A 57164-nucleotide genomic window follows, 5' to 3' on the forward strand; every position below is an offset into this window, starting at 1 on the left:
GGTGTGCATCGGGTGGCGCGCATCATGCGGGCCCACAAGATCAAGGCAGTGCGCGGCTACAAGGCACCACGCCACATCGCCGGCCGACCCTCGTTGATCGCACCCAATCATGTGCAACGCCAGTTCACGGTGGACGCGCCCAACAAGGTCTGGGTGACCGACATCACCTACATCCGCACCTGGCAGGGCTGGCTGTACCTGGCGGCCGTGGTGGACCTGTACTCGCGCAAGATCGTGGGCTGGTCTATGAAGCCCACGCTCAACCGGGAGCTGGCGCTGGATGCCTTGCTGATGGCCGTGTGGCGGCGCAAGCCCGCAGAGCAGGTCATCGTGCATTCGGATTAGGGCAGTCAGTACGGCAGCGACGACTTCAAGCGCTTTTGCCGCGAGCACAACCTTCTGCCCAGCATGAGCCGGCGCGGCAACTGTTGGGACAATGCGGTCGCGGAGTCCTTCTTCAGCAGTCTGAAGAAGGAGCGCATCCGCAAGCGCATCTACAAGACCCGGGAAATGGCCCGGGCCGATGTCTTCGACTACATCGAGGTCTTCTACAACCGTTCCCGCCGCCACAGCCATCTGGGCGGCATCAGTCCCGAGGCGTTTGAACTCGCCGCGGCGTGAGGTCAGGATTTGTCTAGAAGACTAGGGACAGTCCACTGCGGCTGTCGGTGCCCTAAATCGCTCTGCGAAGGCACAGGCTGAGGCTGAGGCTCTAGCCGCGAGAAGTAAGGAAGTCGAGGTCATCGTGAAGGACTTGCGAACGCAAGCCGAAGCCTTCAAAACCAGCGATCCGGGAAAGTTCCTTGAGCAAATCTCAGAAGTTCAAAAGACTGCACAAGGGACGAAGCTCCTGAGCCTTGCCGTCAACGTCAAGGCTCTTGAGGATCGTTTCTCGGCCACTCCTGCCACCGCCTCATATGGCTATGGAAACGGAGCGTGGCAAGGCACCACAAAGCGAGCCGACTGCCCGGCAAGGCACGTTGCCGTTGGCGTGGAGGTCACCTATGGGGGAACCTGCAGCAATCAATGCAACGCAGATGGCGGAACGGTCCGAGAGGTGAAGCTGGTGTGCCGCCCCCTGTGAGCCCCGGCACTCTTGAGCTCCTTACGTCTGCGATCCAGAAGTGAAGGGTTCCGTCAGGAGCCCTTGTGCTTTCCGAGCGAAGCTGGGGTCACGCCTTGCGTCCAGTTGCCCCCATGAAGCCCAAGGCCCCACCGACGATCGAGCAGATCGCCATGAACACAAGAGATGCCATGAAAGCATCTCCGATGTCTGAATCAGACCGGATGTGACGAGGGCCATACCAACTCGCGGAGAGCTCCACGAGGCCATACGACCCAAGGGCAAAGAGCAACGCTCCGACGATGGTGAACAGGGCTCGCTTCATGTCATGGATCGATGGGGACATCGGGCAACACGTGGCACCGTATCTTCTGACGGAGTTCACGCTTAGCCAGAGTCCGCCCCGTGAACTTCTGTAACGGTCCTGCTTAAGATGGGTCGCTCAAAAAAACATAGGGAGGGCACATGCAAGCAAATCCAAGGTCCATCGACGCACTGTTCAACTCGCAGATCCGCTACGTGGTGCCGATGTTTCAGCGGCTCTATGCGTGGCAGGAGAGCCCGCAGTGGGCGACGCTTTGGGATGACGTGGTGGAGAAGGCGTCGCTGCAACTTCGAGGCATCAAGAGCAACCCGCACTACCTGGGGGCTCTGATCATCGAGGGAGTTCGACCGAGCTCGCCTCGTGAGGTGAAGCGGTTCTTGGTGATCGACGGCCAGCAGCGGCTGACCACGCTCCAACTGCTGCTGTGTGCCTTTCGGGACATCGCCCGGCAAAACGAATGGAAGACGCTGGAGCGACCGGTCACGCGTTACCTGGAGAACGCCGACGCTGACGTGATGGACAACCCCGACGAGGAGATCCTCAAGCTCTGGCCGACGAAGCTCAATCGCGACATCTTCAAGAGCATCATCATGGCCGGTTCTCGGCAGGCCGTTGAGAAGCAATACCCCTTGATCAGGCTGCCGCGTAAACGCAGCTACGAGCCCCGCAGCAACCTGGTCGAAGGGTATCTCTACTTCTCCCGCACGATCGCAAGCTGGGTTCATGCGGTGGCACAAGAAGGAAGCAAGTCCGCCGAGGAAGCCGCGTTCGCACTCCTTCAGGCTCTGCAACAAGACTTCTCGGTCGTGGAGATCGCCCTATCTGAAGGCGATGATTCGCAGGAAATCTTCTACTCGTTGAATTCCCAAGGGCGGCCCCTTTCTCAGTCGGATCTGCTTCGCAGCCTGATCTTCATGCGAGCAGAAAAGGAGAAGGCCGACCGCGACGCGATCTTCGAAAAATACTGGGCCCACTTCGAGACTCCGTTCTGGAGCCAAGCTCTCACCCGGGCAGGGCGTGAGTTTTCGCGGCTGGACATGGGTCTTCGAAGCTTCCTCATGGCAAAAACCGGGCAGCTTGTCGATGCGAGGCGGGTCAACGAGGAATACCGGCGTTGGATTTCTTCGACACCACCTCGCTATGCGTCGGTGGAGCACGAGCTCGAAGACTTCTCCAGCTACGCGGCCATCTACGCCCGATATGAAGCGACGGATCTGGGCTCCTTGCCAAGCACCGACCTGCGGCGTGTGCTCAAGGACCTGGATGTATCGACGGCACTGCCGCTCTTGATGCATCTGCACCGCGATGCGGCCCTCGATCCTGATCAGCTTCAGGCTTGCCTGAACACGATCGAATCCTTCCTCGCCCGCCGCGTGCTTCTCAACGAGGAGAACAAGGAATACAACCGGCTCTTCGTGGAAGTGATTCAGACCCTGGGCACGCTCAGGGGTGCCGAGGTGCTTCCGGCCTTGCAGCGAAAGCTTCTCACCGCTTCGAGCTCAACTCGCTACTGGCCGACCAATGACGAAGTGGTCGAGTTCCTCGTCCAAACACCGATCGTGGGCAACGTTTCGACCCCCGCCCTTCGGCTGGTTTTGGAGCGGCTGGAGTTGCTCCTCCGGTCCAAGAAGACGGAAAAGGAGTCGATCGAGGCAGGGCTCCAGATCGAGCATGTCATGCCTCAAAGTTGGGGAGCCCACTGGCCCTTGGAGGGCAAGACGATCCCCTCCAACATCGTCATCTACCCTCGATACGCGGTCGATGAGTGGGAGGGCCTTGAGAATTCGATCAGGCAGCGGAACACCCTGGTCCAGACCCTGGGCAACCTCACACTGCTCAACAAGTATCTGAACCCTGCGGCCAGCAACGCCCCGTGGGCCACCAAGCTCAACGAATACAAACACTCGGTGCTGCGGCTCAACCGCGAGGTGAGCAGCGTAGAAGATTGGACCGAGGAGCAGATCACCAAGCGGTCGATCGCCCTGGCAGAAATGATCTGCCAGATTTGGCCTCGGCCCAACCTCCCAGCCTGACGCTCAGAACTTCATCGGAAGCGTGAGGTCAAACAGGTCCATCGTCTCCTGGAGAAGCTGGAGCCTCTTGGCCTTCACGTGCGGGCTTGAAAGGTCGATCGCGGCCTGGTCGTAGTGCCCGACCACGGCCATGAGCATCACCGGGTGCACGTCGAACTCGCCCAGGCGGCTGATGAAGTTCTTGCTAGAGGAACACTGAGACACTGCCGATGGAGATGTGCCTCGCGTGAAAGTCTCCAAGCGACACTTCTCACGCTGTCTGCGGTAGTTGACAAGCGCACATACGGCGTGGATAATAGAACGCATGGAGACCCGCTACCTCACAGTGCGGAGCTTTAAATCCGGGAGACCCACTACCCTAAGTGTGGAACTTTAAATCGGGATGCCGCAGCCCTAAATGCGGTAAAAAAGTGGCTCAGGCCACTTTTTTTTCGCCAAAAATTATTATAGGGAGGATATAACTATGATGTTATATGCGATCAGCGATGATTACATCACTTATCTGCTGAAGACGGACGCACGAGTGATGTTCAATAAGGATGGTCGTCCTTATCTTGGAGTGGTGCTAAAAATCGATGGGCAAAACTGGTATGTGCCCTTGAGTTCGCCCAAAGAGGATGCTGGTTTGAAGCCTAGCTTCGTATGGCTATATGCGATTTACGAAGCTGGTGTCAATAGCAAGATTAACGGCTATCTGTTCTTTAGAAACATGATTCCGGCACCTGATTGTGCGGTTAGTCTTTTTGACTTCCAGAGCAAAGGTGCTAGCTATGAGAATCTGATCAACAAGCAGCATATCGTGCTCAAGAGCGATGCTGATAAAATCGCTAAAGACGCCAACACCTTTTACAAGTTGATTATTGGCAAGAGGAGCGAAGAGCTGCTCAAGAAGAGTTGCGACTTTCAGAAATTGACGGCAGCATGTGCTGCTTATAAGTGTCCCGGAGTTGTTGAGGCCAATCAAAAGGTCGTCTGAACGACCTTTTTTCTTAGAACTTCATCGGTAACTCGATCGTGTGATAGGAATCCATCACCTGCTGCAGGAATTTCAGGGGCTTATCCTGCTGATAGGTCGAAAAGTGAACGCCAGACAGATCCAAACCCGCTTGATTGTAATGGCCCACGATTGCCATGACCTTGGCCGCATTTTCGCCGGTCGATTGCGTCAGGCCGTTGATGAACGTCGTTCGGAATGAATAGAGCTTTCTGGTTTTCTCATCGATCTTGAGATTTTTCACCAGATAAATTTCGTTGAAGCGTCGTGAGACGTTCTTCAAGTAGCCGTTTTTCCCATCTTTCAGAAGAGGGAAAAGTTGCCCTGCGGGATCTTCTTCTTTACGCTTTTTGAGGTAATCCATAAAAGCCGATTCGCGGACGGCCTTGTGAAAGGGAATTCGCCGCTGGCTGTTGGTCGTCTTGCCCGATCTGACTCGGAAGAAGTGGATTTCTTCTTCGTAGCAAACATTTCTGAGGTTGATGCCTGCGAGCTCTTCGGGGCGTGCCCCGGTGTGCAGAAGAAGGAAAGGCAGCCAATAAAAATGTGGCTTGCCATCCGCATACTCTGCATAAGACTCGGGGTCAAAGATGCGTCTCAGGTGCTCGCTCGTGAACTGCTCATAAGAATCGACCAGTTTGGCCGCTTGCGAGCGGGTGCCTACCTCCAAACCCTTGAAGGGGTTCGATTCCGCGTGCCCATGGATCATGGCCCAGCCCATGAAGTGGCTCATGTGCCCAAGCTTCTTGTTGATGCGAGCGATGTTCGCTTGACCTTGCAATAGAAGGTCTTTGAAGTCACTGGCTTGAGCCTTGTCGATCAGACCCACGTCCGCGTTGGGGAACAACGTCGCGAATGCTTTGAAGGTCGCTTGCTTGTCCTCGATCGTTTTGGTCTCGTTGAGTTTTACTTCCTGCTTAAAGTATTTCTCAACCCCCTTTGAGAAGGGCATGGCCTCCTTCGGTGGCAAGGTGGGGGCCGGGGGTGATGCAGTCGGCCTTGCGAGCGGTCGAAAGAACGACTGATCGTCGTCGGGGCCTGTGCCGATTTGGGCGATCGCGAAAAAAGTTCGCGGGCTCGCCGCACATCCTCATCCGACTGGATGTCGGTGAAGCTCACGCTGCCATCGCGATCGACGGTCATGTTGAGCTTTTGGATGTCCGCCTCAATTGCCGCCAGCTTTTCTTCGGCGGAAGGCTCATCGGGCCTCTTTTTCCTCCACCACTCCCAGTTCATCGACCACTCCCAGTTGATCTTGGCAGCAAGGATGCTAGCCAAGGCCGGGTCTTTGGTTCTGAGGGATTTCCGGATCGTCTTGCCCCCGCGTGTCACGCGAAAGTAGAACGTCCCGTGCCGGTCACGGTGCAGATGGGGGAGGGTGACCCTGCGGGTCGAGGCGGTGTGGCCCATGGCGGAAGTTGCGCCACTTCTTGTGCCACCTCGGGCCAATGAACAAAGCCCGCAGGACAAGTGTCCATGCGGGCTTTGGGATTTGGTGGCGCTTCAGGGATTCGAACCCCGGACCTGCGGATTATGATTCCGTCGCTCTAACCGGCTGAGCTAAAGCGCCTTGCGAAGAACGCGACTATAGCAAAGTTTTCGAAGACAATGCAAGCCCCCGCCGAGCACGGCGACAAACGTTCGGCGCGCGAGTCCTCTCGACCCTCCATGTTCAGCTTCCTCAAGAAAAAACTGGGCTTCGGATCCTCCGAGCCCTCGCCGGCGCCCGCCCCCGAAGCGGCGCCCGCACCTGCCCCCGCCTTCCCGACCCCGCCGGTCGCCGTCGAGCCGGCTTCGGCACCGGCACCGCAAGTCCTGGCCCCCGCTCCGCAGACCGCGCCGGTCGCACCGCCGCCCGTCATCGCGGCACGCCCTGAGCCGTCTCCGGCGCCATCACCCACGCCCGTTGTCGCAGCGCCCGCTCCCGTGGCGGCGCCCGCCCCCGTGGCTGCCCCCGTGCCGGCTCCTGCTCCGGTCGTGGCGCCCGAACCCGAGACCGCGCCGCGCAAGAGCTGGATGGACAAGCTTCGCCAGGGCTTGCGCAAGACCGGCTCCAGCATCGCCCAGGTCTTCACTGGCACGCAGATCGACGACGCGCTCTATGAAGAGCTCGAGGCCGCGCTGCTGATGGCGGATGCCGGCGTCAAGGCGACCGAGTTCCTGCTCGAGGACCTGAAGCGCCGCGTCAAGGAGGCCAAGGCCACTGAGCCTGCGGTCGTGCGCCAGCTGCTCGTCGACGCGCTGACCGAACTGCTGCAGCCGCTGGAGCGCCAGCTGGTGATCGGCGAGCAGTCACCGATGGTGATGATGGTCGTGGGCGTCAACGGCGCCGGCAAGACGACCAGCATCGGCAAGTTGACGCGGCATCTCGCCGATGCCGAGGCCAACGTGTTGCTGGCCGCCGCGGACACCTTCCGTGCGGCCGCGCGCGAGCAGCTCGCCGTCTGGGCGGATCGCAACCGGGTGCAGATCGTCAGCCAGGAAGGCGGCGATCCGTCGGCGGTCACCTACGACGCTGTGGTCGCGGGCAAGGCGCGCGGCTGTGACGTCGTCATCGCCGACACCGCCGGCCGTCTGCCGACGCAGCTCCACCTGATGGAGGAGCTCAAGAAGATCAAGCGCGTGATCGGCAAGGCGCAGGAGACGGCGCCGCACGAGGTCCTGCTGGTCGTGGACGGCAACACCGGCCAGAACGCGCTGACGCAGGTGAAGGCCTTCGACGACGCGCTCGGCCTCACCGGTCTGATCGTCACCAAGCTGGACGGCACGGCCAAGGGCGGTGTGCTCGCGGCGATCGCGCGCGAGCGTCCGGTCCCGGTCTACTTCATCGGTGTCGGCGAGAAGCTTGAGGACCTGCAGACCTTCGACGCGCGCGAGTTCGCGCAGGCGCTGCTGGAGTAACCCACGGAGTCCTCGGTCGCGAAGCCGTCGCAGGACGGGGGTGATCGGGGACGGTGAGGAGTGAGGTGTCGGCGCTTGCCGCCGGGGCCTCATACCTCGGCGGCCAACGCACGGGCCGAGGCAGGAATGAAAAGGGCTCCCAAGTGGAGCCCTTCGTCTTACATCGGGAAGCCGCCGCCTCCGCCTCCCATGAGGTTCTTGAGGCCGCCCATCTTCTTCATCATCTTCATCAGGCCGCCGCCCTTCATCTTCTTCATCATCCCCTGCATCTGATCGAACTGATTGAGCAGGCGGTTGACCTCCTGGATCTGGACGCCGGCGCCGGCGGCGATGCGGCGCTTGCGGCTGGCCTTGGACTTGCCGTCCATCAGCAGCGACGGCTGGCGGCGCTCCTTGGCGGTCATCGCGTTGAGGATGCCTTCCATGCGCTTCATGTCGCGCTCGGCCTTGTCCATGTCGGGCTGACCCGCCTTGGCGGTCATCTGGGTGGGCAGCTTGTCCATCAGCCCCGACAGCCCGCCCATCTTCTTCATCTGCGAGATCTGCGCGAGGAAGTCGTTCAGGTCGAAGCCATCGCCGGACTTGAGCTTCTCGGCGAGCTTCTGCGCCGCCTCGACGTCCACACCCTTCTGCACTTCCTCGACCAGCGCGACGATGTCGCCCATGCCGAGCACGCGGCCCGCGTGGCGGTCGGCGTCGAAGACCTCCAGGCCGTCGATCTTCTCGGACACGCCGGCGAACTTGATCGGCGCGCCGGTGATCTGCCGCACCGACAGCGCCGCGCCGCCGCGCGAGTCGCCGTCCAGCTTGGTCAGCACGATGCCGGTCAGCGGCAGCGCGTCCTTGAACGCCTTGGCCGTGTTGATCGCGTCCTGACCCTGCATCGCGTCGACGACGAACAGCGTCTCCACCGGCTTGAGCGTCGCATGCAGGTCGCGGATCTCCGCCATCAGTGCTTCGTCGATCGCCAGGCGGCCGGCGGTGTCGACCAGCAGCACGTCGAAGAAGTGGCGCTTCGCATGGTCCAGCGCGGCCAGCGCGATGTCATGCGGCTTCTGGTCCGGCGCCGACGGGAACCATTCGGCGCCCGCCTGCTTCGTCACGGTCTTGAGCTGCTCGATGGCGGCGGGGCGGTACACGTCCGCCGAGACCGTCAGCACCTTCTTCTTGCGCTTCTCGGTCAGGTGCTTGGCCAGCTTGGCGGTGGTCGTCGTCTTGCCGGCGCCCTGCAGGCCGGCCATCAGGATGATGGCGGGCGGCTGCGCGGCCAGGTTGATGTCGGCGACGCCTTCGCCCATCGTCGCGGCCAGTTCCTTGTGGACGACCGAGACCAGCACCTGGCCCGGATTCAGCGAGGCGACCACCTCCTGGCCGAGCGCCTTCTCCTTCACGCGGGCGATGAAGTCGCGCACCACCGGCAGCGCGACGTCGGCCTCCAGCAGCGCCATGCGCACCTCGCGCAGCATGTCCTGCACATTGGACTCGGTGATGCGGGCCTGGCCGCGCATCGTCTTCACGAGCCGGCTCAGTCGATCGGTCAGGGTGGAAGCCATCGTATTGGCGCCCGCGGAAGCGGGCGCTCGTCATTACACTTTGCGGATGATTTTATCGTCCGCCTCCGCCGAGCCCAGCGGCCTGCTCCTGGCCGCCCTCAGCGCCGCTGGCGCGGTGGCCTATGCCGTTGCCGCCGCCTTCGCGCACCTGCGGCCCCGCACCTGGCGCTCGGTGCTGGTGCTGGCCTGGCTGCTGCACCTGGCCGCGCTGGTCGTGGACATCGGCGGCATCGGCGCTGCGCCGGTCAACGGCAGCCATGCGGCGCGCTTCGGTTTCGCGCCGTCGCTGTCGATGACGGTCTGGCTGGTGACCGGTGTCTACCTGGTCGAGAGCCGCTTCCTGCCGCTGCCCTCCGCCCAGCGGCTGCTCAGCGTGCTGGGACTGCTGGTGATGCTGGTGGCCTGGATGTTCCCGGGCGAATACCGACCGCAGGCGGGCTCGCCGCTGGCGCCGCTGCACTGGGCGATGGGGCTGGCGTCCTACGGCCTGTGCGGTGTCGCGGTGATGCATGCGGTCATGCTCAACCGTGCCGAGCGCCAGATGCGCGCTCAGAAGGGTCAGGGCGCCCCGGTGCTCGGCACGCCGCTGCTGCGCCTGGAACGCCTGACCTTCCAGTTCGTCGGCGCGGGCGTGGTGGTGCTGTCGATCGCGCTGCTGCTGGGCGTGGCCTTCACGCCGCAATGGCGCTGGGATCACAAGACGCTGTTCGCCGTGATGGGCTGGGTTGTGCTGACCGGGTTGCTGACGGGCCGCCGCGTGTTCGGCTGGCGCGGCAAGCGCGCGACGCGCTGGCTCTACTTCGGCGCCGCGCTGCTGCTGCTGTCCTACGCCGGCTCGCGCTTCGTGCTCGAGGTCGTCCTGCAGCGGCCGCCCCTGTGATGCCGATCCTGTCGACCGCCTCCCCGAAGCTACCGCCGCGCTCATCGTGATCAAGCTGCTCTTCTGGATCGTCCTGCTGGCGGTGATCGCCTTCGTGATCGGCTTCAAGCGAGGCCGGCCGGCGCCGCGCGACGACGTCCGCCCGCCGCCGCCGCAGCCGCGCCTGCCCGAGGACATGGTGAGCTGCGCCGAATGCGGCATGCATCTCCCGGCCAGCGATGCGCTGCCCGGTCGCGGCGGTCAGTTCTGCAGCGCCGCCCATCGCGCCGCGCACGAACACCGCCTGGAAGCCGCCGAGGCGGCGCGCAGCCGCCGCGACAGCGCCGGGACCTGAGCACCGGACCGCATGGCCACCTCCGAGACCGTCGGCGCGATCAGCGCCAGCACCATCCAGCGCCTGTATCGGGCGTTCATGGGGGCGCGGGCGGCACTGGGCCTGGCGCTGCTGGCGACGCAGTCGCTGGCCGGCCTGATGGGGGCCCGGCCGACCGGCTGGACGACGCTGATCTCGCTGATCTACGGCACGCAGGCGGTGCTGGCGTGGATCCTGCCGCGCTGGTTCGGCGGCGGCGACGTGCCGTCGAAGGACCGCGCCGGCCTGAGCACGCGGCAGTTCATGGTCAGCATCGGTGCCGACCTGGTGCTGTTCACGCTGCTGCAGGTGCGCGATCCCAGCGGTCCCTATGGCGCGCTGTTCTTCATGCCGGCGCTGATGGCCGGCGCGCTGCAGCCGCGGCTGCGCGCGCTGGGCTGCGCCGCCTTGCCCAGCCTGGTGCTGCTGTCGATGTCGGGCTGGGCGGTGCTGAACGAGCAGGACGGCGCGCTGCGCATCAGCCAGGCCGGGCTGCTGGGCTGCGGCCTGTTCGTGGTCACGCTGCTGGCGAACGAGATCGCCTCCCGCCTCGCGCGCGAGGAACGCGCCGCGCGCGGCAGCCTCGAGTACGCCCGCCAGCAGGCCGACCTGAACCGCCTCGTCATCGAGGAGATGGAGGAGGGCGTCGCCGTCGTCGACCGCCGCGGCCTGGTGCGCACCGCCAATCCGGCGGCGCGGGCGCTGCTGGCGGAAGGCGCCTCGCTGCGCTCGGGGGCGTTCCGGCTGGACACCACGCCGGCCTGGAAGCCGCTGCTGCGAGCCATCGAGAAGGCCTTCGCCGGCGAGCTCTGGCCGGAGGCCGGCCGCGACCTGCTGCTGGACTTCGGCCGCGGCTCGCAGCGCTCGCTCCGGGTGCGCATGCGCTTCACGCTGCGGCCGCTGGATGGCGACGACCTGTGCGTGCTCTTCCTCGAGGACAACCGGCTGCTCGAGGCGCGCAATCGCCAGGAGAAGCTCGCGGCGATGGGCCGGGTGTCGGCCGGCATCGCGCATGAGATCCGCAACCCGCTGACCGCGATCGCGCAGGCCAACGCGCTGCTGTCGGAAGACCTGGCGCAGGATCCCAAGGGCGAGCAGCTCACCCGGATGGTGGCGTCCAACGTCGAGCGGCTCAAGCGCCTGGTCGACGACGTGATGGAGGTCGCGCCCGGCATCGCGCCGGTGGCGCTGACGCTGTCCGCCGCGCCGCTGGTGCGCGAGTACTGCGCCGACTGGGCCACCACCCAGCGGCTGCCCGCGGGCGAGGCCAGCCCGCTGCGCGTCGAGATCGAGCGCGACGGCCTGCTCGTCAGCTTCGAGCCGGAGCACCTGCGCCGCGTCCTGATCAACCTGCTGGACAACGGCCTGCGCCACGCCCGCCCCGGGCCGGGCGCGCTGCGCGTGCAGCTGCGCGAGGACGGCGAGTGGGTGCGGCTGTCGGTGTTCAGCCGCGCCGAGCCGATTCCGGCCGAGGTCGAACGACACTTGTTCGAGCCCTTCTTCTCCACGCGCAGCCGCGGCTCGGGTCTCGGCCTGTACATTTGCCGCGAGCTGTGCGAACGCTACGGCGCCCGCATCGAATACCACCGCCGCGACACCGGACCGAACGCCGAGGCCAACGAGTTCCGCGTGCTGCTGCCGCGGCCGGCTTCGCCAACCGCCGCGCTCGCCTCGGTCCCGTCCGCGGGGCCGGATTCCCATTTCCCCGATACCGAACTCCATGAGCGCTGATCCCCGCCTGCTGGTCGTCGACGACGAGCCCGACCTGCGCACCCTCTACGAGATGACGCTGCTGCGCGAGGGCTTCTCGCTGGACAGCGCCGGCACCGTCGAGGACGCGCTGGAGCTGCTGGGCGCCCGCCGCTACGACGCGGTCATCACCGACATGCGGCTGCCGGACGGCAGCGGCCTGGACATCCTGCGCTGGCTCGAGCAGCAGGGGCGCAGCGAGCGCGCGCTCGTCATCACCGCCTACGGCTCGGCCGAGAACGCGGTCGAGGCGCTCAAGGCCGGGGCCTACGACTACCTGACCAAGCCGGTGGACCTGCGCCAGTTCCGGATGGTGGTCGCGTCGGCGCTCGGCCGGACGCCCAAGATGGAAGGGCCGGTGCCCAAGCCGTTCTCCTCGGCCCCGGCGGCCGCGGCGTCGAGCGCGGCACCGGTCGTCGCCGCGCCGGACGCGTCGGATGCGTTCGCGCCGACGGCGCCTGGCGCCTTCGACGTGCTGGCCTCGGCGCAGGCGCCCAAGCCCGCGCCAGCCGAGGCGCGCAAGCTGCCTCGCGCCACCCCGCCGTTGACCGGCTCGACCACCGCGCTGGAGCGGCTGGTCGGCGATTCGGCGCCGATGCGCCAGGTGCGCGAGCTGATCGAGAAGGTCGCGCGCAGCATGGCGCCGGTGCTGCTCAACGGCGAATCCGGCACCGGCAAGGAGCTTGTCGCGCGCGCGATCCACGACGTCAGCGCGCGCCGTCCGCAGCCCTTCATCGCGGTGAACTGCGGCGCGATCCCGGAGCAGCTGCTGGAAGCGGAGTTCTTCGGCTATCGCAAGGGCGCCTTCACCGGCGCGAGCGAGGACCGGGAGGGCTTCTTCCAGGCGGCGCAGGGCGGCACGCTGTTCCTCGACGAGATCGGCGACCTGCCGCTGGCGATGCAGTCCAAGCTGCTGCGCGCGTTGCAGGAGCGCTCGGTGCGGCCGGTGGGCGCGGTGGCCGAAATGCCGGTCAACGTCCGGCTGCTCAGCGCCACCCACAAGGACCTGGCCGCGGAAGTGGCGGGCGGCCGCTTCCGCCAGGACCTGTATTACCGGCTCAACGTGATCCAGATCCGCGTGCCGCCGCTGCGCGAGCGCATGGAGGACCTGGCGCCGATCAGTGCCCGCATCCTGCAGCGCATCGCCGCCGACGCGGGCGTGGCGCCGGTGCCCGCGCTGACGCCGGCGGCGCTGGCGACGCTGTCGCGCTACAGCTTCCCGGGCAATGTGCGCGAGCTCGAGAACCTGCTGCATCGCGCGCTGGCGCTGTCCAGCGGCGATGGCATCGACCTGGCCGACCTCGGCCTGCCCGACAGCGTGCTGGGCCTGGACGACGCGCCGGCGGAGACGGGCGACGTGGCCGCGGAGCCGCCGCTGGGCGCCGCCTTGCCCGCCGAGGCGCGGGGCGACGCGCCGCTGCCGGCGGATCTCGCCACCTATCTGGACGAGGTCGAGAAGCAGATCCTGCTGCGGGCGCTGGAGCAGCACCGCAACAACCGCACCGCGGCCGGCGCCAGCCTGGGCCTGTCGCTGCGCCAGATGCGCTACCGCATGGCGCGGCTGGCGATTTCGGTCGGCGGCGACGAGTCCTGACGGGTTCGCATCCCAGCGGGAATGCGCGCAATGCGACCATGACCCCACCGCCGGTGGCGGCTCCGGGAAGGTCCTAGGGCGGGGTTGTCCTAACGGGTGGGGACAGCGGCGCGGCCTGTCATCGAAACGCCATCGCCGCCTGCTCAGCAACCATCGGCCCTCGCGCCCGATTCCCCGCTGCAGCCCGCGCCAATCCTGGCGCCGTCCACACGATGCGCGAATCCATCGGGGCTGTGCGGGGTCAGGTCTTCCGGCTAGACCAGCGGGTGGCGGACGTCAAGGGCGATGACGCTACCGCTAGTTCCTTGAAGGTCCCGCGACCACTAGATATAGTGTTTTGCATGCTATCCTGCTGACCTTCGCAAACACGGCGATGAATGCTCCATCAGAAGTCTTGCCCGCGCTGCCGACCCCTCGGTCGGAGAGCCGGAAGTTCCAAGTCCAGGCGCATCAGCAGCATCGCGAACACCACCTGACCCCCTGATCGTTAGGCCCTTCGGACCCGCCGGGCCGGGCGAAGCTTTTTTGTTTTTTCCAGACACCAGAACAGACGAGGATCCCATGCAGACAGTCGCCGCCACACCGACCGCTGAAACGGGCCTGGCCCAGGCTCCGCGCGAGTCCGCCGCCGCTTCGGCCAGCTTTCCGCAGCACCAGATCATCCGCCGCAACGGCGCGGTGGTGCACTTCGAGCCGAGCAAGGTGGCCGTGGCGATGATGAAGGCCTTCCTCGCGGTGCACGGCACCAGCGGCGCGGCCTCCGCCAGCGTGCGCGAGACGGTCGACGCGCTGACCGATTCGGTGACGCGCGCGCTGCTGCGCTCGCGTCCGGCCGGCGGCACCTTCCACATCGAGGATGTCCAGGACCACGTCGAACTGGCGCTGATGCGCGGCGGTCACCATGAGGTCGCCCGCGCCTACGTGCTGTACCGCGAGCGCCGCACGCAGGAGCGTGCCCGTCAGGGCGAGCAGCAGCAGGCCGCCGTGCTGGAGTCCGGCATCTCGGTGATCGAGAACGGCGTGCGCGTCCCGCTCGACCTGAACAAGCTGGCTGCGCTGATCTCGTCGAGCTGCGAGAACCTGGGCGTGGACGTCAAGCCCGAGCCCATCCTGGCCGAGACCAAGCGCAACCTGTACGACGGCGTTCCGATGGACGAGGTCTACAAGGCCGCCATCCTGGCCGCGCGCACGCTGATCGAGAAGGATCCGGGCTACACCCGCGCCACCGCCCGCCTGCTGCTGCACACGATCCGCAAGGAGATCCTGGGCCGCGAGGTCACGCAGGCCGAGATGGCCACCGCCTACGCCGACTACTTCCCCGGCTTCATCAAGAAGGGCGTGCAGGCCGAGCTGCTGGACGAGAAGCTGCAGCAGTACGACCTGGCCAAGCTGGGCGCCGCGCTGAAGGCTGAGCGCGACCTGCAGTTCGACTACCTGGGCCTGCAGACGCTGTTCGATCGCTACTTCCTGCACGTCGACGGCACCCGCATCGAGATGCCGCAGGCGTTCTTCATGCGCGTGGCGATGGGCCTGGCGCTGAACGAGATCGACCGCGAGGCGCGCGCCATCGAGTTCTATGAAGTGCTGTCGACCTTCGACTTCATGAGCTCGACGCCGACGCTGTTCAACTCCGGCACGCGCCGCTCGCAGCTGTCGAGCTGCTACCTGACGACGGTGGCCGACGACCTGGACGGCATCTATGAAGCGCTGAAGGAGAACGCGCTGCTGTCCAAGTTCGCTGGCGGCCTGGGCAACGACTGGACCCCGGTGCGCGCGCTGGGTTCGCACATCAAGGGCACGAACGGCAAGTCGCAAGGCGTCGTTCCGTTCCTGAAGGTCGTCAACGACACCGCCGTCGCGGTGAACCAGGGCGGCAAGCGCAAGGGCGCCGTCTGCGCCTACCTGGAGACCTGGCACCTGGACATCGAGGAATTCCTCGAGCTGCGCAAGAACACCGGTGACGACCGTCGCCGCACCCACGACATGAACACGGCGAACTGGATTCCCGACCTGTTCATGAAGCGCGTCATCGAAGGCGGCGACTGGACGCTGTTCAGCCCGTCCACCTGCCCGGACCTGCACGACCTCTTCGGCAAGGAATTCGAGGTCGCCTACACGGCCTATGAAGCCAAGGTCGACCGCGGCGAGCTCAAGCTCCACAAGCGCATGCCGGCTCGCGACCTCTGGCGCAAGATGCTGACGATGCTGTTCGAGACGGGCCATCCCTGGATCACGTTCAAGGACGCCTGCAACGTGCGCTCGCCGCAGCAGCACGTCGGTGTCGTGCACTCGTCCAACCTGTGCACCGAGATCACACTCAACACCAACGACAACGAGATCGCGGTCTGCAACCTGGGCTCGGTCAACCTGTCGCAGCATCTGAAGGACGGCAAGATCGACCAGGAGAAGCTGAAGAAGACGGTGTCGACGGCGATGCGCATGCTCGACAACGTCATCGACATCAACTACTACGCGGTGAAGAAGGCGCGGGACTCGAACCTGCGCCACCGTCCGGTGGGCCTGGGCATCATGGGCTTCCAGGATGCGCTGTATCAGCTGCGGGTGCCGTACGCCTCCGACGCGGCGGTCGAATTCGCCGACCGCTCGATGGAAGCCGTCTGCTACCACGCGTACTGGGCCTCGACCGAACTGGCCGCCGAGCGTGGCCGCTACAGCAGCTACCGCGGCTCGCTGTGGGACCGCGGCATCCTGCCGATCGACTCGCTGAACCTGCTGGCCGAGGCTCGTGGCGGTTATGTCGAGGTGGACCGCTCGTCGTCGCTGGACTGGGACGCGCTGCGCGCCAAGATCGCCCGTGACGGCATGCGCAACAGCAACTGCGTGGCGATCGCGCCGACCGCGACGATCTCCAACATCATTGGCGTCGATGCCTCGATCGAGCCCTGCTTCGGCAACCTGTCGGTGAAGTCCAACCTGTCGGGCGAGTTCACCGTGGTGAACGAGCACCTGGTCCGCGACCTCAAGAAGCTGGGCCTGTGGGACGACGTGATGGTGATGGACCTGAAGCACTTCGACGGCTCGCTGCGCCGCATCGACCGCGTGCCCGAGGAACTCAAGCACCTGTACGCCACCGCCTTCGAAGTGGATCCGGTGTGGCTGGTGGAGGCCGCCGCGCGCCGCCAGAAGTGGATCGACCAGGCACAGAGCCTGAACATCTACATGGCCGGCGCGTCGGGCAAGCGCCTGGACGAGACCTACAAGCTGGCGTGGCAGCGTGGCCTGAAGACCACCTACTACCTCCGCACGATGGGCGCGACGCACGCCGAGAAGAGCACGGTGCAGAACGCCGGCCAGCTCAACGCGGTGAGCAGCGGCATCGGTGGCATGAGTGCCGCGCCGATCGCGGCGGCAGCGGTTGCTGTCGCGCCGATCGAGACGTCGGTCTCGCCGGATCTGGGCGACGTGTCGCCGGCGACGGACGTCAAGTTCTGCGCGATCGACGACCCCGGTTGCGAGGCCTGCCAGTAATCGAAACAGGAGGTGTCGGCGTCACCACGCGCCGACGCCTCCGATGCTCGCGATGCGAGTGTTCATCGATGTTTGCGGCGATCGGCGTTTTCTGCGGCCGGTCTCGCGAGCGATCGATGAACGCTTGATCGGACGCTCTCTTCCGCTCCTGGCGCGCGCCTCGTCGGCGCGCCGCCGCGCTCACCAGGAGGCGCGCGGCACACGGTCCCACGCGTCGAATGCGATGCGGACCAGCAACAGCGAAGCGGCGTCAAAGTCAAGAAGTCCTTTGTGTTTGAACACAACACTCCGATAATCCGCGACCATAGGAAGACCACCATGCTGGTTTGGGAAGAAGACCGTAAGCCTTCGAGCAACGCGCCGCAGTCGGGCGCATCGATCCACGCAGCGACGCAAGCCGTCGCGCGTGACGCCGCCGCCTCCGCGGCGGCTTCGGTGTCCTCTTCTGCCTCGTCGATCACCAATGCGAGCGAGCGCCGTGTGAACGTCGCCGACAAGCGCATCATCAACGGCCAGACCGACGTCAACCAGCTGGTCCCGTTCAAGTACAAGTGGGCGTGGGAGAAGTACCTCGCCACCTGCGCGAATCACTGGATGCCGCAGGAAGTGAACATGTCCCGCGACATCGCGCTGTGGAAGGACCCGAACGGTCTGACCGACGACGAGCGCCGGATCATCAAGCGCAACCTCGGCTTCTTCGTGACCGCCGACTCGCTGGCCGCCAACAACATCGTGCTGGGCACCTACCGCCACATCACGGCGCCCGAAGCCCGCCAGTTCCTGCTGCGCCAGGCCTTCGAAGAAGCGATCCACACGCACGCCTACCAGTACATCGTCGAGTCCCTCGGGCTGGACGAGAGCGAGATCTTCAACGCCTATCACGAGGTGCAGTCGATCCGCGACAAGGATGAATTCCTGATCCCGTTCATCGACGCGATCATGGATCCCAACTTCGTCACCGGCACGCCGGAAGCCGACCAGACGCTGCTGAAGTCGCTGATCGTCTTCGCCTGCCTGATGGAAGGGCTGTTCTTCTACGTCGGCTTCACGCAGATCCTGGCGCTGGGCCGCCAGAACAAGATGACCGGCGCTGCCGAGCAGTACCAGTACATCCTGCGCGACGAGTCGATGCACTGCAATTTCGGCATCGACCTGATCAACCAGATCAAGCTCGAGAACCCGCACCTGTGGACGCCTGAATTCCGCGCGGAGATCAAGGCGCTGTTCCAGAAGGCCGTGGAGCTCGAGTACCGCTACGCCGAGGACACCATGCCGCGCGGCGTGCTGGGTCTGAACGCGGCCATGTTCAAGGGCTACCTGCGCTACATCGCCAATCGGCGTGCGACGCAGATCGGCTTGGAGGCGCTCTTCCCGAACGAGGAAAACCCGTTCCCCTGGATGAGCGAAATGATCGACCTGAAGAAGGAACGCAACTTCTTCGAGACCCGAGTGATCGAATACCAATCGGGCGGCGCGCTGTCCTGGGACTGATGAAGTCCGAGGCGGAGTGACCCTCGAGCATTGTTTGTTGAAGAAGAGATCAAGCTTGGCGATGCGCCGACCGACCGACATAGAAGCGGCGGAGACGCACCGCAACCCGATTCACCGCACCGCGGAGCGCAACTCCCGCGCGTCGTGGGCGGTGAATACCTGCACCGGCATCAACCGGTTGATGACGGGCAGGGCTATTTCCACTTGATCAAGGAGAACTGAAATGGCAACTGCGAAGAAGGCCGCTCCGGCCAAGAAGGCGGCTCCGGCCAAGAAGGCCGCCGCGAAGAAGGCTCCGGCCGCGAAGAAGGCGGCTCCGGCCAAGAAGGCCGCGCCGGCGAAGAAGGCCGCTCCGGCCAAGAAGGCTGCGCCGGCGAAGAAGGCTGCTGCCGCCAAGAAGGCTGCGCCGGCGAAGAAGGCCGCTCCGGCCAAGAAGGCTGCTGCTGCGAAGAAGGCGGCGCCGGCGAAGAAGGTCGCTGCCAAGAAGGCCGCGCCGGCCAAGAAGGTCGCTGCCAAGAAGGCTGCGCCGGCCAAGAAGGCCTCCGCCGCCAAGAAGCCGCCGATCAAGGCCACCGCTGCCAAGGCTGCGAAGCCCGCCGCGAAGAAGGCTGCTCCGGCGAAGAAGGCCGCTGCTGCGAAGAAGGCTGCCCCCAAGGCCGCTGCCAAGCCTGCTGCGAAGCCGGCCGCCAAGAAGGCTGCTGCTCCGAAGAAGGCTGCCGCCAAGCCTGCCGCTGCTCCCGCTGCCAAGCCTGCCGCTGCGCCGGCTCCCGCTGCGAAGACCGCGCTGAGCCCGCAAGCCGCCTGGCCCTTCCCGACCGGCAACAAGCCCTGAGCTTGAACGATGACCGGACCTTCGGGTCCGGTTCGTCGAAGCCCTCCGAACCCGGCGCGAGCCGGGTTTTTTCTTTGGGACTCGCGAAAGAAGGAAGGGCGCCCGTGCGGCGCCCTTCGGAGGGAGAGGGATCGTTGGGGCGGAGGCCCCGCCCCGGTCAGGGGTAGAAGAGCTCGACCGAGTAACCGCTGATCTTCTGCGCGCCGCTGTCGAAGACCAACTGCAACTGTTGATCGGCGCCGGCAGGCAACGCGACGCGGCCGGCCTGCATCTCGGCCGGCGAGAGCATGCGGCGCACGACCAGCACGCCGCTCGCGTCGGTCAGGCTCAGGTCCACCCATGGCTGCGCCACTTCCCAGTTGCTGCGGTTGCGCAGGCTGATGCTGAAGCGGTAGTGGTTGGCGGCGCCGGCGGGATTGAGGCTGCTGCTCTCGACGCTCAGGGCCTCGATGTGCTGCCACGGCTTGATCTCCTGGCCCAGCGCCTGTGCCACCGAGACCAGCGCCGGCTTGGCTGCCGGGTACTGCGCGGCGATCGCTTCGCGGGCATGCCAGAGCAACTGGCCCATCAACCCGAACGCCAGGACCGTCGCGGTGCTGCCCAGCGCCAGGCGCACGCCGGGGCGATTCCAGCGTCGCGCCGATTCGGCCTGGCGCATGAAGCTCGGCAACTGGTCCGGCATCACGCTCGGCGAGCCCTGCGGGGACATCGCCTCCGCGCTGACGGCCGCAGCGGACGACGCGGCCGCGCGGGCGGCCATCAGTTCGGACTCCGCGGCCAGCACCGTCATCGTGGTTTCGGGGCTCTCCGTCGCACGGGGCGTCGCAGTCCGACGCCGCTTGAACGGATTCCAGAACCGACGCGGCCTCGCGGCCTTGGCGGCGCGCCTGGCCTCGGCGATGGCGTCCTCGTCGGGCGCCATCATCGACGAGGACGGTTCGAGCGACGGCTCCAGATCGGGCTCCTGCGCCGCTTCGTTCGCGCGCAGCTGCGCCGCGGTGGCCGGGCTCAGCGCGAGCGTCACGTCAGGTCGCTCGTCGTCGTCGATCATCGGCGGCGGCAGCTCATCCTCTTCGAAGCGCATGCCCTTGGGCTCGGGCAGGTGGGCGCGAGGATCGGGCGCGGCGGGCGCCTCGAGGAAGGGTTCCCGACGCGCCTCGTGAGGACGCTCGTCGACGCCGGACGCGTTGAAGCGTGCGTCGACGATGTCGTCCATCGGCTCATCGTCGGCCATGCGTCGCGGCGGCGCGAAGGGATTGAGCGACTCGTCGTCGGCCGCGATCCAGCCGCTGTCGCGCGGCGGCTGATGATGCGCCGGGGGCTCCGGTGCAAAGGCCGGCTCCGGCGCGAAGACCGGCGGGGGCGGCGGCATCGGTCGCGCGGGGGCGACCGGCGGTGGCAGCGGTGCGGGCTGGCTCGGCGGGAAGTCGTCGCGATAGGCCGGCGCGGGCGGCGTCGGCACGGGCGAGGGCGGGCGGCGTTCGATCGGCGCGGGCTCGGCCGATGGGCTCACCGGCGGCCAGGGCGGCGGGCTGTCGCGCTCAAGATCGAACAGCTGCTCGCGGGCATCGAAGACCTCGGCGCAGCGGCCACAGCGGACCCAGCCTTCGGAGACGCGCAGCTGGTCCTGCACCACCCGGAAGATGGTGCCGCAGGTCGTGCAGCGGGTCGCGAGATTCATGGGCGCGATGATGCCACGAAGCAGGGTCAGTCCTTGACGCGAACGCACCCGGGTTGACACTCCGTCACCACGGGCGCGCGGCCCGCGATGCGGCTGTTCATCGGCCCGGGCGAGGCAATGGGGGCGCCCGCGGGTGAGCGTTCAGGTGGGTGGGCGCGCGTGCGGCGAGTGATCCACCGGACGGTGGTTCAAGCGGTCCGACGCGCCGTCATCAGGATCCAGCCGTCCTCGCTGTCGGCGACCTCCAGGGCCACATGCGGCGCATAGGCCGCCTTCAATTCATCGGCCTGGCGCTCGAGGATGCCGGCCAGCACCAGGTGGGCGCCCGGGCGCAGGTGGTTGCACAGCAGCGGAGCCAGCAGCTTCAGCGGCGTGGCCAGGATGTTGGCCAGCACCACCGGGTACTCGCCCCGCGCGGCATCGGGCATCGCGGCGTTCAGCGTCACGCCGTTGTCCTTGGCGTTGTGGGTCGAGGCGATCAGCGCGGCGGGGTCGATGTCGACGGCGTCGATGGACTTCGCGCCGAACAGGCCCGCCGCGATGGCCAGGATGCCGGAGCCGCAGCCGTAGTCGAGCACGCGATCCCAGCCGGCGGCCTCGGCGCCGCGGCGCGCGATCCAGCGCAGGCACATGCGCGTCGTCGGATGCGTGCCGGTGCCGAAGGCCAGGCCCGGGTCGAGCCGCATGACCTGCCTCGCCTGCGCGGGTGCCTCATGCCAGGACGGGACGATCCAGAACTCGGGCGTGATCTCGACCGGCGCGAATTGCGATTGCGTCAGCCGCACCCAGTCCTGCTGCGCCACGGTCTGGATCGCCTGCACGTGGACGTCGGTGGCCCAGTCCTGCGCCAGGATCAGCGTGGCCGCTTCGGTGGCCTCGGCCTCCTCGGCGAACAGCGCCTTCACCACCGAGCGCTCCCAGCCCGCGCGCGGCGCGGGCATGCCGGGTTCGCCGAACAGCGCGCGCTCGGCCGGCGTGTCGGCATCGGCGTCCTCGACGGAGACGGCCAGCGAATCGATTTCCATCAGCGCGTCGCTGACGGTCTCGACATCCTCCTCGCGGCAGATCAACACCAGTTCGTGCAGCAGGGGGTCGGTGGCGTGGTCATCGCTCATGGCGGCTCCGGGACTTCGGTGGACTTCTGAAATGGAGAAGCCCTCAAGTCGGACCGGGGTCCGCGCTTGAGGGCCTGCGCATTGTCGCTCAGCGACGATCAGCGCTTATGGGCGGCCATCCATTGCTCGAGGTAATGGATGTCGGTGCCGCCTTCGATGAACTTGGCGTCGGCCATCAGCTCGCGGTGCAGCGGGATGTTGGTCTGGATGCCTTCGACGACGGTTTCCGACAGGGCGATGCGCATGCGGGCCAGGGCCTGCTCGCGGGTGTCGCCGTGGACGATGATCTTGCCGATCATCGAGTCGTAGTTCGGCGGCACGAAGTAGTTGGTGTACGCATGCGAGTCCACCCGCACGCCGGGGCCGCCCGGCGGGTGCCACATCGTGATGCGGCCCGGCGACGGGATGAACTTCACCGGATCCTCGGCGTTGATCCGGCACTCGATCGAGTGGCCGCGCATCGTGATGTTGCGCTGGGTGAAAGGCAGCTTCTCGCCGGCGGCGATGCGGATCTGCATCTGGACGATGTCGATGCCGGTCACCAGTTCCGTCACCGGGTGCTCCACCTGCACGCGGGTGTTCATCTCGATGAAGTAGAACTCGCCGTTCTCGTACAGGAACTCGAAGGTGCCCGCGCCGCGGTAGCCCATCTTCTTGCAGGCGGCGGCACAGCGGTCGCCGACCCGCTCGATCAGGCGGCGCGGAATGCCGGGCGCTGGCGCTTCCTCGATGATCTTCTGGTGGCGGCGCTGCATCGAGCAGTCGCGCTCGCCCAGCCAGACGGCGTTCTTGTGGCCGTCCGCCAGCACCTGGATCTCCACATGGCGCGGATGCTCCAGGAACTTCTCCATGTAGACCTGCGGATTGCCGAAGGCGGCGGCCGCCTCGGCCTTGGTCATCTGCACCGCGTTGACCAGCGCGGCCTCGGTGTGGACCACGCGCATGCCGCGACCACCACCGCCGCCGGCGGCCTTGATGATCACCGGATAGCCGATCGCCCGGGCGATGCGGACGATCTCCTTCGGGTCGTCGGGCAGCGCGCCCTCGGAACCCGGCACGCAAGGCACGCCGGCCTTGATCATGGCCTGCTTGGCGGAGACCTTGTCGCCCATGGTCCGGATGTTGTCCGGCGTCGGGCCGATGAAGGTGAAGCCGCTGCGCTCGACGCGCTCGGCGAAGTCCGCGTTCTCGGACAGGAAGCCGTAGCCGGGGTGGATCGCTTCGGCGTCGGTGACCTCGGCCGTCGCGATGATGGCCGGCATCGACAGGTAGCTCTGCGCGGACGGGGCGGGGCCGATGCAGACGGCCTCGTCGGCCAGCTTCACGTACTTCGCGTCGCGGTCCGCTTCCGAATACACGACGACCGACTTCACGCCCAGCTCGCGGCACGCGCGCTGGATGCGCAACGCAATTTCGCCTCGGTTGGCGATCAGGATCTTCTTAAACATCTGCGCCTCGGCTCAATTGCGCTGCCGCGCTGCGCGGGGAGCGCACTGTGGCTTCTCCGCAAGGCCTGCGGCCTTGTCACCGCGATTCGCGATGAGGATCTTCTTGAACATCTGGGGGCCGCCTTACTCGATGACGATCAGCGACTGACCGAATTCCACCGGCTGGCCGTTCTCGATCAGGATCTTCGTGATCGTGCCGGCCTTGTCGGCTTCGATCTCGTTCATGATCTTCATCGCCTCGATGATGCAGATCGGGTCGCCTTCCTTGACCTGCTGGCCGACCTCGGCGAACGGCTTGGCGTTCGGGCTGGAGGCACGGTAGAAGGTGCCGACCATCGGCGACTTGACGATGTGGCCGGTTTCGGCAGCCGGCGCGGGGGCGGCGGCGGGCACCGGAGCGGCGGCGGCCGGGGCGGACGCGACAGGCGCGGCGACCATCTGCGGCGCGGCCTGCATCATGGGCATGGCGGCCACGACGGGCTGGCCATCGGACTTGACGATGCGCACCTTGCCATCGGCTTCGGTGATTTCAAGTTCAGAGATGTTCGACTCGGAGACGAGGTCGATCAGGGTCTTGAGCTTGCGCAAATCCATATGAACTCTCCAACGGGGATCGGTTGTGATCTTCGGGTTGTCTTCCGGTCCGGCGGCGGGGCGGCGGACCGCGGCGCTCAGGGGGACGAGGCCGGCCGGCTCAATTGCTGGATCGCGAACTGCAGCGCCAACCGGTAGCCGGTCGGACCCAGTCCGCAGATCACGCCTTCCGCGAGCGCCGACACGTAGCTGTGATGGCGGAACGGCTCGCGCTTGTGGATGTTGGACAGGTGCACCTCGACAAACGGCAGCGCCACCGCCGCCAGCGCATCGCGGATCGCGACGCTGGTGTGGGTGTAGGCCGCCGGATTGATGATGATGAAACGGGTTCCATCCCGACCCGCCGCCTGAATGCGGTCTACCAGGCCACCTTCGTGGTTGCTCTGATAGCTCTCTAGAACTACGCCGGCTTCCTGCGCGATCCGACGAAGATCTGCATCGATCTCCGCCAAAGTGGTCGCGCCGTAGACCCCGGGCTCGCGGGTGCCGAGCAGATTGAGGTTGGGGCCGTGTAGTACCAGGACTTGCATTCAGCGACCGGTCCCGCCAATTAGAGCGAAGACACTAGAAGCGTAAAAGGGTGGACTTTACGCCTTTTGGGTTCAGATCCCGGCAGCAAGCCAAAAATAAAAGTCTTGACCGGCTCCAGGCAGCCCGCTATGCCAGACGGGTCGTTTGACCGTCCCTTGACTGGGGAGCCAGTCAGGCGTCAAACCCTTGCCGCGCGCGCCATTGCGCGCAGTTCCTCGAGGTGGGTGGCGCCCAACTTGCGCCAGATCGGTTCGCCTTGGGCGCCGAAGGCGACGGTAAACGGCAGACCGCCCTTGGCGTTGCCCAAAGTTTTGGACAAGTCGGTGCCGGTCAGGCCGGCGAGGGCCACCGGGAATTTCAGGGGGAGTTTTTCCAGGAAGCCGCGTACCGGCGTCGGCGCGTCGACCGCCAGTCCGAGCACCTGCCAGCCCTGGGCGCTGAATTCGTCGTGGAACTGATTGATTTCCGGCAGTTCCTTGACGCAGGGTGCGCACCAGGTCGCCCAGAAATTCAGCAGCAGCGGCTTGCCGCGCAGGTGGGCGGCGGGCTGGTAGGTCTGCTGGTCGAGCGTGTCGAAGCTGGCATTCCAGAATGCCGCGGCTTCCGCCGACAGCGGTGCCGAGGGGGCCGCGCCCCCCGCCTGTCTTTCATGGTGCAGGGAAAGATAGGCCCCGGCGCCGGCTGCCACTACACCGGCGGCTCCCAGTCCCAGAACAGCGCGTCGTTGCATTCATTCGTCCTTTGCGGTCATCAATTGGCGCAGCGCGGCCAGGTCGCCGCGTTCGGTCCGGCCGCGGGCGTCGGGCTTGAGCGCGCCGCGCAGGTCGTCGTGGTCGAGGATCGTCAGCGCGATCGCCACCCGTTCGTTCAGCGCGCGGCAGGGCACGTCCAGGACCAGTTGATCGACCACCTCGCCCTTGGCATTGCGGGATTGGCCGACGTCATAGTCCACCCCCTGGTTCAGCAGCGCGATCTCCGCCGACTTGCTGTCATCGCAATACAGCTGCAGGTGGATGTGGGACAGCCGGGTGGCCGTGCCGCGCCAGACGGCGCCGCTCAGATGGGGGCGGAACTCGGCCAGCCGCTCCATCCAGGTGGCGGCCAGTTCGCGCAGGGCCTGCAACTCGGCCGGTTGGGTGTCGGCGCAGAAGATGTCCAGATACTCGCGCACCTGGTCTTCCAGTTCATCGTTGCTGGGCAGCGCCGTGCGCGGCGGCAGGCCGAGCACCTTCAAGGCGCGCGACTTGGCGGGGCCGTATTCCAGGCCTTCCTCCACCACCAGGCGGGCGGCGGCGGCGGCGATCTCGGTCGTCAATTCGGGTGTCATGGCGCCCTTTCGGCTGCTCGGCCCTGGGCGGGCGGTCCCCTGGCGAGGCGTCAGGGGATGTCGACCGCGCCCATCCGGGCCTCGATGGTGCCAGCCCGTCCGATCACATACGGCGAACCTGGGCGTTTCTCGAACCGCTTCGGCGCCGGCAGCATCACCGCCAGGCGCGCCGCCTGGTTGGGACCCAGCCGGGCGGCGTCGACGCGGTAGTAATGGCGAGCGGCGGCCTGGGCGCCGAACACGCCTTCGCCCCACTCGACATTGTTCAGATAGATCTCCAGGATGCGCTGCTTGTCCAGCAGCGCTTCCAGCATCAGCGTCAGCACCAGTTCCTGGCCCTTGCGCAGCAAGTTGCGCTCCGAGTTGAGGAACAGGTTCTTCGCCAGCTGCTGCGAGATCGTCGACCCGCCGATCACCTTCGGGACCGGCGGCGGCTTGTTCGGATTGGTCTTGGCCAGGCGGGCGGCACGCTTGTCGGCCAGTTCCTGCGCGCGCTGGTTCTTGTCCCAAGCCTTCTCGAGCGCCTCCCAGTCCACGCCGCCGTGTTCGTTGAAGCCGGCATCCTCGCTGGCGATCACGGCACGCTTGAGGTGCTTGCTGATCAGACTGCCGTCGACCCATTGCTGGGCCCAGAGGATCTGATGCTTCTCGCGCAGTAGGCGCAGGGCCTCGGAGCGCTGGAAGGTGGTCGACTGCGGCGAAACCACCGCCATCAGCGCGATGCGGGCGGCGAAGAACAGCTGCAGGCACAGAACGCTGACGAGCAGCATGCCGGCGAAACGCCAGAACTGTTTCATGGGGCGGTCCTCAATGGGCAGCGAGTCGACGGCGCAGGTCGGCGAGCACCGCCGCGCTGTCCGGGCGCACCCCGCGCCAGAGGAGGAAAGCCTCGGCCGCCTGCTCGACCAGCATGCCCAGGCCGTCCCGGGTCGCGCCGCCTGCGCCCGCCTGACCGGCGGCCCAGTCCAGGAAAGGAGCGGCAGCAGCGCCGTACATCATGTCGACGGCCAGGCCGCCGACGGCCAGCACCGGCGCGTCCGGGTCCGGCAGGGGCAGCCCGGCTCCGCTGAGCGACGCGCTGGTGCCGTTGATCATCACGTCGTGCCGCCCGTCCGGCGCCGGGGCATCGAGGCCGCCTGCGCTCAGGCGCACACCGTGGTCGTCCGCCCAGGCGCGATGGCTGGCCGCGAGCGCGACTGCCTTGTCGGCGCTGCGATTGACGATGCGGATCTCCGCGGGCCGGCCGCCGATCAGGCTGCCGAGCACGCCGGCCGAGGCCCCGCCCGCGCCGATCAGCAGCACCCGCTGACCGCGCAGCGGGCGCGCGGCGTTGCGCTCGATGTCGGCGACCAGGCCCGCGCCGTCGGTGTTGTCGCCGAGCCAGCCCCCCTCGGTGTCGAAGCGCAGCGTGTTGACCGCGCCGGCGAGTTCGGCGCGTGACGTGCGACGGGCCGCGAGCCGGAAGGCGTCGAACTTGAAGGGGACGGTGACGTTGCAGCCGCGTGCGCCGCTGGCGACGAAGTCGCGGATCGCGGCCTCGAAGCCATCGAGCGGGCAGAGCAATCGCTCATAGACCAGCGACTGACCGGTCTGCGCGGCGAAGGCGGCATGGATCTCCGGCGAACGGCTGTGCGCCACCGGATTGCCGGCGACGGCGTACCGGTCCGGCCCGGGGGGCGCGGCCGTCGCGGAGGCGGAAGTCGGATCAGCGCTCATGACGTCTATATAAGAAGAGATGCGGCCGCGTGACCCGGCGGCGGCGGGCGAGTTCAGGACGGCTGCCCGCTGAGGGTCGTTTCCAGGTTCTCGTCGCGGGTGAAGCGGAAGCGCGAGGTGATCACCAGCAGTTCCGCGCCTTGGCGCATCTGCGCCGTGAAGTTTCCAAACGGTGCGCTGGCGCGGACGATCGCCACCGCCCGTCGATCCAGCACCGCGTTGCCGGAGCTCTGCACGATGTCGGTCTCCACCACGCGGCCGCGGGCGTCGACGTGGATGTTCATCGTCAGCTCGCCGTAGAGCTTGCGGCCCTGGTAGGTCGGGAAGTCGCGGGTGCCGCGGCTCTCGATGCGCCGGCGCAGCTGGTCGTAGTACTGGGCGTAGACGACCTCGCGCGTGGCCGGGCTGACGTAGCGCTTCTTCGGCCGCGCGTTTTCCTCGTTGACCCGCTTCTCGATCTCGGCGAGCAACTGCACCAATTGCCGGCGGCGCTCGGCCTGCTCGCGCGCCTCGGGCGTGCCCTTGTCGCGCTGCGGGTCGGGCGGCGGCAGCAGCGCCAGCTCTCGTCGCACCCGGGTGAGCAACTGCTCCTGCGCCACCTGCAACTGCTGGATCTGGCTGTGCTGGACCTCGGTGCTGTCGCCGGTCTCGGCCATTGGCGCGGGGGGCAGCGGCGACGTGGCCCGCACGTCGGCCGCCATCTCGCCGCCGCCGGCCAGGTTGGCCTGCGCCAGCGCCTGTGCCTTGACCGGCGCCTCCTGGCCGCGGGCATTGACGAGCACCACCTCCAGCGGCGTGTCCTGGAACAGGCGGTCGAACTGGTCGGGTGCGACGAACTTGAGCGTCCCCAGGCCCAGGTGCAACCCGGCCGAGACGATCAGCGCGTACTGCAGCAGGCTGAGCTTGGGCATCGTGAACATGCGAAAGCGGATCAGGAGGCTGCGGGAGCGGGCGTCGCCGCGCCCTCCGCGCCGTCGTCGTTGACGTCGATCGCCAGCGTCAGCACGCCGCTGGGCTCCTCGTCCTCCTCGGCCTCCGCCTCGTCGGACGGAGCGGCCTCGGCATCCAGGCGCTCGACCAGGTTGGCATGGACCTCCAGCGTCAGTTCGTCCAGGCCGGTGATGCGGACCTTGACGTGGCTGTTGCGCGGCAGCGATTCGCAACCCAGCGCGCGGAAGACCAGCGGCAGTTCGTCGGCGCGGACCAGGCCGTCCTTCAGCACGGCGGCGGTCAGCTCGGTGATGCCCTGCTGCTGCAGGTAGCGCAGCGTCCAGTAGCGCTCGATGCCCGACTGGAAGCCGTTGTAGGCGCTGTAGGCGGCATCGAAGCCGGAGATGATCGAGAACAGTGCTGCGTCCTTGGGCTTGAACGGCGCGGCCAGTGCGGCGGTCTTGCCGTGGCGGGCGCAGGCGATGATCTGCCACTGGTTCACCAGGTCCACGTAGCGGCGCAGCGGCGATGTCGCCCAGGTGTACTGCGCCACGCCCATGCCGGCGTGCGGCGCGGGCTTGGTGCCCATGCGGACCTTCATGCCCGGCGCCAGGCTGGCCTGGCTGCGATAGATGCCGGGCACGCCGCAGTCGGCGAGGATGCCGCCCCAGCTGGAGTTGGCCAGGATCATGGCCTCGGCCACGATCAGGTCCAGCGCCGCACCGCGCTGGCGTACCGAGATGCTGACCTGCTCGGCCCCCACCGGTTCGTGCTCGCCGTTGTTGTCCAGGCGGAAGTTGTAGTCCGGACGGTTGAAGGTCTCGGGCTTGCCACGCACCACCTCTCGCTTGGCCTTGAGGTCCTTGGCCAGGCGGTAGGCGAAGGCCAGTTCCGGCGCGAAGTCGTAGTCGGCCGGCGCGGCGCCGGTCAGCGTGGCGTCGGTGATGACGTGATCCAGCTTGTCATGGCGCAGGTTCGCGGCGATGGGGACGCGCTCGAGCCGGGTCTCGCGGCCGGTGATCTCCAGCGTCGCCTCGTCCATCGTCAGGTAGATGCTGACGGCCGGGCAGTCGCGGCCTTCGATCAGCGTGTAGGCCTGGACCACGTCGTCCGGCAGCATGGTCAGCTTCCAGCCCGGCATGTAGACGGTGGAGAAGCGCTCTCGGGCGACCTTGTCCACCGGCGAGTCCGGCTGGATCGCCAGGCCCGGCGCGGCAATGTGCACGCCGAAGACCACGGTGCCGGTGCCCAGGCCCTGGACGGACAGCGCGTCGTCGATCTCGGTGGTGGCGGAGTCGTCGATCGAGAAGGCGCGCACGCCGGCCAGCGGCAGCTCGTCCTTGATCTGGGGCGCCGACAGCGCCGGGAAGCCGGTGCCCTTGGGGAAGTGCTCGAAAAGGAAGCGCTTCCAGTGGAACTGGTAGGGGCTGGCGATCGCGCCGGCGTCCTTGAGCAGGTCCAGCGGCGCCTTGTGGCTGCGCTTGGCGGCCTCGACGACGGCCTTGTACTCGGGGCCGTTCTTGTCGGGGCGGAAGAGGATCTTGTAGATCTGGTCGCCGATCGGCGCGGGGCACTGGCCGGCGGCGAGTTCGTCGGCCCACTGCTCGATCTGCGCGGCGACCTGCTTCTTGCGTTCGATGCCCAGCAGCGCGGCCTTGACGATCTCGGCCGGCGCCTTCTTGAACAGGCCCTTGCCCATCCGGCGGAAATAGTGGGGCGCCTCGAACAGGCGGAACAGCGCGCCGGTCTGCTGCCCGAGCGTGGCCTTCTCGTCGAAGTAGTCGCGGGCCAGGTCGGCAAAGCCGAATTCGCCCTCGGGCGCGAACTCCCAGGCCAGGTCGAGGTCGATCTCGGCGGCCAGACGCTGGCCCTCCGCGATCAGCTCGGCCGGCGCGGGCTTGTCGAACTTGAGCAGCACATGGGCGGTCTTCACTTTGACGCGCTTGCCCGAATCGAGCTCGATCTGCATCGAGGATTCGGCTTCGGACAGGACGCGGCCGGCGAGGAATTTTCCGGCGTCTTCGAACAGGGCAAACATAGCGGCGGGATTGTCGCTGATCGCGGAAGGGACGCCGGACGGGTGCGGGCGGCGCGGGTGTCAATTCGTTCCCAGATGGGGACCCGTTCGCCACAGGCGTGCCACGGACGCTGTCCACGGGCTGTCGCGCCGATGTCAATCGCGTGTCAACGGTCGGTCACGGCGCCTTCGCATACTCGCCGCGCACTGGCTGCCCCACATGCCCCCGCGATTCCATACCCTCATCGCCGCGCAGTTCCTCTCCGCGCTCGCCGACAACGCGCTGCTCATCGTCGGCATCGCGCTGCTGCGCGAGATGGGGCAACCGGCCTGGTGGGCGCCCCTGCTGAAGCTGTGCTTCACGCTGGCCTACGTCGGGCTGGCGCCGGTGGTGGGATTGATCGCCGATGCCTGGCCCAAGGTGGCGCTGATGAGCTGGATGAACGGGCTCAAGGCGCTGGGGGTCGGTGCGATGGCGCTGGGCCTGGATCCGCTGCTCGCGTTCGGCATCGTCGGCACGGCCGCGGCCTGCTATGCGCCGGCCAAGTACGGTCTCATCACGGAGATCGTTCCGCCGACGCGGCTGGTGGCGGCCAACGGCTGGATCGAGGTGTCGGTCGTGTGCTCGGTGCTGCTTGGCACCCTGGTCGGCGGCCTGCTGGTCAGCCCCTGGTGGATGGCGGCGATGGGCGCATGGGGCGTGCCGCGCCCGCTGATCGCGTCGCTGTGCGCGCTGCTGGGCGTCTACGCGCTGGCGGCGCTGCTGCAGCTGCGCGTGCCGGAGAGTGGCATCGTCTATCCCCGGCCGCCGCGACGGGCGATGGATATCGTGCGCGATTTCCGGATCTCGAATCGTGCTCTCTGGCGGGACCGACTGGGTGGTCGCCTGTCGCTGTCGATGACGACGCTCTTCTGGGGCGCCGGCGCGACCTTGCAGCTGGCGGTCCTGCAATGGGCGCAGGACGTGCTGGGCCTGAGGTTGAACCAGGGGGCGTACCTGCAGGCCACGGTGGCGATTGGCGTCGTGGTCGGTGCGGGTCTGGCGGGCCGCTGGATCGCTTTGCACCACTCGCTGCGCGTGATGCCGCTGGGCCTGATGCTGGGTGGCCTGATGCTGGGCACGCCATGGGTCGCTTCGCTGGGCTGGGCGCTGCCGGCGATGGTGCTGGTCGGTGCGGTGGGCGGCGCGATGGTCGTGCCGATGAATGCATTGCTCCAGCACCGGGGCGTGCAGATCCTGAGCGCCGGCCGTTCGATCGCTGTTCAGGGTTTCAACGAGAACCTGAGCATCCTGCTGATGCTGGGTTGCTACACCGCGCTGCAGGCGATGGGCGTTCCGCTGGTCTGGCTGATGAGCGGCCTCGGCGCCTTCGTCTTCGCGTGCGTGCTGATCCTGATGATCCACCGCCACGCCCACCACCAGCCGGTCCCCATTCCCACGTCTCCGACTTCCCGAGACAGCGCGGTGGTGTGACGTGAAGGGAGCCCGGGGCCGGCGGCGGCGCCCGCTTCCATGACTGACCAGGCACGTTCTGTCTGACCAAAGCGAGCCGAAGGCGAGCGGCGGGAGTTGAGTGCCGAAAGCGGGCGCCGCCGCCGGCCCCGGGCTTCCTTCACCTGCGCTCGCCCGTTGCAGTTGAAGCGCCCCAAGGCGCCCTAAAGCGCCCTAAAGCGCCCCGGCCTCCACCCCTGCCAGCCGAGCTCCCGCCCTCATCGCGACGGAGGTGCCGTCGATGGCTGCGGCGTAGACCTGTTCGATCCCTTGCACGATCCCTTCCCAGTCGAGTGATTCTGCGCTGGCTCGCGCTGCGGCTCGCATGGCGCGCAGCCGAGGCAGATCGTCGAGCAGCGCCAGCGTGCGTGCCTGGAATGCTGCCGGTTCATTGAACGGCGCGAGTCCGCCATTCACGCTGTCGCGCACGAGCAAAGCCGCCGCGGCGTATTGATAGGCCATGACTGGCAAGCCGCTGGCGAGTGCTTCCGGTGTGACGTTGCCGTAGGTTTCGGTGATGCTGGGGAAGGCGAAGAGGTCGCCGCTCGCATAGCAGGCGGCGAGCTGTTCCCCATGTTGCATGCCGGCGAACACGACGTTGGCGGAGGGGGGCAGTGCCTGCTCGAAATCGGCGCGAGCGGGGCCGTCGCCGACGAGGACGAGTCGCGCGCGCGGATGGCGGTGGCGGATGGCGGGCCAGAGGTCGACCAGGAGCTGGAGGTTCTTCTCGGCGGCCAGCCGGCCGACGTGGAGGAGGACGGGGTCGCCGGGCGCTGCGCCCCAGTGCTCTCGCAGCGCGTCGCTGCGGCGCGAGGGGTGAAAGAGCTGCGTATCGACGCCACGAGCGATGACGCTGACGTGCCGGAATCCCTGGGCCATCAGTTCGCCGGCGAGCGCGGCGTTCGGCACCATCGTCGCGTGGCAGCGGTTGTGGAACTTTCTGAGATAGGCGAGCAGCGGCCGACGCAGCCAGCCGATGCCGTAATGCTGGGCGTAGGCATGGAAGTTGGTGCGGAACTCCGACACCACCGGCAACTTGAGATGGCGGGCGGCTTGCAGCGCGGACCAGCCCATCGGGCCTTCGGTCGCGATGTGGACCACGTCGGGCCGCTTGCTGGCCCAGAGGGTGACCAGGGTGCGCTTGGAGACGACGCCCATGCGCAGGTGCGGGTAGCGTGGCACGGCCAGGCCGCGCATCAGGACTTCGTCGACAGGGCGATCGCCGGACACCGGCGCGCCGGACGGGGCCTGCCGCGGCCTCAGCAGCTGGACCGCGTGGTCGCGCGCCTGCAGGCCGCCGACGACGCAGGCGATGCTGCGTGCCACGCCGTTGACCTCGGGCGGATAGGTCTCGGTCACCACCGCGACGCGGAAGTGCCTCTGGCGCGTGGGCAACTCGTCGACTTCGAGTTCGATCGGCGGGGTCGTCATGGCGCGGATGATGGGCGGCCAACGCAACAGTTCTGTGACGGCGACGATCGTCACGCGCCTGACACGCCCGATGGACACAGTCGCCACGCGTCCGTCATCGATGCATCATCGTGCCGCCACGGCACCGCCATCGAGTGACGGCACGCTCCACGGCTCATCTCATGGTCATCTCACCGACGAGGCCCGCATGAAGGACTTTCTGGCACTTCTGAATGAACAGCGCTGGGACGACCACCGCTACTACCACCACTGCCGAATCAACCAGTCGCTGCATCTGCTCAGCGCCTGCTGCTTCGTGGTCGCCTACGGGCTGCTGCTGGTCGATCCCGCCTGGTCGGCGCTGCTGGCCTGGGGCGTCTCGATGACCAGCCGCCAGGCCGGGCACTTCTTCTTCGAGCCCAAGGGCTACGACCATGTGAACCAGGCCACGCATGAGCACAAGGAGGAGATCAAGGTCGGCTACAACCTGCGCCGCAAGGTCGTGCTGATGGCGCTGTGGGCGCTGTCGCCGGTCGCGCTGTGGCTGCAGCCGGGCCTGTTCGGCCTGTTCGAGCCGGCCACCGGCTTCGGCGACTACCTGCACCAGCTGGGCCTGCTCTGGTTCTGGCTCGGCGTGGGCGGCCTGGTGTTCCGGGTGCTGCAGCTGGCGGTGATCCGCGACCTGCGCACCGGCCTGGCCTGGGCGACGAAGATCATCACCGACCCCTTCCACGACATCCAGCTGTACCACCGCGCTCCGTTGCAACTGCTGCGCGGAGAGCGGCTCGATCCCGCACTGTGGCCGCGCGCCGATGGGCACAATGCCGGGAACGGCGAGCAGACGGCCTGATCCGACGGGATGGCGCGACGCGATCCCGGGCGACGGGATCGCGATCGACGCGGGGACAGGCGGCCGCCGGCCAGATGGAGCTTTCCGCATGTCCGCAGTCGAACGGCGCCTTCGGGCGCCGAAGTCATTGGCGTGGGTCATCACGGTCGCCGCCGTGCTGGCCGGTTGCGCCAGTCCGATGCCCAACACCGGCAACCAGCGCGTCACCGGCGGCCCGATCGTCTTCACCCATGTCGGCCATGGCGAGCCGACGGTGGTCCTGCAATCGGGACTGGGCGATGGCCGCGATCCCTGGGCGCCAGTGCTGAACGCGCTGCGTGCCGAGCACAGCGTCTTCGCCTACGACCGCCCGGGCTATGGCGACAGCACCGCCACGCCACCGACGCCGCGGAATCCCTGCGGCATCGCGACCGAACTGCATGGGCTGCTGCAGAGCGCCGGCATCAAGCCGCCCTACGTGCTGGTGGGGCACTCGATCGGCGGGCTGTACCAGTACGCGTTCTCGCGGCTGTATCCGGACGAGGTCGCGGGCATCGTGCTGGTCGACGCGACCCATCCGCTGCACCTGCGAAAGATGCAGGTGGAGGTGCCGGTGATGGCCAACATGCTGGACAGCATGAGCCGCCGGGTGTTCCGCGGGATGATGCAGGCCGAATTCCTGCAGCAGCAGGACTGCATCGACACGCTATGGCAGAAGCCGCGGCCGGACGTGCCGGTGCGGGTGCTGACGCGCACGGTGTATTCGCCGATGGAGACGGCCAGCGGCTTCGAGTCCATGGTGCACGGCCTGGAGCCGAACTGGCTGCCGCTGGTGGGCGGCAAGGAGATCCAGCCGGTGGCGGGATCGGGGCATTACATCCAGCGCGACAAGCCCGAGGTGGTGACCAAGGCGATCGAGGAGGTCGTCCAGGAGGCGCGCGAGCGCGGTCACCCGTCGGCGCCCGGCGCGGCCCTGCGATCGCCCGCCGGCGCGCGGCCGGCCCGCTGAACGCGGGGAGGGACGCCGCGATCAGCCCCGCAGGCCCAGCGTCTCCATCAGCAGGCGCCGCTTGATCGCCCGGTTGCTCGGCAGCGCCGGGCTGCTCCACCAGCCGCCGTCGCGCATCGCGCGGGCCGCGGCGAGGATGCGGCGCTGGACCTCGTCGAAATCGGCGTCGCTGAAGTCCAGGCTGAAGATCATCCGCCCGGTGCCGACCCAGCTCAGCGCCAGGCCTTGCTCGCGCAGGTAGTACTGCAGCATCCAGTTGTAGCGCGACGGCTCGGTGTAATAGAGCGTCCAGACCGAGGACATGTTGGCCGCGCGCAGCGGCAACTGCTCGGCCTCGAGCGCCGCATTGAGCCGCTCGCGCCGCGCGTCCTGCTGCGTCTCCTGTTCGTCGATCTGGCGCAGGCGCTCCGGATCCTCGAGCGCATCCAGGAACACCGACATCGCGCCCATCACATGCGGATGGGTGTTGAAGGTGCCGCGAGCGAAGCAGATGTCGGCCGGGCGCTCGTCGCGGTAGCGCTTCATCCACGCCGCGCGGCCGCAGACCACGCCCACCGGCAGGCCGCCCCCCAGCGTCTTGCCGTAGGTCACCAGGTCCGCCTGCACGCCGAAATACGCCTGGGCACCGCCCGCGCCGAGGCGGAAGCCCATGAAGACCTCGTCGAAGATGAGCGCGATGCCGCGTTCGGTGCAGACCTCGCGGAGCTCGCGCAGCCAGGCGGCGTAGGCGGCCTTGTCGTAGGACGCGCGCCGGGAGCTGTCGACCAGCGAGCCGTCGCCCGGCGCCGGCTTGTTGGGGTGCAGCGCCTGCAGCGGATTCACCAGCACGCAGGCGATGTCGCGCCGGGTGCGCAGCACTTGCAGGCTGCGGGCGTGCATGTCGCGCAGGGTGTAGGTGCGCTCGGCCGGCAGCGGGTTGCCGGGGCCGGGCTGGGCTTCGTCCCACCAGCCGTGGTACGCGCCGCAGAAGCGCACCAGGTGCGTCCTGCCGGTGTGGTACCGGGCCAGCCGCACCGCCTGCATCACCGCCTCGGTGCCCGACATATGGAAGGACAGCTGGTCCATGCGCGCATGGCCGAGGATGCGCCGCACGTTGTCCTCCACTAGCGGGTGGTAGACACCCAGCACCGGGCCGAGCGCCTCCACCCGCCGCGCGCCCTCGGCGATGCAGCGCTGGTAGAACGCGTAGCCGAAGAGATTGACGCCGTAGCTGCCGGCCAGGTCGATGAAGCGTTCGCCGTCGAGATCGGTGAGCCAGTGGCCGTCGCTCGCGACCATCACCGGCCCGAGCGGCAGCTCCCGCTGAACCAGCGGGCTGAACGGCGGCGGCACGCGATAGCTGCTGGTGAACTGGAGGTCCGGCAGCGAGGGCTTCATCGCCTGCGTCGCGGCGATGCTGCGCGCATGGCGGCTCTTGAGCGTGCGCGACAGCGCGGCGAAGCTGGCGCGACGCGTCGCGACGATCGTGTCCGGCGCATCGTCGGCGTTGAAGAAGCGCCCGTCGTCGAAGCGCTGCGTCGGCATCAGCCGCGCGAGCCGCACGGCCATTCGCGAATGACCCGCCAGCGACGGGTGCTTCGCCCGCGAAAGCTGCAGCCGGCGCCAGCCGGTCGGCGCGTAGTACAGGGCCACGAGTCCGGCCGCCGCGGCGGCGACGGGCAGCAGGTCGAAGGTGAAGAACGTCGTGGACATGGGCATGGACCTCCGGAGCCTCGTTCTGCTGTCACACAGCATTGGCAAATTGCGGAGATATGTATCCGACGGAATTGACATGTCCATGAAATCGGCGCGCTGGATCGACCGTCTGACCCAGCAGGAAGATCTCAATTTCCTCTTGACCAATCGCGTGCCGCGCCTGGCGCTGACGCGCTTCATGGGCAGGTACAGCCGGATCGAGTCGCCGATGCTGACGCGCTTCAGCGTGGCGGTGTGGCGGCTGTTCACCGACCTCGACCTGAGCGAGGCGGAGTCGCCGACGCGCGGCTACCGATCGTTGCGCGAGGTCTTCACGCGCCGGCTGAAGCCGGGGCGGCGGCCGATCGATCCGTCGCCGGGCACGATCGTCAGCCCCTGCGATGCGATCGTCGGCGCGCACGGCCCGGTCACCCGCGGCATGGCCCTCCAGGCCAAGGGCATGGACTACCGCATCGCCGATCTGTTCGGCGATGCCACGCGGGCTGCGCCCTATCTGGACGGCACCTACCTGACGCTGCGCCTGACCTCGGCGATGTACCACCGCTTCCATGCGCCGGCCGACCTGCGCATCCAGCGCGTCACCCACATCGCCGGCGACACCTGGAACGTCAATCCGATCGCGCTCAAGCGCGTCGAGCGACTGTTCTGCCGCAATGTCCGCGCGGCCGTGGAATGCACGCTGCCCGACGGCACGCCGATCGCGCTGGTGCCGGTGGCGGCGATCCTGGTCGCGAGCCTGCGCCTGCATGCGCTGGACCTGACCTTGCGTCCCGATCATCCCGGCCCGCACCGCTTCGAGCTCGGCCACGACCATGCGCGCGGGGAGGAGATGGGCTGGTTCGAGCAGGGCTCGACCATCCTCGTGTTCCTCCCGCCGGGCGTGAAGCTGTCGGCGAGCTTGCAGCCCGGCCAGCGGATCCGCATGGGCGAGGCGATCGCGCGTCTACCATGCGCCGATGGCGATGAATGACACGATGCCGTCCCCGCTGGGACTGGCCGCGCCGTATGGCGGCGATGAACACGGGCTGATCTGCGGCTTCTGGATCCATCCCGAGCGCCCCACCGAAGCGCTGCCGACGCTGGCTCAGGCGCAGGCCCGGCTGGCGCGGCCGGAGGGCGGCTTCCTGTGGCTGCATCTGAACCTCGCGCATGCGGGCGCGCTGCCCTGGCTGCGCCGCAACGCCGCACTGGCCGAGAGCTTCGACGAAGCCCAGCAGCAGGGCTCGCGCTCGTCGCGCATCGAGCGCGTGGGCGAGCATCTGTTCGCGGTGCTCAACGACGTGACCTTCGACTTCGCCTTCGACGTGGGCGACGTGTCGACGCTGTGGATGCAGGTCAGCGAGCACCTGGTGCTGAGCGTGCGCCGCGCGCCACTGCGCTCGGTGGACCGGCTGCGCATGGCGATCAAGCGCGGCGACCGGCCGCGATCGAGCGTGGCGCTGCTGGATCACCTGCTGCGCGACCAGGCCGACGAGCTGCAGCGCATCGTGCGCCAGGCCACCGAGCGGGTCGACGACATCGAGGACGCATTGCTCGCCGGCCGGCATGCCGGGCACGAGTCCGAAGTGGCGGCGTTGCGGCGCCTGATGGTGCGGCTGCAGCGGCTGCTCGCGCCGGAGCCCAGCGCGCTGCTGCGCATGCTGTCGAATCCGCCGGACTGGGTCGCCGAGCAGGACAAGCAGCAGCTGCAGCAGGCGAGCGAAGAATTCGCGCTGGTGCTGCGCGACATCCAGGCGCTGCAGGAGCGCATCCGCGCGGTGCAGGACGAAACCTCGGCGCGTGTCGCGCAGGAGAACAACCAGACGCTGTACGTGCTGACCATGGTCACCGTGCTGGCGCTGCCGATCAACCTGATCAGCGGCCTGTTCGGCATGAACGTCGGCGGGCTGCCGCTGCTGGAGCACAAGCACGGCTTCTGGGTCGTTGTCGGGCTGATCGTCGTGCTGACGGGGCTCGTGACCGTGTTGCTGCTGAAGGCGACCGGGCGGCGGAAGTAGACGGCCGATCGCGCGGCATGGCCGGGCACGGCACGGAGAGGTGAGGTCGTGGCCTCGGTCGCCTGCCGTCAGGTCCCTCACGGGTCCCCCGCGGACCCTCACAGGCCGAGGAACGCGGTCAGCTCGTCGAGGTAGTCGTCGAAGTCGGCCAGGCCGTGGTCGCTGCCCTCGAGCAGCTTGATCCTGCTGCCCGGGTAGCGCGCATGCATCTCGCGCCAGTCGAGCACCTCGTCCCCCTTGGCGATGACCGCCAGCAGGCGATCCGGATGCGCCAGCGCGCCGGCGCCGAGCGCCCGCAGTTCGTCGACGAACTCGCGGCGGAAGAAGAAATGCTCGTCCGGATCCTGCCAGCAGGTCTGCTCGCCGATGTGGTTGGCGAGGTCGCGGGCCGGGTCCACCGCCGGATTCAGCAGCACCGTGCGGGCGCCGGTGCGCTGCGCCACCCAGGTCGCGTAGAAGCCGCCGAGCGAACTGCCCATCACCGCCATCGTGTCGCGCGGCCAGTCGCGGATCAGCGTGTCCACCAGCGCCATCGCCTCGCGCGGCGACGGCGGCAGCTGCGGGCAGGCGAACACCAGATCCGGTCGATGGGCGGCGGTCCAGGCGGCCATGCGACGCGCCTTCGCCGAGCGCGGCGACGAACGGAAGCCGTGTAGGTAGAGGAGGTGGGTGCGGCGCGCCGGCGCGGGGGCCTCCGGCTGGGGGGAAGGGGAGGTCATGGGCCGGCAGTTTAGGGGTCTCCCTCTCCGTCGGGTGGGTGGGTCACTTCCGGCACGGGTGGTCGGCTGGGCGATCATCGCCACCGTCGCGGCCGACGAGGGCCGCGCGCTCGTTAGTGCGCATTGACGCGGGGGCTTCGGCCCCGGCACATTGCCCGTTCCGTCTGGGCGCAGGCGGCCAGAAGACCGCAGCGCCCGCATTCCTCTCAACAGGGCCCGGCCGGCCGACCCCGGACGGACCCCCGACCACACAGATCCATGATCCACAGGGACACGATCCAGCTGACGGCCATCGCGGCCGCGGCGCTGCTGCTGACCGCCTGCGCCACGACCGGCACGACCGGCTCCTCCTCGCCCTCCGGCGCGCCGACTGCCCAGGCCGCGCCCGCGCCGGCCAATGCCGCCTCCGCCGCGCCCGGCCAGCCCGGTGCCTCCTCGCCGATGACGGCGCCGCGTCCCGCCGCAGATCCGAGCGCGCCCAAGCCCTTCGCCGAGGTCAGTCGCGACGCCAAGCGCGACGACGGCCTGTTCCCGATCCTTCGCAAGGAGGAGAAGGTCTGGCTCGAGATCCCGCGCGCGATGCTGAACAAGCCCTTCCTGTTCACCATCAACATCTCCAGCTCGATCGGCGAGCGCGGCTTCTACGCCAGCCAGATGGGCCCGGAGATCATGGCCGAGTGGCGCCGCATCGGGAACACGATCCAGCTGGTGGCGCTGAACACCGAGTTCCGCGCCGAAGGCGGCGGCAAGCGCGCCGGCGAGGAGGCGTTCTCGCCCAGCCTGCTGGCCGCCGGCCCGGTCGCCAGCGCCGATCATCCGGAGCGCAAGGCCTTCCTGGTCGACGCCGGCATGCTGCTGAGCGACATCCCCGGCATGTCGACCCGGCTGGAAATGGCCTACCGGCTGCCCTACAACGTCGATCGCGGCAACTCCTACTTCGAGCTGACCCGCGCCGACGAGAAGCTGACGACCCTGAACGCCAAGGTCCACTACTTCACGCCGCGCATCCCGGCGCCGCCGCTGGTGGCGCCGCCGGTGCCGGTGCCGACGCCGCCGCAGGCGACGCCGGATCCGCGCTCGATGTTCATGGGCTTCGTCTACAACTTCCGCGCGTTGCCGGAGGAGAAGATGTCGCCGCGTCGCGCCGACGGCCGGCTGGGTCACTTCACCGAGACCTTCACCGACCTGAGCGATGACCTGAAGGCCAACCCGCGCGTCCACTACATCAACCGCTGGCGCCTGGAGAAGAAGGATCCGGCGGCCGCGCTGTCCGAGCCGGTGGAGCCGATCACCTACTGGATGGACAAGAACATCCCGCCGAAGTACCGCCCGGCGGTCGAGGCCGGCATCCTGGAATGGAACAAGGCTTTCGAGAAGATCGGCTTCAAGAACGCGGTCGTGGCCAAGCAGCAGCCCGATGACGCGGACTGGGACAACATGGACGCATCGCATGCGTCGATCCGCTGGTTCGTCGGCTCCGACGTCGGTTTCGCCATCGGACCGAGCCACGTCGATCCGCGCACCGGCGAGATCCTGGATGCCGACATCGGCATGAGCGACGTGTTCGCCCGCGGCGGACGCGCGTTCATCAGCGAGGACGCGCCGCGCGGCCTGGCCGGTGCTCCGGTGTCGACGCTGGCCGAGGAAGCTCAGGCGCTGGCCGCGCTGAACCACGGCTGGCGCGAGGGCCGCAACGCGACCTACTGCACCTATGCGCACGACGCCGCGGCCGAGATGGACTTCGCGCTGGACGTGCTGGAGGCCCGCGGCGACATCGCGCCCGACAGCCCGGAAGCCGACGCCTTCATCCAGGCGCGGATCAAGGACGTGATCATGCATGAGGTGGGTCACACCCTCGGCCTGAAGCACAACTTCAAGGCCTCGACGCAGGTGACCCAGGCGCAGCTGAAGGACAAGGCCTGGACCGATGCGAACGGGCTGTCGGCCTCGGTCATGGACTACAACGCCTACAACATCCCGCTGCAGGGCGAGGCGCCGACGACGTACAACAACACGACGCTGGGCGCCTACGACTACTGGGCGATCGAGTACGCCTACAAGCAGGTCCCCAAGGAGCAGGAGGAGGCCGAGCTCAAGCGCATCGCGTCGCAGAACACGCAGCCCGGCCACGCCTACGCGGACGACACCGATGCTGGCGGCTTCGGGCCGTTCGACGGCATGGACCCGACGATCAACCGCTTCGACCTCGGCGACGACCCGATGGCCTATTTCCGCAAGCGGCTGAAGCTGACGCAGGAGTTGTGGGCCCGGGTGCAGAACCGCGCGCCGGAGGCGACCGATGATCCGCTGCGCCAGCGCCGTCAACTGGCCAACGGCTTCAGCCAGCTGGCCCGTGCGTCGGACCTGGTGGGCAAGTACGTCGGCGGCATGTACACCCACCGCGACGTGCCGGGGGCCTCGGTCCCGGCGATGCGTCCGGTCGATCCGGCCAAGCAGCGGGAGGCGCTGCGCTTCCTGGCGCAGGGCATCTTCAGCGCCGACAGCTTCCGCTTCAAGCCGGAGTTCCTGACCTCGATCACGACGGACTATGTGGAGTTCAACCGCGCCGGCTTCGTCAACATCCCGGCGGCGGTGGCGCGGGTGCAGCTGGGCTCGCTGGACCGCCTGATGCAGGCCCAGACGGCGATCCGCCTGATGGAGCTGCCGGCCTACGTGCCGGTGTCGCAGCGCAAGGGTTTGATCTCGATCGGCGAGGTCTACGGCACGCTGCAGTCCTCGATCTGGAGCGAGCTCAAGACCGGCGGCGACATCGACCCGCTGCGTCGCAACCTGCAGCGCGAATACCTGCGCCGCATCCAGGCCAACCTGACGAAGAGCGGTGCGGCCTCGGGCCAGTTCGCCGATGCCTACGCGGTGCTGCGCCTGCACGCGGTGCAGCTGCAGAGCGACCTGCGCGCGGCGCAGGGCAAGGGCTCGCTCGAGACCCGCGCCCACCTGGCCGAGAGCCTGGACTTCCTCAGCACGGTGCTGAAGGCGACGATGGTGCGGACCTGAGCGCAGGCGCGGTCGTTCGACCGCGCCTCCTCAGCGCGAAGGCCGGCGAAAGCCGGCCTTTTTCATTGGGCTGACCCGCAGGTCGGCGATTCAATCTCGTACCCCAGAGACAGGTAGAGATGCGTTCGCAATCGGCCTTGCTCGGTTTCCATGAGATGCACGCCCTCTGCGCTCGTGCACAAGCTGGCGGCTCGTCTGGCGCCGCGGCGGTCGGTGAGCTCGAACCGTCCTCCACGCGAATGCGTCCGGATGTCCACTCCGACCGCACCCACGCCGATGAAGGGCATGTCGGACCATGCCGGCGGGACCTTGGCCTTGTAGACGCGGGGAGCGATGGCGCGAAGCTCGTCCGAAGCGAGCACCTCGGCCGCATCGATGGCCACGAGGTCCGCCGCGCGTAACCGCTTGCAGCACCGTGGGCGCTGGTCTGCACCTGGGTACTCCAGCGCGATAGTCGAGCCCGTAGGAATCGGCGATGCCGCGACCAGCAGCGCCTCTCCAGATCCGTCCAGCTTGACGATCGCGAAGCCCGCCTCGGCCGTCGCGGCACATGCCGACGCGCTCAGGGAAAGGGCGAGAGCGAGGAATCTAGCGACCATCGTCGGACCAATGCGGAGGGTCGGAGACCAACTTGTTCACGCCGTAGCTCGCGCCCACGGCATTCAAGTCGCTGAGCCTCTTGATCTCCACTTCTTCATTTGAAGCGTTCTTGATCTTCTTTCCGACGATGCCGTTCACGGTCATGTCGATCGCGCAACGTTCGGTGTGCCGGGAGATCAGCGCAGGCGGGTAAACGATGCCGAAGGCTTTCGCCATGGCCGAGGCGGCCCGCTTCGAGGCTTCCTCCGAAGCGTGCACCCATTCGATATCAACGCCGGCCATGGTGGGCACCTTGGCTGCGTCGATATCGCCACGCGAGATCTTGGAGCTGTAATGCATCAGGTAGGCGCGCTCGCGCGGTCTGTACGTCGCAGCGATCGACACGCTTCCGCCCGCTTCTGCGATCGCTGTCAAAAACTTCTTCACCTTGTCGCGAAAAGCTGGATCGAGATCGTCCGTGCTCGTGCTACCAGGAAACTTGCTGACCCATGAGGCGCCGCTCTTCTCCTTGGCGGGACTGGACTGTGAAGCGGACTCCGGGCTGCGCTCGACCTCGGTTGGATTCAACACGCAGGTCGGCCCGGGCGGTCGGTTCTGCATTCGCGCACAGGTGCCCGGGTCAATCGCGCCGGGATTTGAATCCATTCCAAGTGGACCGGGACGGCTGGCCATGGTGCTCAAGACGACGATCTCCGTATTACCGGCAGTGCGCAGGCCCGCTTCTTTGATGAAGCAATGGCGAGTCCGGATTCTGAATCTCGCTGCCCGCATGACGGCCTGACCTTGGTCATCGTCTCCGTTTCAACGAATGGACGGCAGCAGGTCCTGGCAGTCCTTGGTCCACGGCGTCGTCAGGCGCGCGTCGCGGAGCTCGCTCAGTGGTCCCCGACCGGATACCGCCGCTCCGCCGCGACGATGTCCCAGACCGCGATGAACATCGCGGCGATCAGCGGGCCGATGACGAAGCCGTTGATGCCGAACACCGCCATCCCGCCCAGCGTCGACAGCAGCACGACGTAGTCCGGCATCTTCGTGTCCTTGCCCACCAGCAGCGGCCGCAACAGGTTGTCCACCAGCCCGATCACGATGGTGCCGAACAGCAGCAGGCCGACCCCCGACGCGATGTGCCCGGTCGCCAGCAGGTAGATCGCCACCGGCGCCCACACCAGCGCCGCCCCCACCGCCGGCAGCAGCGAGAGGAAGGCCATCAGCACCGCCCACAGCACCGGCGCGTGGATGCCCAGCGCCCAGAACGCGAAGCCGCCCAGCGCGCCCTGCAGCGCCGCCACCGCGATGTTGCCCTTGACCGTCGCGCGGATCACCGTGCGGAACTTCTCGCCCAGCTGCCGCTTGTAGGAGTCCTGCAGCGGCAGCGCATCGCGGATTCGCGCCGACAGATGCTCGCCGTCGCGCAGCAGGAAATAGAGCAGGTAGAGCATCACGAAGAAGCTCACCAGGAAGTCGAAGGTGTCCTGGCCGAAGCCCAGCGCCTTCGTCGCCATGAACTGGCTGCCCTGGTTCAGCGCGCTGCCCAGCTTCTCCTGCAGGTTGGCCAGGTCGTGCAGCCCCAGCCGCTCCAGCACATCCAGCAGCCACGACGGCAGCGCCGCATAGACCTGCGCCACGTAGGTGTTGAAGTTGAACTGGCCGGACTTGACCATCTCGAAGACCACCGTCGCCTCCCGCACCAGCGCGCCCATCACGTAGGTCAAGGGCAGCACCACCAGCAGCAGGATCACCAGGATGGTCACCCCGGAGGACAGCCCGGGGCGCCGCGTCTTGCGCAGCAACCGGCGATAGAGCGGCTGGAACACGATGGCCAGCGCCACCCCCCACAGCAGCGCGCTCAGCATCGGCCACAGGATCCAGCCGAACGCCACCGTCACCAGCGCCAGCAGGCACAGGAAGGACCGGTTCTGCAGCGCGGGCACCAGCTTGCCAGGACCACTCATCGTGTCGTCGCTCCTCGCGTGAATGAAGTCAATCGGGTCGATCGGTCGATCGGGGCTGCTCTGAACCCTGGGGGACCGGCGGCGGAGCAGCTGTCGGACCGCTGGTCCGGGGCTGCGTCGCCGCGCGCGGCGCAGGATCGCCGGTTTACTTCAGCGCGTCCAGCAGCTTTTCGTGGATGCCCCCGAAGCCGCCGTTGCTCATGCACAGCACATGGTCGCCGGGCCGCGCCGCCCGCCGGACCATCGCCACCAGTTCCTCGACGTCGGCGCCGACCAGGCCCTGCTCGCCCAGCGGCGCCAGCGCCTCGCGCGCGTCCCAGCTCAGGCCGTCCTGGTTGCAGAAGCTCAGGTCGGCCTCCTCCAGCGCCCAGGGCAGCTGCGCCTTCATGGTGCCCAGCTTCATCGTGTTGGAGCGCGGCTCGAACACCGCCAGGATGCGTTCCTGCGGTGCGATGCGCCGGCGCAGGCCGTTGATGGTGGTGTGGATCGCCGTCGGGTGGTGCGCGAAGTCGTCGTAGACCTTCACCCCGCCGGCTTCACCACGCAGTTCCAGCCGGCGCCGGACGTTCCTGAAGCTGGCCAGCGCCTCGGCCGCCCGCTCGGGATCGACGCCGACATGTTCCGCCGCCGCGATCGCCGCCAGCGCGTTGAGCTGGTTGTGCTCGCCCAGCAGTTCCCAGGTCACGTGGCCGACCTTCAGGCTGCCGCGCAGCACGTCGAAGGACTGCGGCTCGCCGCGGGCGCGCAGGGCGCCCGGTTCCTCCTTGCGTGCGCCGAAGCGCTGCACGTCGCTCCAGCAGCCGCGCGACAGCACCCGCTGCAGCGCGTCCTCGCGCGCGTTCACCACCAGCCGTCCAGACGGCGGCACCGTCCGCACCAGATGGTGGAACTGGGTCTCGATGGCGGCCAGGTCCGGGAAGATGTCCGCGTGGTCGTGCTCGAGGTTGTTCAGGACCGCCGTGCGCGGCCGGTAATGGACGAACTTGCTGCGCTTGTCGAAGAAGGCGGTGTCGTATTCGTCGGCCTCGATGACGAAGTACTTCCCGCCGCCGAGCCGGGCCGACACGCCGAAGTTCTGCGGCACGCCGCCGATCAGGAAACCGGGCGCCAGGCCCGCCGCCTCCAGGATCCAGGCCAGCATCGAGGTCGTCGAAGTCTTGCCGTGGGTGCCGGCCACCGCCAGGACGTGCCGCCCCTGCAGCACGTGCTCGGCCAGCCACTGCGGTCCGCTGGTATAGGGCAGGCCCGCATCGAGGATCGCCTCCATCAGCGGGAAACGCCCCTCGGAGGAGCGCGTCACCACGTTGCCGATGACGAACAGGTCCGGCTGGAGTGCCAGTTGCTCCGCGCCAAAGCCCTCGATGAGCTCAATGCCCAGCGCTTCCAGCTGCGTCGACATCGGTGGATAGACATTGGCGTCGCAGCCGGTCACCGTGTGGCCGGCCTCCCGCGCGAGTGCCGCCAGGCCGCCCATGAAGGTGCCGCAGATGCCAAGGATATGGATATGCATGTCTGTCTCTCAGCCGCTGTACCAATCGGTAAGCAAGCGTAATGCCTGTCGCGAGACGAAAAGTTTGCGACAACCCGGTCCGTCGTTTGCCGTGGCGCGTGAGGGAATGGTGTCAAACCGGTGTTGTGTGGGCGTCAGCGCAGGGCCCGACGCGCTGCGTCCAACGTGGCATCGATGTCCGCGTCGGTGTGCGCGGCGGACACGAAGCCGGCTTCGTACAGCGCCGGCGCCAGGTACACGCCGGCGTCCAGCATCGCATGGAAGAAGCGGTTGAAGCGCTCCTTGTCCGTCGTCATCACGGTCGTGTAGTTCTGCGGCAGCTCCGGCAGCAGGAAGAAGCCGAACATGCCGCCCTCGCTGTCGGCGCTGAAGGGCACGCCATTCTCGGCCGCCACGGCCTTCAGGCCGTCCACGAGCCGACGGGTCCGCGCCGACAGCGCATCGAAGAATCCGGGCCGCTTGATCTCGCGCAGCGTGGCCAGGCCGCAGGCCGTGGCCACCGGGTTGCCCGAGAGCGTGCCCGCCTGGTACACGCCGCCCAGCGGCGCCAGGTGGCGCATGATCTCGCGGCTCGCGCCGAAGGCCGCCAGCGGCATGCCGCCGCCGATGACCTTGCCGAACACGCTGATGTCGGGCACGAAGCCCGGGATCAGGTCGGCATAGACGCCCTGCGCGCTGCGCAGTCCGACGCGGAAGCCGGTCATCACCTCGTCCAGCACCAGCAGGGCGCCGTGCTGGCGGCACAGCTCGCGCATCCGGGTCATGAAAGGCACGCTGGCCCGCACGAAATTCATGTTGCCCGCGATCGGCTCAACGATCACGCAGGCCAGCTCCGCGCCGTGCAGCGCGAAGGCTTCCTCGAGCTGGGCGACGTTGTTGTACTCCAGCACGATGGTGTGCTGCGCCGTGGCCTCGGGCACGCCGGCCGAGGTCGGATGGCCGAAGGTCGCCAGGCCGGAGCCGGCCTTGACCAGCAGCGCATCGGTGTGGCCGTGGTAGCAGCCTTCGAACTTGATGAACTTGCTGCGCTGCGTCGCGCCGCGCGCGAGCCGGATGGCGCTCATCGTCGCCTCGGTGCCTGAACTTACCAGCCGGATCTGCTCGCAGCTGGGCACCAGGGCCAGGATCTCCTCGGCCAATTCGACCTCCCGCTCGGTCGGGGCGCCGAACGAGAAGCCGTCCAGCACCGCCTTCTGGACCGCCTCGACGACCGCCGGATGGCCATGGCCCAGGATCATCGGACCCCAGGAGCCGATGTAGTCGATGTAACGCTTGCCGTCGGCGTCCACGATGCAGGCGCCCTCGCCGCGGGTGATGAAACGCGGCGTGCCGCCGACCGCGCGGAAGGCGCGCACCGGCGAGTTCACCCCGCCAGGAATGACGCGCTGGGCGCGGGCGAACAGGGTCTCGTTCTGGCTCATATCGGGATTCCGGTACTGCTGGGGCGGATCAATGCGGGAAAAGAAGGAGGGCGCCGCGCGGGCGCCCTCGGTGGACTCAATGGATGCGGCGAGGGCCTCGGCTGGGTGGCTCGTCGATCGTCATCTCGTCGGTGGCGGGCACCGCCTCGGCGCCTTCCTCGCCTTCCTCCCCGGGCGGCAGCGCCCAGAAGAAGCGGTCGGGCACCACGTTGCCCATGCCGGGGCGGAAACCCGCTTCCAGCGACTGGTCGAGGAAGGCGAGCGCCTCGCCGACCGCATCGTGCGGTTCGGAGCCGACCGAGAGCAGGGCGGCCAGCGCGGCCGACAGGGTATCCCCGGCGCCGACGAAGCTGGCCTCGAAGCGCTCGAACTTCTCGCCGGTGATCGCGCCCTGGGAGTTCGCCAGGACGTTGTCGATGTACTGGTTGGGCAGCTGGATGCCAGTCACCAGCACATGCGCGGCGCCGTGCTGCTGCGCCGCGACCGCGAGTTCGCGCGGGGAGGCCGGGCGGTCCGCGTCCCAGTCGGGCAGCAGGCAGTCGAGCAGCGTCTTCTGGTTGCCCACCAGCACCAGCGTCTGCGGCAGCACCAGCTCGCGGAACGCGTCCAGGTAGCTCTGCTGCTGCTCCTCGTCCAGCCAGGAGATGCTCGGCAGGTAGGCCACCAGCGGCACGTCGGGGTAGTCGGAGAGGACCTCCGCGACCGAGGAGACTCCCTCGGCGCTGCCCAGGAAGCCGACCTTCCAGGCGGCGACCGGCACATCCTCGAGGATCGAGCGGGCCTGTTCGACGATGCAGTCGCCGTCCAGCGTCTGGTGGTCGAAGACCTCGGCCGTGTCGCGCATCACGATGGCGGTCACCACCGGCAGCGCATGCGCGCCCATGGCGGCGATCGTCGCCACGTCGCCGGCGCTGCCGCCCGCGCCGCTCGGGTCCGACGCATTGAAGCTCATCACGCAGGCCGGCGGCGGCGAGTCCTGGTCATCGATCGCGGCGGCGTCCTGGGGGTCTTGTTGGTGCGGGTCTGGGCGGCTCATGGATGGTTGGCGCGAAGCCGTGAACTGATGCGCATAACGTGAAGAAGGACCGCAATCGACTGTTGTTTCATCGGTACTTCCGCCCCCCGGGTCAGCACGGGGGCGTGGCTACAATCTTTCGATCATTGTAGTGATGCAAAGTCAACCCATCGTGAGCGAAGCAAGGACCTGGATGTGCCTGATCTGCGGCTGGATTTATGACGAGGCCGCGGGCGACCCCGAGCACGGCATCGCCGCCGGCACGCGCTGGGAGGATGTCGACATGAACTGGACCTGTCCCGAATGCGGTGCCCGCAAGGAGGACTTCGAGATGGTCCAGATCTGACCCGCACATCGACCTTGCGACGAAGCATCCGGTCGCGCCTGTCGCGAGCCTGAAATTTCCCTGACAACCATCGTCTGAACAATACGGAGAAGAGCTTGGATTCCAGCGCAAGCCCCCGCACGGCGACCAAGGTGCTGGTCATCGACGACAGCAACACGATCCGCCGCAGCGCCGAGATCTTCCTGAAACAGGGCGGACACGAAGTCGTGCTGGCCGAGGACGGCTTCGATGCGCTGGCCAAGCTGAGCGATTACCAGCCCGACCTCGTGTTCTGCGACATCCTGATGCCGCGCCTGGATGGCTACCAGACCTGCGCCATCATCAAGCGCAATCCGCAGTTCGCCTCGGTGCCGGTGATCATGCTGTCGTCCAAGGACGGCCTGTTCGACAAGGCGCGAGGCCGCATGGTGGGCTCGCAGGACTACCTGACGAAGCCCTTCACGAAGGACCAGCTGCTGCAGGCGGTGCAACAGCACCGCCGGGCGGGTTGACCGGCACGACGGCCGCCCGCATTCCCCGACCCATTCCACGACATTCAACGACGCTCACGCCAGGCTCGACCGACGCACTTCCCGACGCGAATCGACGCGAGCCGAGAGAGGGAGATTCCATGCCCATCCACAAAATCCTGCTGGTCGACGATTCGAAGACCGAACTGCACGCGCTGAGCGACCTGCTGACCAAGCGCGGCTTCACCGTCCGCACCGCCGAGAACGGCGAGGAGGCGATGAAGCGCCTGGCCGAGGAAAAGCCGGACCTGATCCTCATGGACGTGGTGATGCCCGGCCAGAACGGCTTCCAGCTGACCCGCGCCATCACCCGCGACGAGCGCTACGCCGACGTGCCGGTGATCATGTGCACCAGCAAGAACCAGGAGACCGACAAGGTCTGGGGCATGCGCCAGGGTGCGCGCGACTACGTCGTCAAGCCGGTCAAGGCGGACGAGCTGCTGGCCAAGATCAAGGCGCTGGGCTGACACCATGGCCAACAAGCAAGCGCTGCGCGAACTTCAACAACGGCTGGCGCAGCGCATGCAGGCGGCGCGCGAGGCGCCCCAGGCCGCGAGCTGGCTGGCGGTCGAGTGCGCGGGCCTGGGCCTGCTGCTTCCGCTCAAGCAATCCGGCGAAATTTTCACGCCTGTGCCGCTTCAGGCGGTGCCGTACACGCAGCCTTGGATGCTGGGTGTGGCCAACTTGCGCGGCGGGCTGCACACGGTGGTGGACCTGTCGGCCTTCCTGGGCCTGCGCGGTCCGATCCCGCTGACGTCGGCCCACCGGCTGGTGTCGATCAATCCCGACCTGGGCATCAACTGCGCGCTGCTGGTGGATCAGCTGCTGGGGCTGCGCGGCGACGAACAACTGCAGGCCGAGCCCGATGCGCCCGGCCATCCCGATTTCGCTCCTGCCCGCATGCGCGACGGGCAGGGCCGGCGCTGGCAAGTGCTGGACCTGGATGCGCTGACGCAGCATCCGCAATTCCTGCGCATTGTTTTGAACTGATAGCCAGACGACGGTCCCGTCACAGGCGCCGATTCGACGAACGAGATCAAACGAGGGTGAGATGAGCTTCCTGGACAAGATCAAGAACAAGGGCAAGAACGAGGGCAACGACGACTTCGACGACGGTCCGCGGACCGACGCGTCGGGCTCGGCGGCGGAGGACACGACGGACTTCCAGCCCTCGATCATCACCGCGGCGCAGCCCACGCCGGAGTTCCAGGACACGTCCGCGGGGTACCAGCCCTCGGCGTCCGCCCCGGAAAGCCCGACGCCGATGCCGGAGGTCCTGAAGCAGCCCGAGCAGCGCCGCACCGGCCTGCTGACGGCGCTGACGGCCGCGGGCGTGCTCTTCACTGCCGGCACCGTCTCGATGGCGCTGATCAACGGCAACCGCTCGGCGGCGCAGGTGCGTGGCGCCGGTCAGGCCGCGACGCAGTCGCAGCGTCTGGCGAAGGCGGTCTCGACCGCGCTGCTGGGCAACAAGAACGCCTTCCCGGAAATGAAGGAAGCGGCCGACATCCTGACCAGCGTGACCACCTCGCTGCGCGACGGCAGCGGTGAGCTGGCCAAGGCGCCGGGCTCGGTCGACGGCCTGCTCGAGAAGATCGCCCCGATGGTGGCGCGCGCTGACAAGAACACCAAGGTGATGCTGGCGCAGGAGAAGGTGCTGACGCAGGTCGGCGCCGCGCTGCGCGCGATCAACCGCCAGTCGTCGGACCTGCTGGAAAGCGCCGAGGCCGTGGCCTCGCTGTCGCTGCAGAGCTCGGCCCCGACCGGCGAGGTCGCCGCGGTCGGCCAGCTGGTGATGCTGACGCAGCGGATCGGCAAGTCCGCCAACGAATTCCTGACGCAGGAAGGCGTGAGCCCCGAGGCCGTGTTCCTGCTGGGCAAGGACCTGAACGCGTTCCGCGAGATCGCCCAGGCGCTGCTCAACGGCAACCCCGAGCTGCGCCTGAACGGCGCCAAGGACCCGCAGGTGCGCGAGCGCCTGAAGGTGCTGCTGACGCAGTACGACCAGACCCGCTCGCAGGCGACGGCCATCCTGTCCAACCTGCAGGGCCTGGTGTCCGCGCGGGAAGCGCAGACGGCCATCCTCAACGACTCGGAAGTGCTGCGCAAGGACCTGGACGACCTGGGCCAGGGCCTGGAGTCCGCCGGCGGCATGAACCCGCTGCTGCTGCTGGCGATGGCGGCCTCGCTGGCGATGCTGGTGATCGGCGCGGTCGGTTTCCTGCGGCTGTATGTCTCCGACCAGGCGCGCCGTGCGCAGATGGCGGAAGAACAGCGCCGCGAAGCCGAGGCCCAGGAGCAGGAAGCCAAGCGCGTCAACGACGCCAACCAGGCCGCGATTCTGCGTCTGATGAACGAGCTGCAGACGGTCGCTGAAGGTGACCTGACCCACCAGGCGACGGTGACGGAAGACATCACCGGCGCGATCGCCGACTCGGTGAACTACACCGTGGAAGAGCTGCGCTCACTGGTGCATCAGGTGCAGACGACGGCGGTCCGGGTGACGGACACGACCGCGCAGGTCGACCAGACCTCGACCGAGCTGCTGGCCGCGTCGACCGAACAGCTGCACGAGATCCGCGCCACCGGCGAGGCGGTGCTGCAGATGGCGCACCGGATCAACGACGTGTCCGCGCAGGCGCAGCAGACCGCCGACGTGGCCCGCCAGTCCCGGCAGGCCGCTGAACAGGGTCTGCAGGCGATGCAGAACAACATCGGCGGTATGAACCAGATCCGGGACCACATCCAGGAGACGTCCAAGCGCATCAAGCGGCTGGGCGAGTCTTCGCAGGAAATCGGCGAGATCACCGAGCTGATCTCCGACATTACCGAGCAGACCAACGTGCTGGCGCTGAACGCGGCCATCCAGGCGGCGTCCGCCGGTGAAGCCGGTCGCGGCTTCTCGGTGGTGGCGGAAGAAGTGCAGCGGCTGGCGGAACGTTCTGCCGACGCGACCCGCCGGATCGCCGCGCTGGTCAAGACCATTCAGACCGACACCCACGACGCGGTGGCCGCCATGGAGCGCTCCACGCTGGGGGTGGTCGAGGGCACGAAACTGTCCGACGCGGCTGGCCGCGCGCTGGAAGACATCGACTCGGTGTCGCGTCGCCTGGACGAGCTGATCGGCCAGATCTCGACGGTCGCGCAGAACGAAGCGCGCGCCGCCAACGAGGTCGGCGCCAACATCCAGCACATCTTCGCGGTGACCGAGCAGACGTCCGACGGTACGCGTTCCACCGCCCAGATGGTGCACGAGCTGTCGCGATCGGCCGAGGCGCTGAAGCAGTCGGTGGCCCGGTTCAAGGTGACCTGACCGGCATCGGCCGACCGTCCCGCCCGGTAGAACAGGGATAGAGACCCGCACCGCGTCGACATAAAAGAGAGAACAAGAGCGAGCATGGACCTTACGCGCGAATCCGAGTTCCCCGCCGACCTGAGCCCCTTGGCCTGGGTCCAGGAGGAACTGCGCCGCACGCTGGAATCGGTGCACAAGGCCCTTCGCCGCGTGCTGCGCGATGCCGATGCGCGAGCGACGACCGTGGGCGGCGACGGCCAGCCCAGCCCGGCGCTGCAAGGCGCGGCCCAGCAGATGCACCAGGCCGCCGGCGTGCTGGCGGTGGTCAGCCTGCCGGCCGCCGCGCACCTGCTGCGCGCCGCCGAGGCGACGCTGTTCCGCCTGGCGGAGAACCCGTCCGGCGTGACCATCGCCGAGATCGAGGCGGTCGAGCGCGCGGACTTCGCGGTGCTCGCCTTCATCGCCAAGACGCTGGCCGGCGGCCAGCCGAGCTCGCTGGCGCTGTTCCCCGCCTACCAGACGCTGCAGGAACTCAACGGCGCCGGCCGCATCCACCCGGCCGACCTGTGGACCGAGGAATTCCGCTGGCGCGAACTGCCGCTGGACCGCAACGTCCGCGCGTTGAGCGCCGAGCAGATGCGCGCCCCGTTCGAGGCGCTGCTGCTCAAGCAGATGCGCGCCCCGGCGCCCGGCCAGGGCCAGTTGCTGAGCGACCTGTGCGCCGGCCTGGCGCTGACCCAGACGCAGGCGAACGCGCGCACGCTCTGGATGCTGGCCGCCGGCCAGTTCGAGGCCCAGTCGCGCGGGCTGCTGCCGGTGGACACGTTGGTCAAGCGCCTGGGCTCGCGCCTGCTGGCGCAGCTGCGCGCCGGCAGCGATGCCGCGCCGTCCGAGCGTCTGGCCAAGGACCTGCTGTTCTTCTGCGCCGCCGCCAAGCATGCCGAGCCCGGCAGCGCGCCGCGCCTGACCGCGGTGCAGCAGGCCTACGGCCTGATCGAGGCCGACCAGGTCGACTACCGCGACGACACGCTGGGCCGGATCGATCCGAACTGGGTCGCCGCCGCCAAGCGCCGCGTCGTCGCCGCGAAGGAATCCTGGGCCTCCGCCGCCGAGGGCGAGACCCATCGCCTGGGCGGCCTGGACGAGCAGTTCGCCCACGTCGCCGAATCGCTGCAGAAGCTGTTCCCGAGCGGCGAGGTGCTCGGCGACACGCTGCGCCGCGCCGTCGTCGCGACGCTGCGTTCGGGCCGCGCGCCCGAGCCCGCGCTGGCGATGGAGATCGCCACGTCCATGCTCTACCTGGAAGCGGCCCTCGAGGACGAGGCCTTCGACCAGCCCGAGCAGGCCGAGCGCGTCAAGAGCCTGGCCCGCCGCATCGAATCGGTCGGCCATGGCGAGGCGCCGCTGGCGCTCGAAAGCTGGATGGAGGAGCTGTATCGCCGCGTCGCCGACCGGCAGACGCTCGGCTCCGTCGTCCATGAACTGCGCGCCAGCCTGTCCGAGGTCGAGCGCCAGTGCGACGAATACTTCCGCGACCCGTCCAAGCGCGACCTGCTGATCCCGGTGCCGGGCCAACTGCAGGCGATGCGGGGCGTCTTCAGCGTGCTGGGCCTGTCGCAGGCCGCGCAGGCGACGCTGAAGATGCGCGACCAGGTCGACGAACTGGCCAACACCGAGGTCGATCCGTCGCTGGCTGGACCGCGCGCGCAGTTCGACCGGCTCGCCCACAACCTCGGCGCGCTGGGCTTCCTGATCGACATGCTGAGCGTCCAGCCGCAGCTGGCCAAGCGCATGTTCCGCTTCGAGGACGACACCGGGCTGCTGCAGTCGCTGGTCGGCCGCGAGAGCGAGCAGCGCGCTCACGCACAGGAACTGGCCGCCGCCGAAGCCGCGGCCCAGCCGCAGCTGATCGACCAGCTCCAGGCGACCGCCCAGGCCGTCGCGCAGGGCGATCGCTCGGCCGAGGACCTGGCGCGCGACCTGGAACGCATTTCCCACGAAGCCCGCGCCGCCGACGATCTCGGCCTGGCGCAGGCCGCGCAGCAGGCCCAGCAGCAGTTGCTCTCGTCCGGCGGTGACGCCGCGGGCAGCCAGGCGGCCGAATCGCTGCAGCAGTTCATCGAGGCCGCCGCGCCGGTCGCTCCGCCCGCGCCGGCGCCGAGCGCGCCGATCCCGCAGGCCGAGGCGGCCATCGACGAGGAGATGCTGGGCATCTTCCTGGAAGAGGCGGCCGAGGTCGTGGCGACCGCCCGCGAGGCGCTGACCGCGCTCGCCCGCAGCGCCAGCGACAAGGAACAGCTGACGACGGTGCGCCGCGCCTTCCACACGCTCAAGGGCAGCTCGCGCATGGTCGGGCTGAACGAGTTCGGCGAAGCCGGCTGGGCCTTCGAGCAGCTCTACAACCATCGCCTGTCGGAGCATCCGCAGGCCGATTCGGACCTGCTGCGCGCCAGCAACGAGGCGCTGGATGCGTTCCAGGCCTGGGCCGCCGCGATCGGCGAAGGCCGGCCGCACGGCTATCACAGCGCGCCGTTCCGCGCCGCGGCCGACGCGCTGCGCCTGGAGAACCGATACGCCCCGCTGCAGCTGTCCGCCGCAGCGCCGGCCGCGCCGGTCCTGGCGGTGCCCGAGCTGATCGAAGTGGCCGAAGTGGCCGAAGTGCCCGAGGTCATCGAGATCGCCGACCTGCCCGAGGTCGCCGAGATCCCGGCCCCGGCCCCGGCGCCGGAGATCGATCTGGCCGGACTGCAGGTGCTGCCGGAACTGTCGCTGGCGGACGAGGTGGCGACGCCCGCGCCGGCGACGCCGCCCGCGGCGGACGAGCTGGCCGCGCTCGACCTGCTCGCCACGCTGGACGCGGAACATGCCGCGGCCGGCTCGGTGCTGCCGTCGCTCGACCTGCCCGCGCTGGATCTGCCGGGCCTGGACGTGCCGCCGCTGCCGCTGGCCGACCTGGACGTCGTGACTGCGACCCAGGCGACGCCCGTCGCGCTCGACGCGCCGTCGCTGGACTTCCCGACGGACGTGCCCGAACTGACCCAGGCGGTGCCCGAGCTGGACGCCGCCATCGACCTGGACGCGCTGTCCGCCGTCGAGTTGCCCGCGTTGACCGCGGAGCCGCCGGCGCTGGACACGACGATGTCGCTGCCGACGGTGGCCGACGTGGTCGAGCCGTCCGCGCTGCTCGAGCCTGCCGAGGTGGAAGCCGCCGCAGCCCAGCCGCCGGTCTTCCAGGATGAACCGACGCTGTCCCTCGAGCCCACATTGACGCCCGCCGACGAGGCGACCGTCACGATGGAACTGCCCGACGGCTGGCCGGCCGATGCGCCGCTGGTCGAGATCGAGGCGACGACGCCGATGCCGCTGGACGCGGTGCCGGCCGAAGCCGCCGCCGAAGAGCCGGCGCTGGATCTGCTGGACCTGTCCGGCCTCAACACCGAGCCGGTCGCAGCGCTCGACACGCCGTCCGCCGCCGACCTGTCGCTGACGCTGGACCTCGGCCAGGAACTGGTGTCCGCGCCGGTGGAAGCCTCGGCGACCGCCGACGACGCGACGCTTGACCTGAGCGACGGCGCCGCCGATGCCGCCGCCGACGCGACCGCGCCGGAGGGCCTGTCGCCGCGGACCTTGTCCGACCTGGATCTGCCGGACCTGGACCTGCCCGACCTGAGCGCGGCACCGGCCCACGCGGCCCCGGCGCTGAGCCTGGTTGGCGGCACCGCCGTCACGCCGCCG

Annotated in this window: 48 protein-coding genes, 1 tRNA gene and 1 pseudogene (1 of these 50 running past the window's edge); 24 read left to right on the plus strand and 26 right to left on the minus strand. The window is 67.8% G+C overall.

Annotated features, from left to right (window positions below):
- Positions 1–621, plus strand: a pseudogene (locus CS062_RS00460) (IS3 family transposase); the annotation flags it as partial.
- A gap of 124 nt (positions 622–745) precedes the next feature.
- Positions 746–1084, plus strand: a complete 339-nt coding sequence (locus CS062_RS25680; RefSeq protein ID WP_143742212.1) for a hypothetical protein — start codon at positions 746–748, stop codon at positions 1082–1084.
- 88 nt (positions 1085–1172) lie between these two features.
- Here the strand turns inward: CS062_RS25680 and CS062_RS00465 are convergent, their stop codons facing one another.
- Positions 1173–1388, minus strand: coding sequence for a hypothetical protein (locus CS062_RS00465; protein ID WP_099859520.1), 216 nt, complete (start codon positions 1386–1388; stop codon positions 1173–1175).
- A gap of 140 nt (positions 1389–1528) precedes the next feature.
- Here CS062_RS00465 and CS062_RS00470 point away from each other — a divergent pair, with 140 nt between their 5' ends.
- On the plus strand, positions 1529–3421 hold the full coding sequence (locus CS062_RS00470) for a DUF262 domain-containing protein (protein ID WP_099859521.1): 1893 nt from the start codon (positions 1529–1531) through the stop codon (positions 3419–3421).
- A gap of 3 nt (positions 3422–3424) precedes the next feature.
- Here the strand turns inward: CS062_RS00470 and CS062_RS00475 are convergent, their stop codons facing one another.
- Positions 3425–3661 (minus strand): hypothetical protein, encoded by a 237-nt coding sequence (locus tag CS062_RS00475; RefSeq protein WP_143742213.1) that lies wholly within the window; start codon positions 3659–3661, stop codon positions 3425–3427.
- A 223-nt stretch (positions 3662–3884) separates the two neighbouring features.
- Between CS062_RS00475 and CS062_RS00480 the strand changes: the two genes are divergently transcribed.
- Positions 3885–4397, plus strand: a complete 513-nt coding sequence (locus CS062_RS00480; protein WP_099859523.1) for a type III toxin-antitoxin system ToxN/AbiQ family toxin — start codon at positions 3885–3887, stop codon at positions 4395–4397.
- 13 nt (positions 4398–4410) lie between these two features.
- On the opposite strand, the gene CS062_RS00485 is transcribed toward CS062_RS00480, so the two are convergent.
- The 3 genes from CS062_RS00485 to CS062_RS00495 form a co-directional block, all read right to left on the minus strand.
- On the minus strand, positions 4411–5367 hold the full coding sequence (locus tag CS062_RS00485) for a tyrosine-type recombinase/integrase (RefSeq protein ID WP_099859524.1): 957 nt from the start codon (positions 5365–5367) through the stop codon (positions 4411–4413).
- Positions 5322–5825 (minus strand): hypothetical protein, encoded by a 504-nt coding sequence (locus CS062_RS26065; RefSeq protein WP_158238627.1) that lies wholly within the window; start codon positions 5823–5825, stop codon positions 5322–5324. Before CS062_RS26065 ends, CS062_RS00485 begins: the two co-directional genes overlap by 46 nt.
- Positions 5826–5908: 83 nt before the next feature.
- Positions 5909–5985 (minus strand) — tRNA-Met (locus CS062_RS00495).
- A gap of 98 nt (positions 5986–6083) precedes the next feature.
- Between CS062_RS00495 and ftsY the strand changes: the two genes are divergently transcribed.
- The gene (gene ftsY, locus CS062_RS00500; protein ID WP_099859526.1) at positions 6084–7316 is read left to right on the plus strand and encodes a signal recognition particle-docking protein FtsY; all 1233 of its coding nucleotides are present in this window, start codon (positions 6084–6086) and stop codon (positions 7314–7316) included.
- A 158-nt stretch (positions 7317–7474) separates the two neighbouring features.
- Here the strand turns inward: ftsY and ffh are convergent, their stop codons facing one another.
- Positions 7475–8869: a signal recognition particle protein gene (gene ffh, locus CS062_RS00505; RefSeq protein WP_099859527.1), complete on the minus strand. Its 1395-nt coding sequence runs from the start codon at positions 8867–8869 to the stop codon at positions 7475–7477.
- A gap of 46 nt (positions 8870–8915) precedes the next feature.
- Here ffh and CS062_RS00510 point away from each other — a divergent pair, with 46 nt between their 5' ends.
- The 7 genes from CS062_RS00510 to CS062_RS00540 all read left to right on the plus strand — a co-directional run bounded on the left by CS062_RS00510 (position 8916) and on the right by CS062_RS00540 (position 19256).
- Positions 8916–9749: a cytochrome C assembly family protein gene (locus tag CS062_RS00510; protein ID WP_099859528.1), complete on the plus strand. Its 834-nt coding sequence runs from the start codon at positions 8916–8918 to the stop codon at positions 9747–9749.
- Positions 9750–9795: 46 nt separating this feature from the next.
- Positions 9796–10083: a PP0621 family protein gene (locus tag CS062_RS00515; RefSeq protein ID WP_099859529.1), complete on the plus strand. Its 288-nt coding sequence runs from the start codon at positions 9796–9798 to the stop codon at positions 10081–10083.
- 12 nt (positions 10084–10095) lie between these two features.
- Positions 10096–11832 carry a sensor histidine kinase gene (locus tag CS062_RS00520; RefSeq protein WP_099859530.1) on the plus strand — a complete coding sequence of 579 codons (1737 nt, stop codon included), beginning with the start codon at positions 10096–10098 and terminating at the stop codon, positions 11830–11832.
- The gene (locus CS062_RS00525; protein WP_099859531.1) at positions 11822–13444 is read left to right on the plus strand and encodes a sigma-54-dependent transcriptional regulator; all 1623 of its coding nucleotides are present in this window, start codon (positions 11822–11824) and stop codon (positions 13442–13444) included. The genes CS062_RS00520 and CS062_RS00525 overlap by 11 nt, the downstream gene beginning before the upstream one ends.
- Positions 13445–14005: 561 nt before the next feature.
- The gene (locus tag CS062_RS00530) at positions 14006–16933 is read left to right on the plus strand and encodes a ribonucleoside-diphosphate reductase subunit alpha (RefSeq protein ID WP_099859532.1); all 2928 of its coding nucleotides are present in this window, start codon (positions 14006–14008) and stop codon (positions 16931–16933) included.
- A 318-nt stretch (positions 16934–17251) separates the two neighbouring features.
- The gene (locus tag CS062_RS00535) at positions 17252–18424 is read left to right on the plus strand and encodes a ribonucleotide-diphosphate reductase subunit beta (RefSeq protein WP_099859533.1); all 1173 of its coding nucleotides are present in this window, start codon (positions 17252–17254) and stop codon (positions 18422–18424) included.
- 223 nt (positions 18425–18647) lie between these two features.
- Positions 18648–19256 (plus strand): histone, encoded by a 609-nt coding sequence (locus tag CS062_RS00540; protein WP_099859534.1) that lies wholly within the window; start codon positions 18648–18650, stop codon positions 19254–19256.
- A gap of 157 nt (positions 19257–19413) precedes the next feature.
- On the opposite strand, the gene CS062_RS00545 is transcribed toward CS062_RS00540, so the two are convergent.
- The 11 genes from CS062_RS00545 to CS062_RS00595 form a co-directional block, all read right to left on the minus strand.
- A complete protein-coding gene (locus CS062_RS00545) occupies positions 19414–20937 on the minus strand; it encodes a zinc-ribbon and DUF3426 domain-containing protein (protein WP_099859535.1) in 1524 nt (507 codons plus the stop codon).
- A gap of 188 nt (positions 20938–21125) precedes the next feature.
- Complete coding sequence (prmA, locus tag CS062_RS00550; protein WP_099859669.1) at positions 21126–22022, minus strand: 50S ribosomal protein L11 methyltransferase; 897 nt, start codon at positions 22020–22022, stop codon at positions 21126–21128.
- Between the two features lie 128 nt (positions 22023–22150).
- A complete protein-coding gene (gene accC, locus CS062_RS00555) occupies positions 22151–23500 on the minus strand; it encodes an acetyl-CoA carboxylase biotin carboxylase subunit (RefSeq protein ID WP_099859536.1) in 1350 nt (449 codons plus the stop codon).
- A 123-nt stretch (positions 23501–23623) separates the two neighbouring features.
- Positions 23624–24094 carry an acetyl-CoA carboxylase biotin carboxyl carrier protein gene (accB, locus tag CS062_RS00560; protein WP_099859537.1) on the minus strand — a complete coding sequence of 157 codons (471 nt, stop codon included), beginning with the start codon at positions 24092–24094 and terminating at the stop codon, positions 23624–23626.
- A gap of 77 nt (positions 24095–24171) precedes the next feature.
- Entirely contained in the window at positions 24172–24624 is a 453-nt protein-coding gene (gene aroQ / locus CS062_RS00565) for a type II 3-dehydroquinate dehydratase (protein ID WP_099859538.1), read from the minus strand.
- Between the two features lie 179 nt (positions 24625–24803).
- Positions 24804–25355, minus strand: coding sequence for a TlpA disulfide reductase family protein (locus tag CS062_RS00570; protein WP_099859539.1), 552 nt, complete (start codon positions 25353–25355; stop codon positions 24804–24806).
- Entirely contained in the window at positions 25356–25952 is a 597-nt protein-coding gene (locus CS062_RS00575; RefSeq protein ID WP_099859540.1) for a hypothetical protein, read from the minus strand.
- Between the two features lie 50 nt (positions 25953–26002).
- Positions 26003–26749: a monofunctional biosynthetic peptidoglycan transglycosylase gene (gene mtgA, locus CS062_RS00580; protein ID WP_099859541.1), complete on the minus strand. Its 747-nt coding sequence runs from the start codon at positions 26747–26749 to the stop codon at positions 26003–26005.
- Between the two features lie 10 nt (positions 26750–26759).
- Positions 26760–27668, minus strand: coding sequence for a shikimate dehydrogenase (gene aroE, locus CS062_RS00585; RefSeq protein ID WP_099859542.1), 909 nt, complete (start codon positions 27666–27668; stop codon positions 26760–26762).
- A 53-nt stretch (positions 27669–27721) separates the two neighbouring features.
- Positions 27722–28579: a cell envelope integrity TolA family protein gene (locus CS062_RS00590; protein ID WP_099859670.1), complete on the minus strand. Its 858-nt coding sequence runs from the start codon at positions 28577–28579 to the stop codon at positions 27722–27724.
- Between the two features lie 20 nt (positions 28580–28599).
- Complete coding sequence (locus CS062_RS00595; protein ID WP_099859543.1) at positions 28600–30636, minus strand: ribonuclease catalytic domain-containing protein; 2037 nt, start codon at positions 30634–30636, stop codon at positions 28600–28602.
- A 199-nt stretch (positions 30637–30835) separates the two neighbouring features.
- Between CS062_RS00595 and lplT the strand changes: the two genes are divergently transcribed.
- Entirely contained in the window at positions 30836–32089 is a 1254-nt protein-coding gene (gene lplT / locus CS062_RS00600; RefSeq protein WP_099859544.1) for a lysophospholipid transporter LplT, read from the plus strand.
- 192 nt (positions 32090–32281) lie between these two features.
- On the opposite strand, the gene CS062_RS00605 is transcribed toward lplT, so the two are convergent.
- Positions 32282–33592: a glycosyltransferase family 4 protein gene (locus CS062_RS00605; RefSeq protein ID WP_233217841.1), complete on the minus strand. Its 1311-nt coding sequence runs from the start codon at positions 33590–33592 to the stop codon at positions 32282–32284.
- 133 nt (positions 33593–33725) lie between these two features.
- Here CS062_RS00605 and CS062_RS00610 point away from each other — a divergent pair, with 133 nt between their 5' ends.
- Both CS062_RS00610 and CS062_RS00615 read left to right on the plus strand, forming a co-directional pair.
- The gene (locus tag CS062_RS00610) at positions 33726–34367 is read left to right on the plus strand and encodes a hypothetical protein (protein ID WP_099859545.1); all 642 of its coding nucleotides are present in this window, start codon (positions 33726–33728) and stop codon (positions 34365–34367) included.
- Positions 34368–34455: 88 nt separating this feature from the next.
- Entirely contained in the window at positions 34456–35355 is a 900-nt protein-coding gene (locus CS062_RS00615) for an alpha/beta fold hydrolase (RefSeq protein WP_158238628.1), read from the plus strand.
- A 21-nt stretch (positions 35356–35376) separates the two neighbouring features.
- Here CS062_RS00615 and CS062_RS00620 read toward each other — a convergent pair whose 3' ends face one another.
- Positions 35377–37047, minus strand: coding sequence for an aminotransferase class III-fold pyridoxal phosphate-dependent enzyme (locus CS062_RS00620; protein ID WP_099859547.1), 1671 nt, complete (start codon positions 37045–37047; stop codon positions 35377–35379).
- A 79-nt stretch (positions 37048–37126) separates the two neighbouring features.
- Between CS062_RS00620 and asd the strand changes: the two genes are divergently transcribed.
- Positions 37127–38020 carry an archaetidylserine decarboxylase gene (gene asd, locus CS062_RS00625; RefSeq protein ID WP_099859548.1) on the plus strand — a complete coding sequence of 298 codons (894 nt, stop codon included), beginning with the start codon at positions 37127–37129 and terminating at the stop codon, positions 38018–38020.
- The gene (locus tag CS062_RS00630) at positions 38007–39047 is read left to right on the plus strand and encodes a transporter (protein WP_233217842.1); all 1041 of its coding nucleotides are present in this window, start codon (positions 38007–38009) and stop codon (positions 39045–39047) included. The genes asd and CS062_RS00630 overlap by 14 nt, the downstream gene beginning before the upstream one ends.
- Positions 39048–39145: 98 nt before the next feature.
- Here CS062_RS00630 and CS062_RS00635 read toward each other — a convergent pair whose 3' ends face one another.
- Positions 39146–39766 carry a YqiA/YcfP family alpha/beta fold hydrolase gene (locus CS062_RS00635; RefSeq protein ID WP_099859550.1) on the minus strand — a complete coding sequence of 207 codons (621 nt, stop codon included), beginning with the start codon at positions 39764–39766 and terminating at the stop codon, positions 39146–39148.
- A 258-nt stretch (positions 39767–40024) separates the two neighbouring features.
- Here CS062_RS00635 and CS062_RS00640 point away from each other — a divergent pair, with 258 nt between their 5' ends.
- Positions 40025–42781, plus strand: coding sequence for a zinc-dependent metalloprotease (locus tag CS062_RS00640; protein WP_099859551.1), 2757 nt, complete (start codon positions 40025–40027; stop codon positions 42779–42781).
- A gap of 62 nt (positions 42782–42843) precedes the next feature.
- Here the strand turns inward: CS062_RS00640 and CS062_RS00645 are convergent, their stop codons facing one another.
- The 6 genes from CS062_RS00645 to thiD form a co-directional block, all read right to left on the minus strand.
- Positions 42844–43380: a hypothetical protein gene (locus CS062_RS00645; protein ID WP_099859552.1), complete on the minus strand. Its 537-nt coding sequence runs from the start codon at positions 43378–43380 to the stop codon at positions 42844–42846.
- Positions 43370–44062 (minus strand): hypothetical protein, encoded by a 693-nt coding sequence (locus CS062_RS00650; protein ID WP_199174139.1) that lies wholly within the window; start codon positions 44060–44062, stop codon positions 43370–43372. The genes CS062_RS00645 and CS062_RS00650 overlap by 11 nt, the downstream gene beginning before the upstream one ends.
- Positions 44063–44256: 194 nt before the next feature.
- Entirely contained in the window at positions 44257–45333 is a 1077-nt protein-coding gene (locus CS062_RS00655; protein ID WP_099859554.1) for an AI-2E family transporter, read from the minus strand.
- A gap of 145 nt (positions 45334–45478) precedes the next feature.
- On the minus strand, positions 45479–46843 hold the full coding sequence (gene mpl, locus CS062_RS00660; protein WP_099859555.1) for a UDP-N-acetylmuramate:L-alanyl-gamma-D-glutamyl-meso-diaminopimelate ligase: 1365 nt from the start codon (positions 46841–46843) through the stop codon (positions 45479–45481).
- Between the two features lie 134 nt (positions 46844–46977).
- The gene (gene hemL, locus CS062_RS00665) at positions 46978–48264 is read right to left on the minus strand and encodes a glutamate-1-semialdehyde 2,1-aminomutase (RefSeq protein WP_099859556.1); all 1287 of its coding nucleotides are present in this window, start codon (positions 48262–48264) and stop codon (positions 46978–46980) included.
- 76 nt (positions 48265–48340) lie between these two features.
- Complete coding sequence (thiD, locus tag CS062_RS00670; RefSeq protein ID WP_233217843.1) at positions 48341–49300, minus strand: bifunctional hydroxymethylpyrimidine kinase/phosphomethylpyrimidine kinase; 960 nt, start codon at positions 49298–49300, stop codon at positions 48341–48343.
- Positions 49301–49433: 133 nt separating this feature from the next.
- On the opposite strand from thiD, the gene CS062_RS00675 reads away from it, so the two are divergent.
- From CS062_RS00675 to CS062_RS00700, 6 genes are all read left to right on the plus strand, one after another.
- Positions 49434–49625 (plus strand): rubredoxin, encoded by a 192-nt coding sequence (locus CS062_RS00675; protein ID WP_084452486.1) that lies wholly within the window; start codon positions 49434–49436, stop codon positions 49623–49625.
- A gap of 95 nt (positions 49626–49720) precedes the next feature.
- A complete protein-coding gene (locus CS062_RS00680) occupies positions 49721–50116 on the plus strand; it encodes a response regulator (RefSeq protein WP_099859558.1) in 396 nt (131 codons plus the stop codon).
- Positions 50117–50235: 119 nt separating this feature from the next.
- The gene (locus tag CS062_RS00685) at positions 50236–50601 is read left to right on the plus strand and encodes a response regulator transcription factor (RefSeq protein ID WP_088406380.1); all 366 of its coding nucleotides are present in this window, start codon (positions 50236–50238) and stop codon (positions 50599–50601) included.
- Positions 50602–50605: 4 nt separating this feature from the next.
- The gene (locus CS062_RS00690; protein WP_099859559.1) at positions 50606–51124 is read left to right on the plus strand and encodes a chemotaxis protein CheW; all 519 of its coding nucleotides are present in this window, start codon (positions 50606–50608) and stop codon (positions 51122–51124) included.
- A gap of 61 nt (positions 51125–51185) precedes the next feature.
- Positions 51186–53447, plus strand: coding sequence for a methyl-accepting chemotaxis protein (locus tag CS062_RS00695; RefSeq protein ID WP_099859560.1), 2262 nt, complete (start codon positions 51186–51188; stop codon positions 53445–53447).
- A gap of 84 nt (positions 53448–53531) precedes the next feature.
- Positions 53532–57164: the 5' portion of a hybrid sensor histidine kinase/response regulator gene (locus CS062_RS00700; protein WP_099859561.1), read on the plus strand. 3159 nt of this gene lie beyond the right edge of the window; only the first 3633 of its 6792 coding nucleotides appear in the window; it begins with the start codon at positions 53532–53534; its stop codon lies off the right edge, out of view.

The organism is Roseateles chitinivorans (assembly GCF_002761755.1).
GTDB classification, from domain to species: domain Bacteria; phylum Pseudomonadota; class Gammaproteobacteria; order Burkholderiales; family Burkholderiaceae_C; genus Roseateles; species Roseateles chitinivorans.

Bases quoted from the DNA above. Each gene is read 5' to 3' on its own strand.
- asd (WP_099859548.1), top strand. From the start codon at position 37,127: ATGTCCATGAAATCGGCGCGCTGGATCGACCGTCTGACCCAGCAGGAA.
- mtgA (WP_099859541.1), bottom strand. From the start codon at position 26,749: ATGAAACAGTTCTGGCGTTTCGCCGGCATGCTGCTCGTCAGCGTTCTG.
- CS062_RS00640 (WP_099859551.1), top strand. From the start codon at position 40,025: ATGATCCACAGGGACACGATCCAGCTGACGGCCATCGCGGCCGCGGCG.
- CS062_RS00510 (WP_099859528.1), top strand. From the start codon at position 8,916: ATGATTTTATCGTCCGCCTCCGCCGAGCCCAGCGGCCTGCTCCTGGCC.
- CS062_RS00675 (WP_084452486.1), top strand. From the start codon at position 49,434: ATGCAAAGTCAACCCATCGTGAGCGAAGCAAGGACCTGGATGTGCCTG.
- CS062_RS00540 (WP_099859534.1), top strand. From the start codon at position 18,648: ATGGCAACTGCGAAGAAGGCCGCTCCGGCCAAGAAGGCGGCTCCGGCC.
- CS062_RS00525 (WP_099859531.1), top strand. From the start codon at position 11,822: ATGAGCGCTGATCCCCGCCTGCTGGTCGTCGACGACGAGCCCGACCTG.
- CS062_RS00570 (WP_099859539.1), bottom strand. From the start codon at position 25,355: ATGCAACGACGCGCTGTTCTGGGACTGGGAGCCGCCGGTGTAGTGGCA.
- CS062_RS00480 (WP_099859523.1), top strand. From the start codon at position 3,885: ATGATGTTATATGCGATCAGCGATGATTACATCACTTATCTGCTGAAG.
- CS062_RS00535 (WP_099859533.1), top strand. From the start codon at position 17,252: ATGCTGGTTTGGGAAGAAGACCGTAAGCCTTCGAGCAACGCGCCGCAG.
- CS062_RS00690 (WP_099859559.1), top strand. From the start codon at position 50,606: ATGGCCAACAAGCAAGCGCTGCGCGAACTTCAACAACGGCTGGCGCAG.
- CS062_RS00645 (WP_099859552.1), bottom strand. From the start codon at position 43,380: ATGGTCGCTAGATTCCTCGCTCTCGCCCTTTCCCTGAGCGCGTCGGCA.
- CS062_RS00595 (WP_099859543.1), bottom strand. From the start codon at position 30,636: ATGTTTGCCCTGTTCGAAGACGCCGGAAAATTCCTCGCCGGCCGCGTC.
- hemL (WP_099859556.1), bottom strand. From the start codon at position 48,264: ATGAGCCAGAACGAGACCCTGTTCGCCCGCGCCCAGCGCGTCATTCCT.
- CS062_RS00615 (WP_158238628.1), top strand. From the start codon at position 34,456: ATGTCCGCAGTCGAACGGCGCCTTCGGGCGCCGAAGTCATTGGCGTGG.
- CS062_RS00610 (WP_099859545.1), top strand. From the start codon at position 33,726: ATGAAGGACTTTCTGGCACTTCTGAATGAACAGCGCTGGGACGACCAC.
- ffh (WP_099859527.1), bottom strand. From the start codon at position 8,869: ATGGCTTCCACCCTGACCGATCGACTGAGCCGGCTCGTGAAGACGATG.
- CS062_RS00485 (WP_099859524.1), bottom strand. From the start codon at position 5,367: ATGCCCTTCTCAAAGGGGGTTGAGAAATACTTTAAGCAGGAAGTAAAA.
- mpl (WP_099859555.1), bottom strand. From the start codon at position 46,843: ATGCATATCCATATCCTTGGCATCTGCGGCACCTTCATGGGCGGCCTG.
- CS062_RS00470 (WP_099859521.1), top strand. From the start codon at position 1,529: ATGCAAGCAAATCCAAGGTCCATCGACGCACTGTTCAACTCGCAGATC.
- CS062_RS00655 (WP_099859554.1), bottom strand. From the start codon at position 45,333: ATGAGTGGTCCTGGCAAGCTGGTGCCCGCGCTGCAGAACCGGTCCTTC.
- CS062_RS00520 (WP_099859530.1), top strand. From the start codon at position 10,096: ATGGCCACCTCCGAGACCGTCGGCGCGATCAGCGCCAGCACCATCCAG.
- accC (WP_099859536.1), bottom strand. From the start codon at position 23,500: ATGTTTAAGAAGATCCTGATCGCCAACCGAGGCGAAATTGCGTTGCGC.
- CS062_RS26065 (WP_158238627.1), bottom strand. From the start codon at position 5,825: ATGGGCCACACCGCCTCGACCCGCAGGGTCACCCTCCCCCATCTGCAC.
- aroE (WP_099859542.1), bottom strand. From the start codon at position 27,668: ATGAGCGCTGATCCGACTTCCGCCTCCGCGACGGCCGCGCCCCCCGGG.
- CS062_RS00635 (WP_099859550.1), bottom strand. From the start codon at position 39,766: ATGACCTCCCCTTCCCCCCAGCCGGAGGCCCCCGCGCCGGCGCGCCGC.
- accB (WP_099859537.1), bottom strand. From the start codon at position 24,094: ATGGATTTGCGCAAGCTCAAGACCCTGATCGACCTCGTCTCCGAGTCG.
- CS062_RS00530 (WP_099859532.1), top strand. From the start codon at position 14,006: ATGCAGACAGTCGCCGCCACACCGACCGCTGAAACGGGCCTGGCCCAG.
- CS062_RS00465 (WP_099859520.1), bottom strand. From the start codon at position 1,388: ATGAAGCGAGCCCTGTTCACCATCGTCGGAGCGTTGCTCTTTGCCCTT.
- CS062_RS00575 (WP_099859540.1), bottom strand. From the start codon at position 25,952: ATGACACCCGAATTGACGACCGAGATCGCCGCCGCCGCCGCCCGCCTG.
- CS062_RS00685 (WP_088406380.1), top strand. From the start codon at position 50,236: ATGCCCATCCACAAAATCCTGCTGGTCGACGATTCGAAGACCGAACTG.
- CS062_RS00630 (WP_233217842.1), top strand. From the start codon at position 38,007: ATGGCGATGAATGACACGATGCCGTCCCCGCTGGGACTGGCCGCGCCG.
- CS062_RS00695 (WP_099859560.1), top strand. From the start codon at position 51,186: ATGAGCTTCCTGGACAAGATCAAGAACAAGGGCAAGAACGAGGGCAAC.
- CS062_RS00590 (WP_099859670.1), bottom strand. From the start codon at position 28,579: ATGCCCAAGCTCAGCCTGCTGCAGTACGCGCTGATCGTCTCGGCCGGG.
- CS062_RS00545 (WP_099859535.1), bottom strand. From the start codon at position 20,937: ATGAATCTCGCGACCCGCTGCACGACCTGCGGCACCATCTTCCGGGTG.
- CS062_RS00620 (WP_099859547.1), bottom strand. From the start codon at position 37,047: ATGTCCACGACGTTCTTCACCTTCGACCTGCTGCCCGTCGCCGCCGCG.
- lplT (WP_099859544.1), top strand. From the start codon at position 30,836: ATGCCCCCGCGATTCCATACCCTCATCGCCGCGCAGTTCCTCTCCGCG.
- thiD (WP_233217843.1), bottom strand. From the start codon at position 49,300: ATGAGCCGCCCAGACCCGCACCAACAAGACCCCCAGGACGCCGCCGCG.
- ftsY (WP_099859526.1), top strand. From the start codon at position 6,084: ATGTTCAGCTTCCTCAAGAAAAAACTGGGCTTCGGATCCTCCGAGCCC.
- aroQ (WP_099859538.1), bottom strand. From the start codon at position 24,624: ATGCAAGTCCTGGTACTACACGGCCCCAACCTCAATCTGCTCGGCACC.